This window comes from Pseudomonas sp. S31 (assembly GCF_016648105.1).
GTDB lineage: Bacteria > Pseudomonadota > Gammaproteobacteria > Pseudomonadales > Pseudomonadaceae > Aquipseudomonas.
In genome coordinates this window covers 1-44849 of sequence record NZ_JACVVE010000044.1, presented here as the reverse complement: position 1 = coordinate 44849, position 44849 = coordinate 1, and the positions used below count along the sequence as shown (strand labels likewise).

At 64.2% G+C, this 44849-nt stretch carries 45 protein-coding genes, 1 tRNA gene and 2 pseudogenes; 26 read left to right on the top strand and 22 right to left on the bottom strand.

What is annotated here, in order from left to right; genetic code table 11:
- Positions 1-110 precede the first annotated feature (110 nt).
- The 3 genes from aroC (at position 111) to IAE37_RS24325 (ending at position 3030) form a co-directional block, all read left to right on the top strand.
- On the top strand, positions 111-1202 hold the full coding sequence (gene aroC / locus IAE37_RS24335; protein ID WP_201177746.1) for a chorismate synthase: 1092 nt from the start codon (positions 111-113) through the stop codon (positions 1200-1202).
- A gap of 137 nt (positions 1203-1339) precedes the next feature.
- Positions 1340-2494, top strand: coding sequence for an MFS transporter (locus IAE37_RS24330; protein ID WP_201177739.1), 1155 nt, complete (start codon positions 1340-1342; stop codon positions 2492-2494).
- The gene (locus IAE37_RS24325) at positions 2494-3030 is read left to right on the top strand and encodes an oxidase (RefSeq protein WP_201177737.1); all 537 of its coding nucleotides are present in this window, start codon (positions 2494-2496) and stop codon (positions 3028-3030) included. Before IAE37_RS24330 ends, IAE37_RS24325 begins: the two co-directional genes overlap by 1 nt.
- Positions 3031-3129: 99 nt before the next feature.
- Here the strand turns inward: IAE37_RS24325 and IAE37_RS24320 are convergent, their stop codons facing one another.
- Positions 3130-3402 (bottom strand): DUF3509 domain-containing protein, encoded by a 273-nt coding sequence (locus IAE37_RS24320; protein WP_201177735.1) that lies wholly within the window; start codon positions 3400-3402, stop codon positions 3130-3132.
- 258 nt (positions 3403-3660) lie between these two features.
- Between IAE37_RS24320 and IAE37_RS24315 the strand changes: the two genes are divergently transcribed.
- Both IAE37_RS24315 and IAE37_RS24310 read left to right on the top strand, forming a co-directional pair.
- A complete protein-coding gene (locus IAE37_RS24315) occupies positions 3661-4185 on the top strand; it encodes an ankyrin repeat domain-containing protein (RefSeq protein ID WP_201177733.1) in 525 nt (174 codons plus the stop codon).
- A gap of 58 nt (positions 4186-4243) precedes the next feature.
- Complete coding sequence (locus IAE37_RS24310) at positions 4244-4774, top strand: hypothetical protein (protein ID WP_201177731.1); 531 nt, start codon at positions 4244-4246, stop codon at positions 4772-4774.
- A gap of 105 nt (positions 4775-4879) precedes the next feature.
- On the opposite strand, the gene IAE37_RS24305 is transcribed toward IAE37_RS24310, so the two are convergent.
- The gene (locus IAE37_RS24305) at positions 4880-5818 is read right to left on the bottom strand and encodes a ZIP family metal transporter (protein WP_201177729.1); all 939 of its coding nucleotides are present in this window, start codon (positions 5816-5818) and stop codon (positions 4880-4882) included.
- A gap of 125 nt (positions 5819-5943) precedes the next feature.
- On the opposite strand from IAE37_RS24305, the gene IAE37_RS24300 reads away from it, so the two are divergent.
- From IAE37_RS24300 to IAE37_RS24285, 4 genes are all read left to right on the top strand, one after another.
- Positions 5944-6135, top strand: a complete 192-nt coding sequence (locus tag IAE37_RS24300; RefSeq protein ID WP_201177727.1) for a PLD nuclease N-terminal domain-containing protein — start codon at positions 5944-5946, stop codon at positions 6133-6135.
- A 156-nt stretch (positions 6136-6291) separates the two neighbouring features.
- Positions 6292-8346 (top strand): LTA synthase family protein, encoded by a 2055-nt coding sequence (locus IAE37_RS24295; RefSeq protein ID WP_201177725.1) that lies wholly within the window; start codon positions 6292-6294, stop codon positions 8344-8346.
- A 117-nt stretch (positions 8347-8463) separates the two neighbouring features.
- Entirely contained in the window at positions 8464-8700 is a 237-nt protein-coding gene (locus IAE37_RS24290) for a hypothetical protein (RefSeq protein ID WP_201177723.1), read from the top strand.
- Between the two features lie 190 nt (positions 8701-8890).
- The gene (locus IAE37_RS24285) at positions 8891-9226 is read left to right on the top strand and encodes a ribonuclease E inhibitor RraB (RefSeq protein WP_201177721.1); all 336 of its coding nucleotides are present in this window, start codon (positions 8891-8893) and stop codon (positions 9224-9226) included.
- 117 nt (positions 9227-9343) lie between these two features.
- Here IAE37_RS24285 and IAE37_RS24280 read toward each other — a convergent pair whose 3' ends face one another.
- A complete protein-coding gene (locus IAE37_RS24280; RefSeq protein ID WP_201177719.1) occupies positions 9344-10144 on the bottom strand; it encodes a c-type cytochrome in 801 nt (266 codons plus the stop codon).
- Between the two features lie 529 nt (positions 10145-10673).
- Here IAE37_RS24280 and IAE37_RS24275 point away from each other — a divergent pair.
- Positions 10674-11411: an amidotransferase gene (locus IAE37_RS24275; RefSeq protein ID WP_201177717.1), complete on the top strand. Its 738-nt coding sequence runs from the start codon at positions 10674-10676 to the stop codon at positions 11409-11411.
- A gap of 31 nt (positions 11412-11442) precedes the next feature.
- Here IAE37_RS24275 and IAE37_RS24270 read toward each other — a convergent pair whose 3' ends face one another.
- The 3 genes from IAE37_RS24270 to IAE37_RS24260 all read right to left on the bottom strand — a co-directional run bounded on the left by IAE37_RS24270 (position 11443) and on the right by IAE37_RS24260 (position 14076).
- Entirely contained in the window at positions 11443-12414 is a 972-nt protein-coding gene (locus IAE37_RS24270; protein WP_201177715.1) for a magnesium and cobalt transport protein CorA, read from the bottom strand.
- Positions 12415-12477: 63 nt separating this feature from the next.
- Positions 12478-13200, bottom strand: a complete 723-nt coding sequence (locus IAE37_RS24265) for a lysophospholipid acyltransferase family protein (protein WP_201177713.1) — start codon at positions 13198-13200, stop codon at positions 12478-12480.
- Positions 13201-13386: 186 nt separating this feature from the next.
- Positions 13387-14076 (bottom strand): crotonase/enoyl-CoA hydratase family protein, encoded by a 690-nt coding sequence (locus IAE37_RS24260; RefSeq protein WP_201177711.1) that lies wholly within the window; start codon positions 14074-14076, stop codon positions 13387-13389.
- Positions 14077-14377: 301 nt separating this feature from the next.
- On the opposite strand from IAE37_RS24260, the gene IAE37_RS24255 reads away from it, so the two are divergent.
- Positions 14378-14467: transfer RNA gene (locus IAE37_RS24255), tRNA-Ser, on the top strand.
- Between the two features lie 76 nt (positions 14468-14543).
- Here IAE37_RS24255 and IAE37_RS24250 read toward each other — a convergent pair.
- The 6 genes from IAE37_RS24250 to IAE37_RS24225 form a co-directional block, all read right to left on the bottom strand.
- Complete coding sequence (locus IAE37_RS24250) at positions 14544-16679, bottom strand: TonB-dependent siderophore receptor (protein WP_201177709.1); 2136 nt, start codon at positions 16677-16679, stop codon at positions 14544-14546.
- Between the two features lie 171 nt (positions 16680-16850).
- Complete coding sequence (locus IAE37_RS24245; RefSeq protein WP_201177707.1) at positions 16851-17225, bottom strand: hypothetical protein; 375 nt, start codon at positions 17223-17225, stop codon at positions 16851-16853.
- 80 nt (positions 17226-17305) lie between these two features.
- Positions 17306-18496: an MFS transporter gene (locus IAE37_RS24240; RefSeq protein WP_201177705.1), complete on the bottom strand. Its 1191-nt coding sequence runs from the start codon at positions 18494-18496 to the stop codon at positions 17306-17308.
- 242 nt (positions 18497-18738) lie between these two features.
- Positions 18739-19488: a 3-oxoacyl-ACP reductase family protein gene (locus IAE37_RS24235; RefSeq protein WP_201177703.1), complete on the bottom strand. Its 750-nt coding sequence runs from the start codon at positions 19486-19488 to the stop codon at positions 18739-18741.
- An 81-nt stretch (positions 19489-19569) separates the two neighbouring features.
- Positions 19570-20040 (bottom strand): GreA/GreB family elongation factor, encoded by a 471-nt coding sequence (locus IAE37_RS24230; RefSeq protein ID WP_201177750.1) that lies wholly within the window; start codon positions 20038-20040, stop codon positions 19570-19572.
- Positions 20040-20429 carry a hypothetical protein gene (locus IAE37_RS24225; protein WP_201177700.1) on the bottom strand — a complete coding sequence of 130 codons (390 nt, stop codon included), beginning with the start codon at positions 20427-20429 and terminating at the stop codon, positions 20040-20042. Before IAE37_RS24225 ends, IAE37_RS24230 begins: the two co-directional genes overlap by 1 nt.
- Before the next feature lie 133 nt (positions 20430-20562).
- Here IAE37_RS24225 and earP point away from each other — a divergent pair, with 133 nt between their 5' ends.
- Both earP and efp read left to right on the top strand, forming a co-directional pair.
- Complete coding sequence (gene earP, locus IAE37_RS24220; protein WP_201177698.1) at positions 20563-21696, top strand: elongation factor P maturation arginine rhamnosyltransferase EarP; 1134 nt, start codon at positions 20563-20565, stop codon at positions 21694-21696.
- A gap of 48 nt (positions 21697-21744) precedes the next feature.
- Positions 21745-22314 (top strand): elongation factor P, encoded by a 570-nt coding sequence (gene efp / locus IAE37_RS24215; RefSeq protein WP_013971530.1) that lies wholly within the window; start codon positions 21745-21747, stop codon positions 22312-22314.
- A 59-nt stretch (positions 22315-22373) separates the two neighbouring features.
- On the opposite strand, the gene IAE37_RS24210 is transcribed toward efp, so the two are convergent.
- The 3 genes from IAE37_RS24210 to IAE37_RS24200 form a co-directional block, all read right to left on the bottom strand.
- Positions 22374-22802, bottom strand: coding sequence for an organic hydroperoxide resistance protein (locus IAE37_RS24210; RefSeq protein ID WP_201177696.1), 429 nt, complete (start codon positions 22800-22802; stop codon positions 22374-22376).
- A gap of 143 nt (positions 22803-22945) precedes the next feature.
- The gene (locus IAE37_RS24205; protein ID WP_201177695.1) at positions 22946-23401 is read right to left on the bottom strand and encodes a MarR family winged helix-turn-helix transcriptional regulator; all 456 of its coding nucleotides are present in this window, start codon (positions 23399-23401) and stop codon (positions 22946-22948) included.
- A 57-nt stretch (positions 23402-23458) separates the two neighbouring features.
- Positions 23459-24412: a LysR family transcriptional regulator gene (locus IAE37_RS24200; protein WP_201177693.1), complete on the bottom strand. Its 954-nt coding sequence runs from the start codon at positions 24410-24412 to the stop codon at positions 23459-23461.
- Between the two features lie 115 nt (positions 24413-24527).
- Here IAE37_RS24200 and IAE37_RS24195 point away from each other — a divergent pair, with 115 nt between their 5' ends.
- Positions 24528-25277 (top strand): sulfite exporter TauE/SafE family protein, encoded by a 750-nt coding sequence (locus IAE37_RS24195; RefSeq protein ID WP_201177748.1) that lies wholly within the window; start codon positions 24528-24530, stop codon positions 25275-25277.
- 113 nt (positions 25278-25390) lie between these two features.
- On the opposite strand, the gene IAE37_RS24190 is transcribed toward IAE37_RS24195, so the two are convergent.
- The gene (locus tag IAE37_RS24190; protein ID WP_201177691.1) at positions 25391-26242 is read right to left on the bottom strand and encodes a LysR substrate-binding domain-containing protein; all 852 of its coding nucleotides are present in this window, start codon (positions 26240-26242) and stop codon (positions 25391-25393) included.
- A 96-nt stretch (positions 26243-26338) separates the two neighbouring features.
- Between IAE37_RS24190 and IAE37_RS24185 the strand changes: the two genes are divergently transcribed.
- Both IAE37_RS24185 and IAE37_RS24180 read left to right on the top strand, forming a co-directional pair.
- Positions 26339-26557: a DUF1127 domain-containing protein gene (locus IAE37_RS24185; RefSeq protein ID WP_201177689.1), complete on the top strand. Its 219-nt coding sequence runs from the start codon at positions 26339-26341 to the stop codon at positions 26555-26557.
- 119 nt (positions 26558-26676) lie between these two features.
- Positions 26677-27487: pseudogene (locus IAE37_RS24180) on the top strand (DNA glycosylase AlkZ-like family protein).
- Here the strand turns inward: IAE37_RS24180 and IAE37_RS24175 are convergent.
- Positions 27468-28814 (bottom strand): class II 3-deoxy-7-phosphoheptulonate synthase, encoded by a 1347-nt coding sequence (locus tag IAE37_RS24175; RefSeq protein ID WP_201177687.1) that lies wholly within the window; start codon positions 28812-28814, stop codon positions 27468-27470. The pseudogene IAE37_RS24180 and the gene IAE37_RS24175 overlap by 20 nt on opposite strands.
- Before the next feature lie 118 nt (positions 28815-28932).
- Between IAE37_RS24175 and IAE37_RS24170 the strand changes: the two genes are divergently transcribed.
- Both IAE37_RS24170 and IAE37_RS24165 read left to right on the top strand, forming a co-directional pair.
- Entirely contained in the window at positions 28933-29688 is a 756-nt protein-coding gene (locus tag IAE37_RS24170) for a spermidine synthase (RefSeq protein WP_201177685.1), read from the top strand.
- Between the two features lie 381 nt (positions 29689-30069).
- Positions 30070-31777, top strand: a pseudogene (locus tag IAE37_RS24165) (DEAD/DEAH box helicase).
- 149 nt (positions 31778-31926) lie between these two features.
- On the opposite strand, the gene IAE37_RS24160 reads toward IAE37_RS24165, so the two are convergent.
- Positions 31927-32679, bottom strand: a complete 753-nt coding sequence (locus IAE37_RS24160; protein WP_201177681.1) for a DODA-type extradiol aromatic ring-opening family dioxygenase — start codon at positions 32677-32679, stop codon at positions 31927-31929.
- 103 nt (positions 32680-32782) lie between these two features.
- On the opposite strand from IAE37_RS24160, the gene IAE37_RS24155 reads away from it, so the two are divergent.
- Positions 32783-33433 (top strand): thiopurine S-methyltransferase, encoded by a 651-nt coding sequence (locus tag IAE37_RS24155; protein ID WP_201177679.1) that lies wholly within the window; start codon positions 32783-32785, stop codon positions 33431-33433.
- A gap of 145 nt (positions 33434-33578) precedes the next feature.
- Here IAE37_RS24155 and htpX read toward each other — a convergent pair whose 3' ends face one another.
- Both htpX and IAE37_RS24145 read right to left on the bottom strand, forming a co-directional pair.
- Entirely contained in the window at positions 33579-34466 is an 888-nt protein-coding gene (htpX, locus tag IAE37_RS24150) for a protease HtpX (RefSeq protein ID WP_201177677.1), read from the bottom strand.
- A gap of 216 nt (positions 34467-34682) precedes the next feature.
- Positions 34683-35894: a pyridoxal phosphate-dependent aminotransferase gene (locus IAE37_RS24145; RefSeq protein ID WP_136913535.1), complete on the bottom strand. Its 1212-nt coding sequence runs from the start codon at positions 35892-35894 to the stop codon at positions 34683-34685.
- 168 nt (positions 35895-36062) lie between these two features.
- On the opposite strand from IAE37_RS24145, the gene msrB reads away from it, so the two are divergent.
- Entirely contained in the window at positions 36063-36464 is a 402-nt protein-coding gene (gene msrB / locus IAE37_RS24140) for a peptide-methionine (R)-S-oxide reductase MsrB (RefSeq protein WP_201177674.1), read from the top strand.
- A 2-nt stretch (positions 36465-36466) separates the two neighbouring features.
- Positions 36467-36955 (top strand): glutathione peroxidase, encoded by a 489-nt coding sequence (locus IAE37_RS24135; RefSeq protein ID WP_201177672.1) that lies wholly within the window; start codon positions 36467-36469, stop codon positions 36953-36955.
- Here IAE37_RS24135 and IAE37_RS24130 read toward each other — a convergent pair.
- A complete protein-coding gene (locus tag IAE37_RS24130) occupies positions 36945-39302 on the bottom strand; it encodes a hybrid sensor histidine kinase/response regulator (RefSeq protein ID WP_201177670.1) in 2358 nt (785 codons plus the stop codon). The genes IAE37_RS24135 and IAE37_RS24130 overlap by 11 nt on opposite strands.
- 183 nt (positions 39303-39485) lie before the next feature.
- Here IAE37_RS24130 and IAE37_RS24125 point away from each other — a divergent pair, with 183 nt between their 5' ends.
- The 5 genes from IAE37_RS24125 (at position 39486) to IAE37_RS24105 (ending at position 43584) form a co-directional block, all read left to right on the top strand.
- The gene (locus tag IAE37_RS24125) at positions 39486-40373 is read left to right on the top strand and encodes an ATP-binding protein (RefSeq protein ID WP_201177668.1); all 888 of its coding nucleotides are present in this window, start codon (positions 39486-39488) and stop codon (positions 40371-40373) included.
- Positions 40374-40865 carry a GAF domain-containing protein gene (locus IAE37_RS24120; protein ID WP_201177666.1) on the top strand — a complete coding sequence of 164 codons (492 nt, stop codon included), beginning with the start codon at positions 40374-40376 and terminating at the stop codon, positions 40863-40865.
- Positions 40866-41039: 174 nt separating this feature from the next.
- The gene (locus IAE37_RS24115; protein WP_201177664.1) at positions 41040-41519 is read left to right on the top strand and encodes a hypothetical protein; all 480 of its coding nucleotides are present in this window, start codon (positions 41040-41042) and stop codon (positions 41517-41519) included.
- Positions 41520-41794: 275 nt separating this feature from the next.
- Positions 41795-42880: a hypothetical protein gene (locus IAE37_RS24110; protein WP_201177662.1), complete on the top strand. Its 1086-nt coding sequence runs from the start codon at positions 41795-41797 to the stop codon at positions 42878-42880.
- On the top strand, positions 42856-43584 hold the full coding sequence (locus IAE37_RS24105) for a hypothetical protein (RefSeq protein ID WP_201177660.1): 729 nt from the start codon (positions 42856-42858) through the stop codon (positions 43582-43584). Before IAE37_RS24110 ends, IAE37_RS24105 begins: the two co-directional genes overlap by 25 nt.
- Positions 43585-43687: 103 nt before the next feature.
- Here the strand turns inward: IAE37_RS24105 and IAE37_RS24100 are convergent, their stop codons facing one another.
- A complete protein-coding gene (locus tag IAE37_RS24100) occupies positions 43688-44455 on the bottom strand; it encodes a hypothetical protein (RefSeq protein ID WP_201177658.1) in 768 nt (255 codons plus the stop codon).
- Positions 44456-44849 lie beyond the last annotated feature (394 nt).

Sequence of the window (44849 nt, the reverse complement as noted above, 5' to 3'; positions counted from 1 at the left end):
GATATCGCGCGCCGCCCGCGCGGCGCTCGATGTCCGCCGCGCTGCAAATCTCAATGCCTCCAGCGTATACTGCCGCTCTCATTCACTTCAGGCAGACTCGCGGAGCGTCCATGTCCGGCAATACCTACGGCAAGCTGTTCACTGTCACCACCGCTGGCGAAAGCCATGGCCCGGCGTTGGTCGCCATTGTCGATGGTTGCCCACCGGGCCTCGAGCTGTCCCTGGCCGACCTGCAGCACGACCTCGACCGCCGCAAGCCGGGCACCAGCCGGCATACCACCCAGCGCCAGGAGCCTGACGAGGTGGAGATCCTCTCTGGCGTGTTCGAAGGCCGTACCACCGGTTGTTCGATCGGCCTGCTGATCCGCAACACCGACCAGAAGTCCAAGGACTACTCGGCGATCAAGGACCTGTTCCGCCCGGCCCACGCCGACTATACCTACCACCACAAGTACGGCACCCGCGACTACCGTGGCGGCGGTCGCAGCTCGGCCCGCGAAACCGCCATGCGCGTGGCTGCCGGTGCCATCGCCAAGAAGTACCTGGCCACCCAGGGCATTCGCGTGCGCGGCTACATGAGCCAGCTCGGCCCGATCGAAATCCCCTTCAAGACCTGGGACTCGGTCGAGCAGAACGCCTTCTTCAGCCCCGACCCGGACAAGGTGCCGGAGCTGGAGGCCTACATGGACCAGCTGCGCCGCGACCAGGATTCGGTCGGCGCCAAGATCACCGTGGTCGCCGAAGGTGTGATGCCGGGCCTGGGCGAGCCGATCTTCGATCGCCTGGATGCCGAGCTGGCCCATGCCCTGATGAGCATCAACGCGGTCAAGGGCGTGGAAATCGGCGCCGGCTTCGCCAGTGTCGCCCAGCGTGGCACCGAGCACCGTGACGAGCTGACCCCGGAGGGCTTCCTCAGCAACAACGCCGGGGGCATCCTCGGCGGTATTTCCTCGGGCCAGCCGATCGTCGCCCACCTGGCGCTGAAGCCGACGTCGAGCATCACCACCCCGGGCCGTTCGATCGATGTCGATGGCAACCCGGTGGAGGTCATCACCAAGGGCCGTCACGACCCTTGCGTGGGCATCCGGGCAACGCCGATCGCCGAGGCGATGATGGCCATCGCGTTGATGGACCACCTGCTGCGTCATCGGGGGCAGAATGCCGAGGTGAAGGTGAACACGCCGGTACTGGGCCAGCTCTGATTCGTCTGTTGTCCATGTTTTTACTGGGCTGGCCCTTTCGCGGGTAAACCCGCTCCTACAGAGGGTTGCGTGCCCCCTGTAGGAGCGGGTTCACCCGCGAAAGGGCCGATACAGGCAACCCTGAACCGGCTCCCCCTATGCCCCCAATCCCCTACTGGCGCCTGTCCAGCTTCTACCTCTTCTACTTCGCCCTGCTCGGCGGCACCGCCCCGTTCCTGGCGCTGTACTTCGACCACCTGGGCTTCCCCCCAGCGCGCATCGGCGAGCTGGTGGCCATTCCTATGCTGATGCGCTGCATCGCCCCCAACCTGTGGGGCTGGCTGGGCGACCGCAGTGGCCAGCGGCTGCTGATCGTGCGCCTCGGCGCGCTGTCGACGCTGGCCTCGTTCTCGCTGATCTTCTTCGCCAAGAGCTATGCCTGGCTGGCGCTGGTGATGGCCCTGCACGCCTTCTTCTGGCATGCCGTGCTCCCCCAGTTCGAGGTGATCACCCTGGCCCACCTGCACGGCCAGACCTCACGCTACAGCCAGGTGCGCTTGTGGGGTTCGATCGGCTTCATCCTCACCGTGGTCGGCCTGGGCCGGTTGTTCGAGTGGCTGAGCCTGGACGTTTACCCGGTGGCCATCCTGGTGATCATGGCCGGCATCGTCGCCGCCAGCCTGTGGGTGCCCAACGCCCAGCCAGCGGAGCAGGGCGAGCGCACCGCGGCCGGTGGCTTCCTGCGCCAGCTGCTGGCCCCCGGGGTACTGGCGTTCTATGCCTGCGTGGCGCTGATGCAACTGAGCCACGGCCCGTACTACACCTTCCTCACCCTGCACCTCGAGCACCTGGGCTACAGCCGTGGCGAAATCGGCCTGCTGTGGGCGCTGGGGGTGGTGGCCGAAGTGCTGATGTTCATGCTGATGAGCCGCGTGTTCGCGCGCTTTTCGGTACAGCGCGTGCTGCTGCTGAGTTTCCTGCTGGCCGCGTTGCGCTGGCTGCTGCTCGGCAACCTGGCCAACGAGCCCGCTGTGCTGATCTTCGCCCAGTTACTGCACGCTGCCACCTTCGGCTGCTTCCACGCAGCCTCCATCGCCTTCGTCCAGGCCAGCTTCGGCGCCCGCCAGCAAGGTCAGGGCCAGGCGCTGTACGCGGCGCTGTCGGGCACCGGCGGGGCGTTGGGCGCCTTGTATTCGGGCTACAGCTGGAACCAGCTGGGCCCGGCCTTCACCTTTGGTATGGCCAGCGCCGCAGCCTTGGCTGCAGCCGTTATCATTGCCTTCCGTTCGCCATCGACCAGGACAAGCCCCTGATGAGCATCCTCTGCGTTTTCCACCCTGCAAGCCCCGCCTCGCCGCACAAGGTGCTGACCCATCACGACGACATCGCCGCGACCCTGGCCGAGCAGGGCGTCGGCTTCGCCCACGCTCCGCTGGAGCTGCGCGTACGGCCGGGGGGGAGCGCCGAAGAGGCACTGGCGGCCTGCCGTGAATACCTCGACCAGCTGATGACCGCACAGGGCAGTGTGGCGTACCAGCTGCTCAACCGTGATGGCGCCGATCCGGCGCAGGTCGATGTGCGCGACGAGCATGTGCAGGGGGCCGAGGAAGTGTTCGCGGTAGTCAGCGGACGGGCCCAGGTCGGGCTGCGCCTGGGTGAGCAGGTGTATGCGGTGTTGTGCGAGAAGGGCGATCGGCTGGTGGTGCCGGCGGGGACGCGGCGCTGGGTGGAGCTGGGGGATAATCCGTTTTGCCTGGCGCTGCGCTTGTTTGCTGACGAGCAGGGGGCGCAGGCAGTGTTTACCGGGGACCAGAGTGCACGGGAATTTTTGGGGATCGACGAGCTCTAAAGCCTGGGCCGGCCTCTTCGCGGCTAAAGCCGCTCCTACAGGGAGCGCGTGATGCGTGTAGGAGCGGGTTTACCCGCGAAAGGGCCGTAGCAGGAGAAATCAACGATAGGTCGGCAATGCAAACCGCTGCTGGCTCTGCAAGTGCGAAATCACCGGCAATTCACTGGCCTGCTCAGCCAGGTCACGGCGAATGGCGCTGATCGCCCAGGACAGCTGCTCGGCACTGTGCAGTTGCCCGTAGGTCAACACGCGGCGGGTCACCTTGCCGTCGGCGGCGCGCAGGGTCAGCAGTACGCCGCCATCGGGGCGGGCCTGGGTGGCAACCTGATAGGCCGAGAACACCGAGACGAATTTTTCCTGGATGAGGTCCATATCAACTCCTGACTGAATATGTTGGCAGACGTGAGTTGATAGTTGCAGCGACCGTGCCAGATCTCGATTATTCAAAAAGTCCTTTAAAATCAGGGCTTTGAGTGGTTTTCACAGAAACCTTTTCGTGCAGCCTGCAAGGTCGTGCATTTTGCACAGTGCAATTTGCACGAAGCTATTGCCCCCATAGATTCTGAACCTTTGACCCTTGGCGCATGCCTGACGAACACTTGGGCAATCTTTTACGCCAGGAGGTTCCAGATGTCCGACCAGCTCGTGTCTACCCAGATGACCGACGATGAAGCGGCCGCGTTCGCCGCACAGGTATTCGAACGCGCCCGCCAGGGCGATGCCGAAATGCTCGAGCGCCTGCTCGCCAGCGGCCTGCCGGCCAACCTGCGCAACCACAAGGGCGATACGCTGCTGATGCTGGCCAGCTACCACGGCCACCATGACGCCGTACGGGTGTTGCTGGCCCATGGCGCCGATCCGCTGATCGCCAACGACAATGGCCAGTTGCCGATTGCCGGCGCGGCGTTCAAGGGCGACCTGCCGATGATCCAGTTGCTGCTCGACCACGGCGTGCCGGTGGATGCCGCCGCCCAGGACGGGCGCACCGCACTGATGCTGGCGGCCATGTTCAACCGTGGCGAGATCCTCGACTACCTGCTGGCCCACGGGGCCAACCCGGCGCACCAGGACGCCCGCGGCGCCACGGCGCTGATGGCGGCGCAGACCATGGGTGCGGTGGATGCTGCGGCGCGCCTGCAGGTGCTGGCCGGCTAACTGTCCGGGGGCTTTTGCGGCTATCCTTGGCGACTTTTCACCCGCCGCAGGCCCCTTCATGAAAAACCAGTTGCTCGAATTCATCAGCCTCATAGGCGCCGGCTGCATGCGCGAGCAGGACATCGAGCGCATCGCCGATGAAGCCGCCCAGGCCTACGCCGACCCCGCCGGCTTCCTGGCCGCCAACCCGGACATCAACTACGACGACAGCTTCCCGATCCCGCTGGGCGAGTGGGTGGTGCTCGGCAGCCTGCCGGACACCGTGGTGTTCCAGGCCGACAGCTACCAGGACCTGTTCCAGCAGATCAGCGATTCGTTCGATCAGAGCGTGGCGTTCACCCTCAAGGCCAAGCAACTGGCGCGTACCGAGCCACTGACCGCGCTCAACCGTATTCAGGTGCAGATGGGCGCGTTGAACAAGGAAGCGGGGGGCTACGTGCTGCTCAACTTCAGCCAGTTGCTCGATGACGAGTTGCAGATGGTGATGGTCGGCCAGCGGGATCTGGCCCGGGTGCTGGAGTTGGGCGCCGAGCTGGGGATCAAGGTCGAGCCGGCGCTGGAGGCGTTGAAGGTCGCGGTGCACGTCTGATTGCAAAGACTGACGCAATCCCTGTAGGAGCGGCCTTGCGCCCCATCCGGCCGGTCCGGCGCCCCGGCAAGGCCGCTCCTACACAGGTCGCAAGCGATGCGGTTCCTAACCCAACGCCGTATCCAGAAACATCATCACCGCGAACCCACCCATCAACCCCAGCGTCGCCGACGTCTGGTGCCCGTTACGGTGGGTTTCCGGAATCACTTCGTGCGACACCACGAAGATCATCGCCCCCGCCGCCAACCCCATGCTGACCGGGTAGGCGAGGGCGAAGCCGGTCGAGATCCCCAGCCCGATCACCGCCCCCAGCGGCTCCATCAGGCCTGAGCCGATCGCCACCAGTGCTGCCTTCAGGTTCGACAGCCCGGTGGCGCGCAAGGCCATGGCCACTGCAAGGCCTTCAGGAATGTCCTGGATGGCGATGGCGCTGGTCAGCGGCAGGCCGACGCTCATGTCACCGTTGGTGAAGCTCACGCCGATGGCCATGCCTTCGGGCAGGTTGTGCAAGGTGATCGCCAGCACGAACAGCCACACCCGGCTGATGCGGTCCGAATGCGGTCCGCAGGCGCCGACGGTTTCGTGCTCGTGCGGGGTGAAGCGGTCGAGGCCGAGCATCAGCAGAACACCCAGCGCCATGCCCAGCACCACGGTGAAGGCCGCCGCAGGGCCGTTGCCGGTGATCTCCCGGGCGGCGTCCAGGCCCGGCAGGATCAGCGAGAACGAACTGGCGGCGAGCATCATGCCGGCGGCGAAGCCCAGCATCACGTCCTGGCTGCGCGTGCTGACATCGCGCAGCACCACCGCCAGCACCGCGCCCAGGGCCGTGGCCCCGAACCCCGACAAGCCGCCGAGCACCGCCAGGTGCAGGTTGTGCGCGTGCTCGCCGTGCACCGCATTCCAGATGCTGATGGCCAGCAGCACCAGTACCACCAGCAGGCTGGCGCCCAGGCCGGCGCTGAGCCAGGGCGAATCGATGGCCTGCTGGCGCCAGGCGTGCAACAGGTTGCCGGGCTCGGCAGTGGGGGTATTGGCTGGGGGCATGGGCACCTCTCGATCATCTAATGCAAGCAGTCTATCCACTGACCCGGCCAAGCAGCCAAGGATTCCCTTCTATCGGCGCGATAGGGCTATGCTGAGCAGCAAAGCACATGAAAGGGAGCTTTCACATGGGGTCCACCTTCAACGGCCTGGTCGGGCTGATCATCCTTGCCCTGGATATCTGGGCCATCCTCAATGTGCTCAAGAGCCCTCGGGAAATCGGCGTGAAGGTATTGTGGATCCTGCTGATCGCCTTGCTGCCGGTGATCGGCCTGGTGATCTGGGCCATCGCCGGGCCGCGGGGCGATGTGCGGATCTGAACCGCGTTGCTGGCCAAACGCCCGGTCCAGACAAAGTCCGAAACAGCCCAGTGACAAAATTTTCACACTGGTTTAAACAGAATCCCCGCCGCACAATACTGCGTTGGTCTCAACCCGCACCTCTTCGCAAACCGCAATCCTAGGATCCCTCCATTCATGGCTAACACGGATGCCCTGAAGCAACAGGGCGCGCGAGCCGCCTACGCGCCTACCCTGAAGTCCCACCTGGCCTACACGCTGCTCAGCGGCCTGGCGATCATGCTCATGCTCAGCCTCGTGCGCCTGGCGCTGCTGGTGTACAACAGCGACATGATCGGCGACACCCCCTATTCGACCGTCGGCGAGGGCTTCCTCAATGGCCTGCGTTTCGACCTGCGGGTGGTGGTGTACCTGAGCATCCCGCTGCTGCTGGCCTGCCTCAGCCCCTGGGCCATGGCCCGTCGTGGCTTCTTCCGTTTCTGGTTGACCCTGTCCGCCAGCGTGGTGATGTTCCTCGGCCTGATGGAGATGGACTTCTACCGCGAGTTCCACCAACGCCTGAACGGCCTGGTGTTCCAGTACATCAAGGAAGACCCCAAGACCGTGCTGAGCATGCTCTGGTACGGCTTCCCGGTGGTTCGCTATATCCTGGCGTGGCTGGTCGGCACCTGGCTGCTGAGCCTGCTGTTCAAGGGCATCGACCGCATCACCCGCGGCTCGGGTCGGCCGGTGACGGCGTGGTACAACCGCCTGGCGGTGTTCATGGTGGTCCTGCTGGTTGCTGTGGTCGCCGCTCGCGGCACTCTGCGCCAGGGCCCGCCGATGCGTTGGGGCGATGCCTTCACCACCGACTCGAACTTCGTCAACCAGCTCGGCCTGAACGGCACCCTGACCCTGATCGACGCCGCCAAGAGCCGATTCGGCGAAGACCGCGCCAACATCTGGAAGCCCGTGCTCGAGCAGGGCGTGGCCACGCAGAACGTGCGCGACCTGCTGCTGACCCCGCACGACACACTGGTCGATGCCGACGAAGCCGCCGTGCGCCGCGACTTCCTGCCGCCGGCCGATCGCACCCTGCCGGTCAAGAACGTCGTGGTGATCCTCATGGAGAGCTTCGCCGGCCACTCGGTGGGCGCCCTGGGCAGCCCGAACAACATCACCCCGAACTTCGACAAGCTGGCCAAGGAGGGTCTGCTGTTCGACCGCTTCTTCTCCAACGGCACCCATACCCACCAGGGCATGTTCGCCACCATGGCCTGCTTCCCCAACCTGCCAGGTTTCGAATACCTGATGCAGACCCCGGAAGGCGGGCACAAGCTGTCTGGCCTCCCGGCCCTGCTCAGCGCCCGTGACTACGACGACGTCTACGTCTACAACGGCGACTTCGCCTGGGACAACCAGTCCGGGTTCTTCGGCAACCAGGGCATGACCACCTTCATCGGCCGCAACGACTTCGTCGACCCGGTGTTCTCCGACCCGACCTGGGGTGTGTCCGACCAGGACATGTTCGACCGCGGCGCTCAGGAACTGGCCAAGCACGATGGCAAGAAGCCGATCTACGCGCTGCTGCAGACCCTGTCCAACCACACCCCGTACGCGCTGCCCAAGGACCTGCCGGTCGAGAAGGTCACCGGCCAAGGCCGCCTGGACGAACACCTGACCGCCATGCGTTACTCCGACTGGGCGCTGGGCCAGTTCTTCGAGAAGGCGCGCAAGGAGCCGTACTTCAAGGACACCCTGTTCGTCATCGTCGGCGACCACGGCTTCGGCAACCACGACCAGGTCACCGAACTCGACCTGGGCCGCTTCAACGTGCCGCTGCTGCTGATCGCTCCGGGCATCCAGGAGAAGTTCGGTGCGGTCGACCACACCGTAGGTACCCAGGTCGACATCGTGCCGACCATCATGGGCCGCCTCGGCGGCCAGGCGCGCCACCAGTGCTGGGGGCGCGACCTGCTCAACCTGCCTGAGGGCGATCAGGGCGTGGGCATGATCAAGCCTTCGGGCAGCGAGCAGATCGTCGGCCTGGTGCAGGGTGATCGCATCCTCATCGAGTCCAAGGACATGAGCCCGCGTCTGTACCGCTACCAGCTGGGCAGCCAGTTCAAGGCCGAGCTGATCGAAAGCCCGGACCAGCCCGAGATGCTGAAGAAGCTCGAGGCGTACATCCAGACCGCCACCAAGAGCCTGCTGGACAACACCGCCGGTGTGGTCCACGGCACGCCGAAGTAATGCCAGCGGGGGCCGCCTGGCGGCCCCCATTGCTGCGACTGAACGAACCCTACCCCTGCAAGGTCAAGGTATACAGGCATCACACACTGGTGTTTCTTGACTGAGAGGGCTCATTCGATGAAAGCGTGGGAAGTCATCTTCGCCGACCAGAAAGGCGAACCAACCTCGCTGTTGCTGCAGGCCGATCAGCGCCCCAGCGAAGAAGATGCGGCGCGGGCCATTCGTTCGCACCTGTTCCCGGTCATGGATGAACTGGACCTCAACGATTTCCAGGACCGTACCCCCTCTCCCACGGCACGTTGGCTCAAGGAGCAGAACGGCGTGACCATCACCAGCATTCAGGAAGCACCCTGATTCGGCCAGAGCCGCTTAGTGGCGTAGCGCCCTGCCAGGCACTACGCTGGTGGAAGGTGCTGGTCTTCCTTGCGGGCCGCACTGTTTCGATTCGCGTCTTGCATCAGCTCTAACAACTCCACCCGCCGGCCTCGCTGGTGGGTGCGCAGTGCACGGAAAGTCTATCCATCGCTTGTTAGGAGGACGATTCATGAGCAGCAGCCAGAACGACGATATCAGCAGCAATGTCCTGCGCCAGATGAAAGCTGGCGGTTTCGACTTCACCCGCATTCACCCCATCGAGTTCTACGCGGTGTTTCCCGATGAAGCCGGAGCACGGCGAGCGGCCAGGGAGTTTCGCGGCGAGTCGCTCAATGCCCAGGTGCGCGAGCTCGACGATGGCGCCTGGCACCTGGAACTGAGCAAGGTCATGTACGCCACCTATTGTGGGATCGGTGACTTCGAGGAAACCTTCGAGCAGGTGGTTTCGCCGTTGGGCGGCGAGGTCGAAGGTTGGGGGGTCAAGCAAGAGCGCACGGTGGCCTGAAGCATCCCCATCGCTTCTTCGCGGGGCGAGCCCGCTCCCACAACGCCCGCGCCGGCCTTCCCGGTAGTGCAGTAACTGTGGGAGCGGGCTTGCCCCGCGAAGAATCCAGCGCCAATCCTAAGGCCTACGCTTGGCCATATGCCCCAGATACGCCAGCAACGCATCCAGCTCATTGTCGCTCAACACACCCTCACCAAACCCCGGCATCCGCGCCTGCGGCCACTGCCGCAGGCTCTGCGGGTCACGAATGTACTGGCGCAAATAGCCCGGCTGAAAATACTCGGTCGGGTTGTGCGGCACGTTCAGGTCCGGCCCGAACTGCGCATCGCCAGCGCCGTTGAGTCGATGGCACACCAGGCAATTCTGCTGGAACAGCGCAAAACCCTGGCGCACCGGGTCGTTGGCGGGCAGGGTAGGGTCGGGCAGCAGCGCCGGAAAGCGCTGCTCCACCGGTGCCATTCGGCGAATCGTGGCGATCTGGAAAGGCCACTGCTCGGGCCGGATGCCGCCTGCCTGTGGGTGGGTCCAGACCAGGTAGAACGGCCCGGCACTCGGCTTGCCCTTGGCCAGGGCAGGCCATGGCTGCGCCGGGTCTTCGACCGCCAGCCATGCGCGAGCCGGGCCCGTGCTCAGCAACGGCCCGGCCGGCATTTCGGCGGCGAAGCCATCCAGTGCTACCGCTTGCAGGTGGTCGTCGGCGCCTACACCCTCGAGCAGCGTCGCCAGCGGCACGGCGCGGTAGCGCATCGGCCGCTTGTACGAAACGTCCTGGTCGATCCGGATGTCCTGGACCTGGGAGTGGCCCAGCAGCTCGCTGCTGCTCCAGGTGCGCGACAGATCGCCCAGTTCCAGGTGCAATTGCGCAGCGTGCAGCGGTAGGCTCAGCAGCAGGGCCATGAGGGCAAGGCAGTGGCGCATGGCAGGTCTCCAACCATCGAGGTCGGCAGGTTACCTGTGCACTGCCAGCAAGGCCACAGCCGCAGTCATCCGAACAGGCGTGTGAGGTTCGGCAGGATCAGCAGCAGCGTGGTGGCGAACAGAATGAGTCCAGCTTGGCGAAGCTTCGATTGTCTGAACATGGCGGACCGCCTTCTTGTTGTTATTCCTGAATACCCGTGGGGCTTCCTTGTCGTGCTTCGGGTCGATCGCGGTGGCGTAACGCTTACGCCTGCGCCGCTTGCCTCTGATAAAGGGATATACAACCAACAGTAGGGCGAACATCATCCCTGTTTCAGAACCCTTTGCGCTAAACCGCTATCCTCCTAATGCCTCGTTGCTATGAGGCCAACTGCCATCTAGCTGTCATGCTCTGACTAGACAGTGGCGCCGCACCCCATGCCACCTCGACAAAATGCGACCGTTCGTCAGTGCGGCCTACTTGCTTGTACGTGTCTTTCGCGTCAGTCTCTACAACAGTTTTCCACCCATGTCGTCCAGGACTATCCCTATGTCGTTACGCATCTGCATCCTTGAAACCGATGTCCTGCGACCGGAGTTGACCGCGCAGTACCAGGGCTACGGAAGGATGTTCGAGCAGCTGTTCTCGCGCCAGCCGATCGCAGCGCAGTTTTTCGTGTACAACGTGATGAACGGGGACTATCCCCCGGACGGCGAACGCTTCGATGCTTATCTGGTGACAGGCAGCAAGGCCGATTCGTTCGGCAGCGATCCCTGGATCCAGACGCTCAAGGCCTACCTGCTCAAGTTGTACGAGCGTGGCGAGAAATTGCTGGGCGTGTGCTTCGGGCACCAGTTGCTGGCACTGACCCTCGGCGGCAAGGCCGAGCGGGCCGAGCAGGGCTGGGGCGTGGGCATCCACCGCTACTCGCTGGCGGCCCATGCGCCGTGGATGGACCCGGAAGTGTCCGAGCTGACCCTGCTGATCAGCCATCAGGACCAGGTCACCGAGCTGCCGGAGGGCGCCACCGTCATCGCTTCCAGCGACTTCTGCCCGAATGCCGCGTACCACATCCGCGACCAGGTGCTGTGCTTCCAGGGCCACCCGGAGTTCGTCCACGACTACTCGCGGGCGCTGCTCGATGCGCGCCAGGAGTACCTGGGCGATGAGGTGTACCACAAGGCCATCGCCAGCCTGGCCACCGAGCACCAGGGCGACCTGGTCGGCGAGTGGATGCTGCGCTTCATCCAGCATCCGGTCAGCAAGGCCAACGACAGCGCCGCGTGAGGCATCGGGGCCGCAAAGCGGCCCCAACAATCTACAGCCACCCCGACCGCTTGAAACTGGCGAACAACGCCGTACAGCCCACCCCGATGATCCCCAGCACGGTGAAATACCCATAGTGCCAACCCAGCTCGGGCATGTTCTGGAAGTTCATCCCGTAGATCCCGGCAATGGCCGTGGGGAAGGCCAGGATCGCCGCCCAGGCGGCGAACTTGCGTTGCACGATGCTCTGCCGTGACGCCTCCAGCAGCATGCCGATCTCGATGGTCTGGCTGGCGATGTCGCGGATGCTCGCCAGGTCTTCCATCTGCCGCGTGACGTGGATCTGCACGTCGCGAAAGTACGGGCGCATGTTCTTGTCGATGAACGGGAAGCTCAGGCGCTGCAGTTCTTCGCTGACCTCGACCATCGGTGCCACGTAGCGGCGCAGGCGCAGGATGTCGCGGCGCAGGCTGTGCAGACGCTGGATGTCTTCTTCCTGCAAGGAATTGCTGAGCACGCTCCGCTCCAGCTCCTCGATCTCGCCATGGATCGCCTCGCTCACCGGCTGGTAGTTCTCGGTGACGAAGTCGAGCAGGGCGTACAGCACGAAGTCCTCGCCGTGCTCCAGCAACAGTGGCCGCGCCTCGCAGCGTTGGCGTACCAGGGCGTATGACTTGGAGTGGCCGTTGCGGCACGTGATGATGTAGCCGTTGCCGGCGAAGATGTGGGTTTCGATGAACTCCAGCCGGCCTTCGTGTCGCACCGGTGAATAGGTGACGATGAACAGCGCGTCGCCGAAGGTTTCCAGCTTGGGCCGGCTGTGCTTTTCCAGGGCGTCCTCGATCGCCAGCTCGTGAAGGTGGAACTGGCACTGCAGGTTGGCCAGCTCGTCGGCGTTGGGTTCTTCCAGGCCGATCCAGACGAAGTGCCCGGGCTTGCTCGCCCATTCGCTGCCTTCGTCGATGCTGATATTGGTGACTTTCCTGCCGGCGCTGTACACCGCCGCTGCGACGACTCGACCCATGGTGGCCCACTTATCCGGTTGAACACGCCCTACAGCTTGGTCTGTTCGCGGCGCGAGGGCAACTCAAGGGTGCGTGGCCAGTTCGCTTTCCATGCGCTCGATGCTCTGCTGCATCTGCGCGCGGCATTGTTCGATCAGGGCGGGGATGTCCTGCTGGGTCATGCCGGCCGTGCTGATCGGTGGCAGCGAGCGCACGATCACCGTGCGGCGCCGCCAGCTGTTCAGGTCCAGGCGCCGGGCGTAGCGGCTGACGCACACCGGCACGATCGGCACGCCGGCTTCGATGGCCATGTGAAACGCGCCTTTCTTGAAGGCCAGCAACTGCTCGCCGGGGTTGCGCGTGCCTTCGGGGAAAATCCAGATCGAGGTGTCGTCGCGCAGGATGCGCGTGGTCAGTTGCAGGGCCTTGCGCGCCTGGTAGGCATTTTTGCGGTCCACCAGGACGTTGCCGCCCAGCCAGAACAGCTGGCCGAACAGCGGGATCCAGCCCAGGCTCTTCTTGCCGATGGCCACGGTGCGCTGGGGCACGACCTGGCCGAGCACGAACAGGTCGAAGTTGGACTGGTGATTGGCGACGATCACGCAGCCAGGCGGCTGGTCCCACAGCGGGCCGACCTCGGCCTTGACCCGGATGCGCATGAGCCAGCTCGCCGGGATGCTGTAGAGGCGGGCGAAGACGCGGCTGTTGTCGGGGTTGAAGGGGCGGCAAAGGCCGATCAGCAGGCCAATGGCGCCAACCAGCAGGAAGTGCACGGCCAGCAGGAGCATGCGAAGCGAATAGAGCATGATACGACTCACACCAGACAGTCGCGGCGCAGTGTACGACTGTGCACTGTCTGGGTAAACCCAGCGGGCAGGGGTCCTATGCCCAGGCCTGCGCGATCCTGCCCGCTGGATATGTCCGGCGCCCCGGCAAGGCCGCTCCTACCGGGGGGATCGTGGCAAGCCTAGAGGAATCGGGGTGGCCAGGTTTCAGCCCTTGTACTCCTGGTCACTGATAATCGCGTCGTCCAGCTCCTCCAGCAGCGCCTTGCGCACTTTCAGCTTGGTGTTCTTGTGCGCCAGCATGTTCAGCTTCTTCAGCTCGCGGGCCGCAGCCAGGGCGGTTTCCTGCAATTGCTCAGGCGGCACCACCTGGTCGAGGAAGCCGGCCTGCACCGCGCCGTGCGGGTCGAACACCTCGGCATTGTTCACCGAACGCTGGAAGGCCGCCCGGCCCAGGCGATCACGGGCCAGGGCAATGCCGGCGTAGTGCATGGTCATGCCGATCTGCACTTCGTTCAGGCAGATCTTGTACGGCCCCTCGACGCCGATGCGGTAGTCTGCCGACAGCAGCAGGAAGGCGCCCTTGGCCACGGCATTGCCGGTGCAGGCGACCACTACCGGGAACGGGTGTGACAGCAGGCGGCGTGCCAAAGTGGAGCCTGCGGTCACCAGCCCCACCGCTTCCTTGGGGCCGCTGGTCATCACCTTGAGGTCGTAGCCGCCGGAGAGAATGCCCGGCTGGCCGGTGATGATCACCACCGCGCGTTCCTGCACGGCGCGATCGAGCGCGGCATTGAAGGCGATGATCAGGTCGGGCGAGATGGCGTTGACCTTGCCGTTGTTCAGGGTCAGGGTGGCGATGCCGTCTTCGGCATGGTAGGTAATCAGCTCGCTCATGACAGCATCCTTTACAGAGTCCTTGGGGTGGCGTGCTGCAGACGTTACCCAGCGCCGCAGGCCAGGTAAAGCGGCAAGGTTGACTGGCCAGTCAGCGTTTGCGCTGCACGCCCTGGCCTGGCGGGGCAGGGCATTTGCTGCGGGTAAAAGCGCAGGCGTGATTGGCAGCTTTGCCCTGATAACCCCGTGTTTTCGCCGGGTTGGCATAAACGCATGAAATTTCTGAAAAAAATGCTTGCCAAGTGAAAGGTGTTCCACTAAATTAGCGCGCCTCGACAGGCTGAACAGCTTGAAGAGAAACGGTGAAGTGTCCGAGTGGTCGAAGGAGCACGCCTGGAAAGTGTGTATACGAGAAATCGTATCAAGGGTTCAAATCCCTTCTTCACCGCCACATTCCGAAAAGCCCCCGTGCTGAAAAGCGCGGGGGCTTTTTGCTTTTAGGGCCGCTTTGCGGCCCCAGCCATCCCTCAGAACTCCACCGAAGCCGACAACCGCGCCGTCCGCGGCGCCCCCTGGAACAGATAGTTGTCACCCAGGTAATCCCCCACATCGCGCCAATAGCGCTTGTCGAACAGGTTGTCCACCGTCAACCGCAGGGTCGTGTCATACCCGCCGATCTGCGTCCGGTAGCGGCTGCCGATATCGAACACGGTATACCCGCCCACCTCGACGTTACCCGCCTGGCTCGCGTACTTGCTGGCGCTGTAGCGGGCCCCCGCGAGCAGCGCCAGGCCCGGCACCGGCAGGCTGTAGTCGGCCTGCAGCGCCGCGCGCAGGCGCGGCACGTTGATCGCCTGGTGCCCCTCGTAGGCCTCGGTGCCGCTGTTCTTCACCCGCGCCCGGATCGCCGCCGCGCTGGCCTGGACCTGCAGGTTCGAGGTCACCCAGCCGCTGGCGCCCAGTTCCAGGCCGATGTTCTTCTGCTGGCCTTGCTGCACGTAGACGAAGTCGCTGCCTTGCGGCTTGGCGTACTGATACGCCTGGCGAATCTGGAACAGCGCGGCACTGAAGCTCATGCCCTGCCAGTCGCGCTTGATGCCCAGCTCCAGTTGATGCGACAGCGTCGGCGCGAGGATTTCGCTGGCGTTCACTGCGTACCACGGCGCCGTGCCACCGGCCGACAGCCCCCTGGCGTAGCTGGCGTACAGGGTGGTGTCGGGGCGTGGCTTGTAGATCAGCGCGGCATTGGGCAGTAGCTGGTACTGGCGGGTATGGCGTCCGGCGTTGCCGTCTTCATCCCAGGTGCGTTCGTCGAGGCGCACTTCACGGGCCCCGAGCAAGGCCTGCCATTGGTCGCTGAAGGTGATGCGGTCGCTGGCGAACAGCCCGTACTGGCGGCTGTCCAGGCGCCGCTCGCTGCTGCCGATCGGGTTGTCCGAGGGGGCCAGGCTGGGCGCGCCGGTATAGATGTTGCCGGAGCCGATCAGGTCGTTGTAATACGGCCGTTGCTCCAGGGTGCGGCGCTGGGCGCTGGTGCCGAGTACCAGTTCATGGCCGACGCCCAAGGCATCGAAGCGACCCTCGAGCGTGGCCTGGACCTCGTCGGTGCGCCGGGTATCGTCCGGGCTGCGAAAATCGTAGATGTCGTAATCACCTTGCGGACTGAAGTGCGACTGCCAGCCGTCTTCGCTGCCCCAGGCGAACGAACTGTAGTCGTCGATCACCACCTGGCTGCGCGACGCGCTCAGGGTGCCGCTCCAGGTGTCGCTGAAGCGGTACTGGAAGCGCCCGCCCAGGTTCAGCGAGTCGTTCTGCACCGGCTTGGCCCAGTGCTGGTAGGCCAGGCGGTCGTCCGGGTCGATGCCGTGCGGCACTTCGCTGCCGCCCAGCAGCTGGTAGCCCGGCACCGAGCGTTGCTCACGGTGCTGGTATTCGGCGTCCAGCTGCAGGGTCGCATCGGCGCTGATCTGCCAGTCGAAGGCCAGCGAGGCGAAGTCGCGCTTGCCGTCGGCATGGTCGACATAGGAGCGGATGTCCTCATGGGCCAGGTTGACCCGCAGGCCGAACTGCCGCTCGCTGCCGAACCAGCCGCCGAGGTCAGTGGCCAGGTAGCGCTCGCCTTGGGCGTTGGTAGACACGGTGACGCTGCGCACGTCGGCGGCGCGCTTGGTCACATAGTCGATCAGCCCACCGGGCTCCGACACGCCGCTCTGCAGGCCGGACAGCCCCTTGAGCAGCTCGACCTGCTGCTTGTTCTCCAGGGCCACGTTCTGCTCGCCGGCGATGGTCTGGCCGTTGATGCGGTAGCTGCTGGCGGCGTTGAGCTCGAAGCCGCGCACGTTGAAGTTTTCGTAGTAGCCGATGGGCGCGTAGCTTTCGCCGACCGAGGCGTCGCTCTGCAGGACTTCGCTGAGCAGGCGGACCTGGCGGTCCTTGAGCAGTTGTTCGCCGAACACGCTGATCGAGGCGGGGGTGTCGAGCAGCGGCGCGGGCTGGAAGCCCCCTACCGAGGCCTGCTGTGCCTGGTAGCCGTCATCGATGGCAGCGCCTTCGACCTCGATGGGTGCCAGCTGCACGCTGTCTTCGGCCAAACCATGGGGGCTGTGCAGGGCCAGGCCCAGGCTGAGCAGGCTCAGGGGCAGGCGGGGACGAAGCAGGGGCATGCGCTGGGGTTCCTTGGGGCATGATCGCGCCGGCTCCTTCGCGGGTAAACCCGCTCCTACAGGATTACCGCCGTTTCAGAAAACAGCGGTAATCCTGTAGGAGCGGGTTTACCCGCGAAAGGGCCGGTGCAGGCAAAACGCCCATCTTACCAGCCACCCCCCACAAAGGCTCTAAACCCCCGCCCGCTGCCGCTGCCGCCAACTGTCGTCGATCTTCGACCAGGTCTTGCCGTCGGTGCTGGCCATCAGCTTGCGCCCATCCTTGAACGTGGCCAGGAAGGTCGCTTCCTCTTTCTGGCCACCCAGCCACAACCCGGCCAGCAGCCCCAGGGGCCCAGCGACTAGTGCCCCGGCCATGCCCCAACCCAGGGCGGTGCCGAGGCTGCGGCTGGTTTCCAGGCTGGCCAGGCGCAGGTCACTGACCCGGGCCAGGGAAATGCGCTCGCCCGGTGACGGGCTGCGCAGGGTCTTGAGGGTCAGCGAACCATTGCGAAACTCACCTTCACCTTGCAAGAAATCGCCGGATTGCACCGTGAGCCTGGTCATCGAGTCGTCCTGTCAGTGAGCGGCCATCGACTAGGGAAATCAGCGCCTACTGAGCCCCGCGACATCGGCCAAGTCAACCGTCAGGCGACAGAGTGCAGCGCCCGTTTGCGCTTGATTTCGGCCAGGCACCACACCAGCAGGGCGACGGTGCCGATCATCAGCCCAGCCACGACGATGCCCCTCCAGCCCTGGTGCTGGAACAGCTGCGTGCCCAGCAGCGAGCCCAGCGCGCCACCGATGAAATAGCAGGTGATGTAGCCGGCGTTCATCCGCGTGCGCGCCTGCGGGCGCAGGGCGATCACTGCGTTCTGGTTGCTCACGTGCACCAACTGCACGGCCAGGTCCAGCAGCAGTACGCCGACCAGCAGCGCGGCCAGCGAGTGCTCGGCGAAGCCCAGCGGCAGCCACGACAGCAGTAGTACCACCAGGCCCACGGTGGTGCCCAGAGAGCCCTTGCCGCGGTCGGCCAGGCGCCCGGCCCAGTTGGCCGACAGCGCGCCCGCTGCGCCAGCCAGGCCGAACAGGCCGATGACCGCATCGGAATAGTGGTAGGGCTCACGGGCGAGGAGGAACGCCAGCGGGGTCCAGAACAGCCCGAACAGGCTGAACGACAGCAGCCCGAGCAGCGAGCGCAGGCGCAGCAGGGGTTCTTCGTAGAACAGCCGGAACACCGAGCCGATCAGCGCCGGGTACTTCATGCCGGCGTGGTTGTGGTGGCGTGGCAGGCTGCGATACAGGGCGATGGCGCTCAACGCCATGAGGATCGCGGCCAGCACGTAGATGCTGCGCCAGCCGCCGATTTCGGCCATGAACCCGGCGGCGGTGCGCGCCAGCAGGATGCCCAGCAGCAGGCCGCTCATCAGCGTGCCCACGGCGCGGCCGCGCTGGTGGGGTTGGCTCAAGGTCGCCGCCAGTGGTACGAGGATCTGCGCCACCACCGAGAACAGCCCGGTCAGGGCGGTGCCGAGGATCAGCCAGGGCAGGCTCGGTGCACAGGCGCTGATCACCAGGCCCAGGGCAGAAATCGCCGTCATGATCACGATCAGTCGGCGTTGTTCGAACAGGTCGCCCAGCGGCGCCAGCAGCAGCAGGCCTGCGCCGTAGCTCAGTTGCGCAGCGATGACGATGCTGCCGGCACTGGCGGTGCTCAGGCCGAATTGCTCGGCGATGCTGTGCAGCAGGGGTTGGGCGTAGTAATTGCTGGCCACGGCCAGGCCGGTGGCAACGGCCATCAGCAGGATAAGGGCGCGGCTTAGGGAGGGGGAATTCATGGGTGTTCCGTTTGCGGCAGGAGTGGAAGTTGGGGCGGTTGGTTGTGGATTTTCAGTGTCCGTGAGATCGAGCGCCGCCAGCGCGTGGGGGCCTTCGCGGGTAAACCCGCTCCTACAGAATCACCGAGGTTTCAGAAAACAGCGAAGATCCTGTAGGAGCGGGTTTACCCGCGAAGAGGCCCACGCCCGCGCGGCGCTCGATATCTGCACCAGCATACAACCTTACCGCCCCAACTCATCACTCAAGCCGCAAACCCCCCATCGGCCGTCAAACTGGCCCCGGTGATGTAACCCGCCTCAGGCCCGGCCAGATAAGCCACGAAGCTAGCAATCTCATCCGCCTGCCCATACCGACCGATCGCCATCAGCGGTATCAGGCTCTCGGCGAATTCGCCGCTGGCCGGGTTCATATCGGTGTCCACCGGCCCGGGCTGCACATTGTTCACGGTGATCCCCTGTGGCCCCAGGTCCCGGGCCATGCCCTTGGTCAGGCCGACCAGGGCCGACTTGCTCATGGCATACGTGGCGCCACCGGCGAAGGGCATGCGCTCGGCGTTTGTGCTGCCGATGTTGATGATGCGCCCACCCTGGCCCATGTAGCGGGCAGCGGCCTGGCTTGCGACGAATACGCTGCGCACGTTGACCGCGAGGGTGCGGTCGAAGTCCGCCAGGTCGAACTCGGCCAGCGGCGCGATCGCCAGCACACCGGCATTGTTGACCAGGATATCCAGGCGGCCGAAGGCCTTCACGGCGTCGTCCACCGCCAGTTGCAGCGCGGCGGCGTCGGCGCTGTCGGCGCGCAGGGCCAGGGCCTGGCCGCCCGCGGCCTTGACCTCTTCGGCCAGCGCTTGGGCGGGGCCGGCAGAGCTCACGTAGGTGAAGGCGACTTGCGCGCCGTCACGCGCCAGGCGGCGCACGATGGCGGCGCCGATACCACGGGAACCGCCTTGGACGAAGGCCACCTTGCCTTCGAGGGAAGCTGACTTGGACATGCCGATCTCCTGTTGATAAGAGTTGGAAGCGCGCCCTGGGGTGCGGATATTCCAGCGTAGTACGCGCAAGCTGAGGCCAGCTCAGGCAACCTCGATGATGTAGAAGACCTGTGTGCCAAGGCCCACCTCATCATCGACCTTCTTGCCCATCAGCTGCTGCCCCAGTGGCGAACGCGGGGTGATGACGGTGACCAGCTCATCGCCCTCGCCAATCTTCAAGCCCGCGGCCTCGGGCCCGAGGAGCAACCTGCGTTGCCCGCCATCCTCGTCTTCCAGGGTCACCAGGTTGCTCACCTGGATGCCCCGCGCCGCGTCGTAATCGCGCAGCGCCAGCTGCTGGTAGGTCAGCAGCGCCTGGCGGATCTCGGCGGTACGGCGGGCCTGCCCGGTGGCCAGGTAGGAGGCCTCGAGGCCAAGGGTGTCGTACTTGTTCTCAGCGATGTTCTCTTCGGCGGTGGCCGCCTCGTAGGCGGTCTGGGCAGCGCGGCGCAGCACCTCCATGTCCAGTTCCAGGGCAGCATTGATGCGCGCCAGCAGGGTGGCCTTGTCCATCATCGGTAGCAGAACTCCAGCACGTTGGCCTGGCTCTTGTCGGTCGGCGCGGTGCGATTCTGCTGCAGCCAGAACTGGCACTTGGGGCTGTTCAGGTTGCGCGGGTTGCCCTGGGCGGCGTCTGCGGCCTGTTGCATTTCCTGCTTGTGCAGGATGTCCTTGTAGCGCTCGAACATTTCGCCCTGGGCATCGGCCGGGGGCGCAGGTGCCGGACGGGCCAAGGCCGGCGCCACGGCCGCGGCCAGCGGTTGCGTCTGCTCGGGCCACAGGTGCAGCGCCAGCCACGCACTCAAGGCCACCGCCACGGCACCGAGCCACAGGCCCAGGGCCACGCAGACAATCAGCTGCATGGGCTTGAGGGTAATCTTCAGTTCACGCGGGCGCGCCATGGCGGCCTCCTGGCAAGGCGAGTCGAGCGCTATTGTCGCACGGGCTCTGGTGATTTTTTCAGCGGCGGCGCTTTAACCCCGGATAATTTATGCGCAGAATTCGCGGTTTACCCGAGGGGCGAGGGCAGGGCACATGAAAACCACCTGGGATATCTTCTGCACGGTCGTCGACAACTATGGCGACATCGGCGTCACCTGGCGCCTGGCCCGGCAACTGGTGGCCGAGCACGACCTGGCGGTGCGCCTGTGGGTGGACGACCTGGGGGCCTTCGTGCCGCTGTGCCCCGGTGCCGATGCCAATGCCGCCCAGCAGTGGCAACAGGGTGTCGAGGTGCGCGCCTGGCCGGCCGACTGGCAGCCGGCCGAGCCTGCCGATGTGGTCATCGGGGCCTTCGGTTGCCAACTGCCGGCGGCGTACATCGAGGCCATGGCCGAGCGCTCGACGCCTGCGCTGTGGCTCAACCTGGAGTACCTGAGTGCCGAAGACTGGGTGGAAGGCTGCCATGGCTTGCCGTCGCCCCAGGCCAATGGTTTGCGCAAGGTGTTCTTCTTCCCGGGCTTTACCGAGAACACGGGCGGCCTGTTGCGCGAAGGCGCGTTGCTGGCGCGCCGTGCCGCGTTCGAGGCCGACCCCGGCCAGCGCGCTGCGTTTCTTGCAGGGTTGGGCGTGCAGCCCGCAGCCGGGGCGCGGCTGATCTCGCTGTTCGCCTACGAAAACGCGCAACTGGGCGGCTGGCTCGACGCCCTGGCCGCCGACACCCGGCCCAGCCACCTGCTGGTGCCGCAGGGCCGCATCCTCGGCGACCTGTGCAGCTGGCTCGGCGAGCAGACGCTGGCCGTGGGCGCGCAGCGCCAGCGTGGCACGCTGACCGTGCAGATCCTGCCCTTCGTCAGCCAGGACGATTACGACCGGCTGCTCTGGAGCTGCGACTTCAATGCCGTGCGCGGCGAGGACTCGTTCGTCCGCGCGCAGTGGGCGGGGCGGCCGTTGTTGTGGCACATCTACGTACAGGAAGAGAACGCCCACTGGGAAAAGCTCGAAGCCTTCCTCGCGCTCTATCGCCAGGGGTTGTCCGCCGCTGCCGCCGATGCGCTGGTGGAATTGTGGCGCGCCTGGAACATGCATCGCGACATGAATCAAGCCTGGCGTGGGGTGCTGGCGCACTGGGACGAACTGCAGGCGCACGGCCGTCAATGGTGCGCCAACCAGGCCACTCAGCCGGACCTTGCCATGAAGCTGGTACAGTTTTACCGAAATTGGCTATGATACGCGGCCTCGATTTTTATAAATCCATCCAGATTCGGATACTTCGTAATGAAAACTGGTAAAGAACTGAAACCCGGTACCGTACTGCGTATCGACAACGACCCGTGGCTGGTACAGAAAGCTGAGTTCACCAAGTCGGGCCGTAACAGCGCGATCATGAAGACCAAGCTGAAGAACCTGCTGACCGGCTACAAGACCGAAACCGTCTACGGTGCCGACGACAAGCTGGACGATGTGATCCTGGATCGCAAAGAAGCGACCCTGTCGTTCATCAACGGTGACGAATACACCTTCATGGACACCACCGACTACACCATGTACGAGCTGAACGCCGAGGACATCGAAGCCGTTCTGCCGTACATCGAAGAAGGCATGGAAGACGTCTGCGAAGCCGTGTTCTTCGAAGGCCGCCTGGTATCGGTAGAACTGCCGACCACCATCAGCCGTCAAGTCGTCTACACCGAGAACGCTGCTCGCGGCGACACCTCGGGCAAGGTGATGAAGCCTGCCAAGCTGAAGAACGGTACCGAGATCTCGGTTGCCGACTTCATCCAGATCGACGAGTGGATCGACATCGACACTCGCGACAACAGCTTCAAGGGCCGTTCCAAGAAGTAATTCTTCTTGCGATCAGCACGAAAAACCCGGCCTTGGCCGGGTTTTTTTGTGCCTGTGGTTTACACCGTCACGTGCAGACGCACATCGACATTGCCGCGGGTGGCGTTGGAATATGGGCAGACCTTGTGGGCTTTTTCCACCAACCCTTCGGCGTCGGCCTGGGCTAACCCTGGCAGGTCGATGTGCAGGTCGATGTCCAGGCCGAAACCACCGGGGATCTGCCCGATGCCGACCTTGGCGGTGATCGAGGCATCGGCCGGCAGGGCTTTCTTCTCCTGCCCGGCAACGAACTTCAGGGCGCCGATGAAGCAAGCCGAGTAGCCAGCGGCGAACAACTGCTCGGGGTTGGTGCCTTCACCACCCGCACCGCCCAACTCCTTCGGGGTATTGAGCTTGACTTCCAGCTTGCCGTCGCTGGAGCGGGACTTGCCGTCGCGACCGCCGGTGGAAGTGGCTTCTGCGATGTACAGCGGAGTGACCTTTTGCATCTTGAGCCTCGCTAGTGTGCTGTGCGCCCTGGGGTGTCCAGAGCGCTTCAGGTGAATACGGAATTTAACTTAGTGCGCAATTAGTTTGTGCGCAAGATAAATATTTTGCCGTTCCGCCGAACGGCCATTTCACAGCGTAGCCGTCAGAGCTTTTTTTGCAGGTTGTCGCGCAGTTCGAGCAGCTCGGCCTGTAGCTGGCGCAGGCGTTCGTGGGTGCGCCCGCTGGCTTCGAGGATGCATTGCGGCACGCGTTTGGCGTCCTCGCGCAGGGCCTGGCCTTTGTCGGTCAGTTGCACCAGCACCACGCGTTCGTCCTCGCGGCTGCGGGTGCGCTTGAGCAGGCCTTCGCTTTCCAGGCGCTTGAGCAGCGGGGTGAGCGAGCCCGGGTCGGTCAGCAGGCGTTGGCTGATCTCGCCCACGGTGAGGCCGTCCTGCTCCCACAGCACCAGCATCGCCAGGTACTGCGGATAGGTCAGGCCCAGGGCCTGCAACAGCGGTTTGTAGACCTTGGTCATGAGCAACGAGGTCGAGTGCAGGGCGAAGCAGACCTGGTTGTTCAACAGCAGCTCGTCACAGGGGGCTTGGATGTCGGCGTTCATGCAGGTCCTTGAATTCGATCAGGTGGGAATCTAGCACGCTGATGGTTGGCGCGCTCACTACCAACGTAATTCGCTGCGCAGCGCCAGGTCCCATGGCGGGACCGGGCTGAAACGGCTCTTGAGAAATTCGAGCAGCAAACGGCTGCGAGAGTTCGTTTCATGTTCGAGGCGCAGTGCGTAGATGCCGCTGCTTTCCGCTTCGGGCAGGCCGTCCTGGCAGAACAGCGGCACCAGTTCGCCGCGTAGCAGGTACTCGCTGACCAGCCAGGTGGGTAGGTGGGCGATGCCCAGGCCCCTGATCGCACCGAACAGCAGGGTTTCGGCATTGTTGGCGGTCATGCGCATGCGGGTCGGTTTGTACAGGCGCGCCTGGCCGTCGACGTTGAAGCGCCAGGCGAACGGCGGCGCCAGGCCGGCCCAGTCGAGGCCATCGTGGCCCGCCAGTTCGCTCGGGCACGAGGGCATGCCTCGGCTGGCCAGGTAGGCGGGGCTGGCGCAGGCGATGCGCACCATATACGCCAGTGGCGTGGCCACCAGCCGCGTGTCGGCCAGAGGGCCGGCGCGCAGTACCAGGTCGACTTCGCCCAGGTGGCTGCCGCGCAGGTCGACGAAGCTGTCGATCAGGCGCAGTTGCACATCCAGGCCAGGGTAGGCCACCAGGAAGTCGGCGATTGCCGGTGCCAGGTGGCGGCGGCCGAACGGGGCAGGGGCGTCGACGCGGATCAAGCCTTCCGGGGCGTTGCTCAACGACACCGCCTCGGCCCGCGCCAGGCGCAGTTCCTCGATGATGCGCCGGGCGCGCTCGGCAAACGCATTGCCGGCCGGGGTCGCACGCACGGCGTGGGTGCTGCGGGTGAACAGACGGCTGCCCACGGCCTGTTCCAGGCTGTCGATGCGCCGGGCCACCGCCGAGGGCGTCAGCGGGTGGCGGCGGGCGGCGGCGGAAAAGCTGCCGGTTTCCAGCACATCGAGGAACAGGCTCAGTTGGTCGGTCAGGGTATCGGGGCTCATGGGTCAACCGTGCTTATGCATGAAACGCAAAGCCATTGTGCGCTGCTGTGCGTTTCCCTGCCAGGCCGCACTCGTTAGCATGCTCGCATTGATACCGATGGCGGACGAGGCCCTGATGATCGAGTGGTTGTTGTATATCGTGCTGGGCGCAGGCCTGGGCACCATGGGTGGCTTGTTCGGTATTGGCGGTGGGTTGATCGCCATTCCGGTGCTCGGCGCGCTGTTCGGCCTGGACCAGCAGGTGGCTCAAGGGACTGCGTTGGTCATGGTGGTACCCAACGTGCTGCTGGCGCTGTGGCGCTATCACCAGCGCATCCGCATCGAATTGCGCCATGCGCTGCCGCTGGCGTTGTGCAGCTTGTTGTTCGCCTGGTTGGGGTCGATTTGGGCGGTGGGGCTGGATGCGCACTCCATGCGCCTGGGCTTCGTCGGCTTCCTGGTGGCGCTGGCGGTATGGAACGTGGTGCGGATGTTCCTCAAGGTCGCACCGGCCAGTGAACAGTTGCGCTATCCGTGGCCCTGGCTAGGCGTGCTGGGCAGTTTCGCCGGGGCCATGGGCGGCTTGTTCGGGGTCGGTGGCGCCGTGGTCGCCACGCCGATCTTGACCAGCGTGTTCGGTACCACCCAGGTGGTGGCGCAAGGCCTGTCGCTGGCCCTGGCGGCGCCGAGCACTTCGGTGACGCTGGTGACCTACGGCTTGCACCACAGCGTGGATTGGAGCGTCGGCGTGCCGCTGGCGGTTGGCGGGCTGCTCAGCATCAGTTGGGGGGTGAAGTTGGCCCATGCGCTGCCCGAGCGGGTATTGAAGGGCATGTTCTGCGTGTTTTTGGTGGTGTGCGCGGTGATGCTGGCGTATGAGCTTTGAGGGCGTCGGGGCCGCTTTGCGGCCCATCGCGGCGCAAGGCCGCTCCTACAGGGGGTCGTGATCCGTTGTAGGAGCGGCCTCGTGCCGCGATGGGGCGCAAAGCGCCCCCAGCTTCACAGGAACCCTTCGACGATATAGTCAGCCATGCAATCGGTGATCGGCGACTGGCTTTGCGTATTGCGCAGCAGCATCACGTTGGCCAGCGGCAACTGCGGCAGCCCCTCGCTTTCCCCCAGTATTCGTACATTGCCGCCGATCAGGCTCTGCAGCTGCGCGGTCACTGCCAGCCCCGCCGTGACCACGGCGAAGATCGCCGCCAGGCTGGGGCTGGTGTAGGCGATCCGGTAGTCGATGCCCTGGGCCTCCAGGGCATTGCAGGTCCAGGCCCGGCAGAAGCAGTCGCTATTGAACAGCGCCAGGGGGATGGGCCGTTGCTCGTGCGGGCAGAAGCCTTCGGCGGCGGCCCACACCAGGCGCTCCTGGCGCAGCAGCTGGCCGACCTCGTTGCCCGGCTCGCGGGTGACGATGGTCAGGTCCAGGTCCTGGCGCAGCATCAGTTGCTTCGACGAGTCGCAATGCACTTCCACCTGCACCAGCGGGTAGGCCTGGGCGAAGCTGGAGAGGATGCTCGGCAAGAAGCGCATGGCGTAGTCGTCCGGCGTGCCGATGCGCACCAGGCCGACCATGTGCGGCATGCGCAGGGTGTTGAACACCTCGCCATGCAGCTTGAGGATGCGCCGGGCATAGCCCAGCAGTACCTGCCCCTCGGCGGTGAGCCGCACCTGGCGGCCGTCGCGCAGGAACAGCTGGCGCTGCAGGATGTCTTCTTCCAGGCGCTTCATCTGCATGCTGACCGCCGACTGGGTGCGGTTGACCACCTCGCCGGCGCGGGTGAAGCCGCCCTGCTCGGCGATGGCGACGAAGGTGCGCAGCACGTCCGCGTCGAGGCTCTGGTACTGGGACATTGCATCAATCTCCGAGATGCATCGCATCAGAAACATTCGTTGGATTGATCTTAAACGTGGGCCGAGACTGGAGCCATCAACACGGAGGGCTTCACGATGAAAGGTCTTGTCAGCAGCATCCAGCAACCTGCCTTTTCCCTGACCCACCTGTGGGGTGTGGTGATCCGTCGTATCGTCCGCTGGCACGAGTTGTATCGCCAGCGTCGCGAGCTGGCCAGCCTCAGTGATGCGACATTGGCTGACCTGGGATTGAGCCGGGCGGATATCCAGCAAGAGGTAGAGCGGCCGTTCTGGGATGATCCGTTGCGTAAATAGGCTAAAACTGTAGGGGCCTCTTCGCGGGTAAACCCGCTCCTACAACGGATACGTAAATCCCCTGTAGGAGCGGGTTTACCCGCGAAGAGGCCCTTACAGGCACCCGAAGGAGATCAGGCTTGCCCCTCAAGCTATCCATCCACCAGGCCCGGCGATTGGCCTTGTCTGCCCAGGGATTCGGCAAACCCGCCGAATCAAACCCGACACTCCCGGCCCTCAAACGCATGCTGCAGCGCCTGGGCGTCGTGCAGATCGACTCGGTCAATGCCCTGGTCCGTTCCCACTACCTGCCCCTGTTCTCGCGCCTGGGCGACTACCCAGCGCAAATGCTCGACCAACTCGCCTGGGGCCGTGGCCGCCAGCGCCAGCTGTTCGAATACTGGGGCCACGAAGCGTCGCTGTTGCCGCTTGGCCTGTACCCCCTGCTGCGTTGGCGCATGGCCCATGCCGCCGAGGGCCGCGGCATCTATCGCCAGCTCGCGCAGTTCGGTCGTGAACGCCAGGATGTGATCGCCCGTGTGCTGGCCGCCGCGCATCCCGCGCCGTATAGACGCCAGCGCACTGTTGTCGCCCTTCGACTCCCTGGTCTGGGAGCGCAGCCGCACCGAACGGCTGTTCGACTTCCACTACCGGCTGGAGATCTACACCCCGGCGCACAAGCGGGTATACGGCTACTATGTGCTGCCGTTCCTGTACCGTGAACGCATCGCCGCGCGGCTGGACCTGCGTGCCGAACGCGCCCGGGGCCAACTGGCGGTACACGCGGTGCATGCGCAGCCAGGCGAGATGGATGAGCAGGGCTACCAGGCCTTGGCTGGCAACCTGCTGCGCCTGGCCGCCTGGCTGGGCCTTGAGCGGGTGCAGCTGAACTGCCCGCGCACGGAGGGCAGCCAGTTGCGCCGGGCGTTGCTCAGCGCCGCACCTGCTTGAGGGTTTCGGCAATCAGGAAGGCCAGCTCCAGCGACTGATCGGCGTTCATGCGCGGGTCGCAGTGGGTGTGGTAGCGGTCGGACAAGGCGTCTTCGGTGATCGGCCGCGCGCCGCCGATGCACTCGGTGACGTTCTGCCCGGTCATCTCGATATGAATGCCGCCGGCGTGGCTGCCTTCGGCCTGGTGCACCTGGAAGAACTGCTTCACCTCGTCGAGAATCTGCGCGAAATCGCGGGTTTTGTAGCCGCTGCTGGCCTTGATGGTGTTGCCGTGCATCGGGTCGGAGCTCCACAGCACCTTGCGCCCCTCGCGCTCGACGGTGCGGATCAGCCCCGGCAGGTGGTCGCCGACCTTGCCGGCGCCCATGCGCACGATCAGGTTGAGGCGGCCCGGGTCGTTCAGCGGGTTGAGGGTGTCGATCAGGCGGATCAGCTCCTCGGGGTTCATGCTCGGGCCGACCTTGACCCCGATCGGGTTGTGCACGCCGCGCAGGAACTCGACGTGGGCGCCATCGAGCTGGCGGGTGCGGTCGCCGATCCACAGCATGTGCGCCGAGCAGTCGTAGTAATCGCCAGTGAGGCTGTCGCTGCGCACGAAGGCTTCTTCATAGTTGAGCAGCAACGCCTCGTGGGCGGTGAAGAAGCTGGTCTCGCGCAGCTGCGGAGCGCTGTCCAGGCCACAGGCGCGCATGAAGGCGAGGGTTTCGTCGATGCGGTTGGCCAGTTGGTGGTACTTGTCGGCCAGCGCCGAGTTGGCGATGAAATCGAGGTTCCACTTGTGCACCTGGTGCAGGTCGGCAAAGCCGCCCTGGGCGAAGGCACGCAGCAGGTTGAGGCTGGCGGTGGCCTGGTGGTAGGCCTGCAGCAGGCGGTCTGGGTCGGGCACGCGGCTCTTGGCGTCGAAGCCGATGCCGTTGACGATGTCGCCACGGTAGGCGGGCAGGGTGATGTCGCCCAGGGTCTCGTCATTCGTCGAGCGGGGCTTGGCGAACTGACCGGCCATGCGCCCGACCTTGACCACCGGGCAACCGGCGGCGAAGGTCATGACGATGGCCATCTGCAGCAGCACCTTGAAGGTGTCGCGGATCTTCGCCGCCGAAAATTCGGCGAAGCTCTCGGCGCAATCGCCGCCCTGCAGCAGGAAGGCGCGGCCTTCGGTGACCTCGGCGAACTGCCGGCGCAGCTCGCGGGCCTCGCCGGCGAACACCAGCGGCGGATAGCTGGCCAGGGTCTGCTCGACCCGCAGCAGGTGCTCGGCGTCGGGGTAGGTCGGTTGCTGCTGGATCGGCAGGGCACGCCAGCTGTCGGGGCTCCACGGTCGGTTCATCACGGGCTCGATACGGTCGGGAATAGGCTCCCTGCCATGGTATCAGCTGGCGCCGTGCTTGTTGCATCCGGGGCGTTGACGGACAATGCCGGTTTTGCGCGGGCAGGTGGCGAGTCACATGGCGACGGAGCGGGAAGAGCGGCTGTTGGCCCGGGTCGAGGATGCCTTCGGTGTCATCAGCGTGTACGAGGTGGAGGACTATCGCTTTCTCGAGTTTGGCGAGGCCATCGAGCAGAGCTGCGTGTTCACCGCCGATCCCAGCTGGCTGGAGTACGACTACACCCGCGCGATGCTGGTTGGCGCGTTGTGCCATGAGCAGCCGGAGAGCGCGCTGTTCCTGGGCCTGGGCGCCGGCACGCTGACCCAGGCGTGCATGAAGTTCCTGCCGCTCGAGGACATCGAGGCCATCGAGCTGCGCCCGGACGTGCCACGCCTGGCCATGGAATACCTGGGCCTGGACGACGATCCCCGATTGTACGTGCGCATTGGCGATGCCCTGGAGCTGTTGCCCACGGCCGAGAAGACCGACCTGCTGTTCGTCGACTTGTATACCGACCACGGGCCGGGTGTCGGGCACTTGGCCTGGGGTTTCCTGGACAACTGCCAGAAGCAGCTCAACCCTGGTGGCTGGCTGGTGATCAACCAGTGGGCCGGTGACGATGGCCGGCCGCTGGGTGCGGCGTTGCTGCGCGGGTTGTATCACCGGCATTACTGGGAACTGCCGGTGAAGGAGGGCAACGTCATCCTGCTGGTGCCGGCGGAGCTGGAGCAGGAGTTGGACCTGGACGGTCTACGGGCGCGGGCCGAGGCATTGGCGCCGCGGTTGGGGTATAACCTTGAAGGTTTGATCCGCGAGATTCGCCCGGCGACCTGAAGCAGCACCGCGTCGCCTGGTTCGCGGGTAAACCCGCTCCTACAGGGGCGGTGATCGTGTAGGAGCGGGTTTACCCGCGAACCAGGCGACACCGGCTCACTTGAAAGAATCGATTCAGCGCCTAGGAACCGGTGGCCTGATGATGGCCTTCAAGCGCAAAAAATTTCCTCACTGTCTCCTAGCAATTCAGGTATAGTACGCGCCGGTCTTTTAGCGGACCTCAAAATCAGGTGGTGCAAATCCTCCGAGTCCAGCTTCGGCTGCACGTCCGCTAGGCGGACCTTCCCAAGTTTTTCTTTTTCAATCGTTTTCGCAAATCCCCGCCGACAAAGCTGCCTGGGTGACCGTTCCGGTCTTTCAAGGCATGTGCAGCTTTGCAGCATGGGTCTTTGCGGATGCACTTAGAGGCAGACCCATGACCCAGGAAACCGGCGGCTTCGCCGCTCTCGATCTTAATCCGAACATTGTTGCTGCCGTTCTGGCTACCGGCTATGAAGAGCCGTCGGCCATTCAGCAACAATCGATCCCGATCATCCTCGCCGGTCACGACATGATCGGCCAGGCGCAGACAGGTACCGGCAAGACCGCTGCCTTCGCTCTGCCGATCCTCAACAAGATCGATGTGAGCAAGCGCGAACCGCAAGCCCTGATCCTGGCGCCAACCCGTGAGTTGGCGCTGCAAGTAGCCACCGCTTTCGAAACCTACGCCAAGCAGATGCCAGGCGTTAACGTGGTGGCCGTGTACGGTGGTGCTCCGATGGGCCCACAACTGCGTGCCATCCGCAACGGCGCGCAAATCGTCGTGGCCACCCCGGGCCGTCTCTGCGACCACCTGCGTCGCGACGAGAAAGTCCTGTCCACCGTGCAGTACCTGGTACTGGACGAAGCCGACGAAATGCTCAAGCTGGGCTTCATGGACGACCTCGAAGTGATCTTCGATGCCATCCCGGCTTCGCGCCAGACCGTGCTGTTCTCCGCCACCCTGCCGTCGTCGATCCGCTCGATCGCCGAACGTCACCTGCGCGAGCCCAAGCACGTCAAGATCCAGAGCAAGACCCAGACCGTCACCGCGATCGACCAGGCCCACCTGATGGTCCATGCCGACCAGAAGATCCCGGCTGTGCTGCGTCTGCTGGAAGTCGAGGAATTCGACGCGCTGATCGCCTTCGTGCGTACCAAGCAAGCCACCCTGGACCTGGCGGCCGCGCTGGAAGCCAAGGGCTACAAGGCTGCCGCGCTGAACGGCGACATCGCCCAGAACCAGCGTGAGCGCGTCATCGACTCGCTCAAGGATGGCCGCCTGGACATCGTCGTCGCCACCGACGTCGCCGCCCGTGGCCTGGACGTACCGCGCATCACCCACGTGTTCAACGTCGACATGCCGTACGATCCGGAGTCCTACGTGCACCGTATCGGCCGTACCGGCCGTGCCGGTCGCGAAGGCCGTGCGCTGCTGCTGGTCACCCCGCGCGAGCGCCGCATGCTGCAGGTGATCGAGCGTGTAACCGGGCAGAAGGTCGCCGAAGCGCGCCTGCCGAATGCCCAGGCCGTGCTGGACGCCCGCATCAAGAAGCTGACCGCGAGCCTGGCGCCGCTGGTGGCTGAAGCCGAGGCCACCCATGGCGAGCTGTTCGACCGCCTGACCGCCGACCTCGGCTGCAGCGCCCGCGCCCTGGCTTCGGCCCTGCTGCGCAAGGCCACCAACGGCCAGGCCCTGGACCTGCCGTCGGTCGAGCGTGAGCAGCCGCTGGTGCCGAGCTTCGCCCCACGTGGCGAGCGTACCGAGCGTGGCGAGCGCAGCGACCGTGGCGGTGACCGCGAGCGCCGTGCGCCGATGCCGCTGGCCGAAGGCCGCGTGCGTTGCCGTACCGCCCTGGGTGCCCGTGACGGCATCGCCGCCAAGAACCTGCTGGGCGCGATCCTCAACGAGGGTGGCCTGGCGCGTGACGCCATCGGCCGTATCCAGGTGCGTGACAGCTTCAGCCTGATCGAGCTGCCGGAAGATGGCCTGGAGCGTCTGCTGACCAAGCTCAAGGACACCCGCGTGGCTGGCAAGCAGCTGAAGCTGCGTCGCTACCGCGAGGATTGATCCTCTGCAGCAATGAAAAATCCCCGGCCTAGGTCGGGGATTTTTTTGCCTGTAGCGGCCTCTTCGCGGGTAAAACCCGCTCCTACAGGGGCGCGTCGCCTGTGTAGGAGCGGGTTTATCGGGGCGCCGAACCGCCGCGAAGAGGCCCTTCAGTCGAACCGGTAAATGTCCATCCCCAACGCCCCCAGGGTGAACCCCTGGTGCACGATCCCGAACCTGCCCCCAGCTCCCAAGGCAAAGAACAGCGGCAGCAGATGCTCATCACTGGGATGGTTGCGCGCCGCAAACGGCGCCTGCTTGCGGTAATCCAGCAACGCCGCCTGGTCATCTGCCTCCAGCCGCTCCACCACCCAATCCCGAAACGCCAGCGCCCACGGCTCGATCACATCCGGCCCGGCATGCCAGTCCAGCTCGCCCAGGTTGTGGGTAATGCTGCCTGAACCGATCAACAGAACACCCTCGTTACGCAACTCCGCGAGCGCCTGGCCTACCCGGACCTGCAAGGCTGGGCCTAGGCGACTGGGCAGCGACACCTGGATGACCGGTATATCCGCCTCGGGGTACATCAATGAAAGCGGCACCCAGGCGCCGTGGTCGAAGGGTCGTTGCGGGTCCAGACGGGCCTGCAGCAATTCGCTGACCCGTCTGGCCAAGGCAGGCTCGCCCGGCGCCGGGTACTGCACTGCGTACAGTGCAGGCGGAAAACCATAAAAGTCATGCCAGGTTTCTGGCTGCGCGGCGCCGGTCACCAGCAGTTCCTGGCTTTCCCAGTGCGCCGACACCACCACGATCGCCTTGGGCCGTGGCAGGGCGTTGGCCAGCCCGGCCAGTGCCGGCCCGCTGGCACCAGGTTGCAGGGCGAGCATGGGCGAACCATGGGAAATGAACAGGCTGGGGAGCATGGTGGCGGTCCTGAAGGTTTAAGATGTGATCATCTTCGGTCAGGTATCGATCGAAATCCAAATCAAGTTTTGCCCTTAATCCATCTAAAAATCGGGAGTGATCATGGATCCAGCGTTTTGGCAAAAGCGGTGGGCCGATAACCAGATCGGTTTCCATCGGGAAGACGTCAACCCATTCCTCATCGCGCACTGGCACAAGCTTGCCGTGCCTGCGGGTGCCCGCGTGCTGGTGCCGCTGTGTGGCAAGAGCGTGGACATGGCCTGGCTGGCAGGGCAGGGGCATCGGGTGTTGGGCGTGGAGCTTTCGCGGCGGGCGGTGGAAGATTTCTTCCGCGAGCAGGGGCTGCAGGCAAAGATCTTGCAGCACGGTGCATTCGAGGTCTGGCACGGTGGTCAGATCGAGGTCTGGTGTGGCGATTTCTTTGCCTTGCAGGCGCAGGATGTCGGGGATTGCACCGGGCTGTATGACCGCGCGGCGTTGATCGCCTTGCCGGCAGCGATGCGGGAGCGCTACAAGGCACATTTGCGCACGGTGCTACCTGCCGGTTGCCAGGGCTTGTTGCTGACCATGGACTACGATCAACAGTTGCTCGATGGGCCGCCGTTTGCCGTGGTCGATGGCGAAGTGCGCAGCGGCTATGCACGGGGCGAGGTGCAGGTGCTGGATGAGCGTGAAGTGATCGAGGAAAGCCCGAAATTCCTTCAGGCTGGGGTGCCTAGCGTGGTGGAGCGGGTGTACCGGGTCGGGTTCTGAGCAAGTCTGTGCCGGCCTCTTCGCGGGTAAACCCGCTCCTACACAGGACTGCATCGCCCTGTAGGAGCGGGTTTACCCGCGAAAAGGCCGGCACAGGCCTATAAAAAAGGGCGACCGAAGTCGCCCTTTCTGCACCTGTACTGCATCAACCGCGACGGCGCAGCGCCTCGATCCGGTCTTCCAGCGGCGGGTGGCTCATCAGTAGGCCGGCCAGGCCATGCTTGAGGCCGCCGTTGATGCCGAAGGCCTTGAGGGTGTCGGGCATGTGCACCGGCAGGCCTTGCTCCACCCGCAGGCGCTGCAGCGCGCCGATCATCGCGGCGGTGCCGGCCAGTTGCGCGCCGGCTTCGTCGGCACGGTACTCGCGGCGGCGCGAGAACCACATGACGATCATGCTGGCGAGGATGCCCAGTACCAGCTCGGCGACGATGGTCGCCACGTAGTAGGCGATACCCTGGCCTTCTTCGTTCTTGAAGATCACCTTGTCGACGAAGTTGCCGATGATGCGCGCGAAGAACATCACGAAGGTGTTCACCACGCCCTGCACCAGCGCCAGGGTGACCATGTCGCCGTTGGCCACGTGGCCGATCTCGTGGGCCAGCACCGCACGCACTTCATCGGGCGAGAAGCGCTCGAGCAGGCCCTGGGACACCGCCACCAACGCGTCGTTGCGGTTCCAGCCGGTGGCGAAGGCGTTGGCCTCGTAAGCCGGGAAGATACCCACCTCGGGCATGCGGATGCCGGCTTCGCGCGACAGCTCCTCGACGGTTTGCAGCAGCCACTGTTCGTGGCGGGTGCGTGGCTGGGTGATGATCTGGGTGCCGGTGGTCATCTTCGCCATCCACTTGGAGATGAACAGCGAGACGAGCGAACCGGCGAAGCCGAACACGGCGCAGAAGATCAGCAGGCGGCCGAGGTCGAGGTCGACTCCGTTGGCGGCCATGAACCCGTTGAAGCCGAACAGGCTCAGGGTAATGCTTGCAACCAGCACCACCGCGAGGTTGGTGGCTACAAACAATAGAATGCGCATCATGGTTGTGACGTTCTCCTGACGGAAGGGTTTGTTGCTTACTGCGGGGTATATAAGGGGCCGGTCGCGTGGTTTCAATCCACGGACTATTTCAAACTGTGTACGGCGGAGTATGGCAGAGGATAGGGCGCGGGCTGTGAGGTAGAGCGTTGCAGGATGTAAGAAATGTCCTGCGAGATTGCAGGGGGCCGCTTTGCGGCCCATTCGCGGGGCAAGCAATTACTGCGAATAAGTCCGCAGGAAATTCCCGATCCTTCCGATCGCCGCTTCCAGGTCATCCACCCGCGGCAAGGTCACCACGCGGAAGTGGTCTGGCCACGGCCAGTTGAACGCGGTGCCCTGGACGATCAGCAGCTTCTCGGACAGCAGCAGGTCGAGGGCGAACTTCTCGTCGTTGAGGATCGGGCAGACCTTCGGGTCGATCCGCGGGAAGGCATACAGCGCGCCCATCGGCTTCACGCAGCTCACGCCCGGGATGTCGTTGAGCAGCTCGTAGGTGCGGTTGCGCTGCTCGAGCAGGCGGCCGGGCGGCAGCACCAGGTCGTTGATGCTCTGGTAGCCGCCCAGGGCGGTCTGGATGGCATGCTGGGCCGGCACGTTGGCGCACAGGCGCATGTTGGCCAGCATGTCGATGCCTTCGATGTAGCTCTGGGCGTGGTGCTTGGGCCCGGAGATGATCAGCCAGCCGGAACGGAAGCCCGCCACCCGATACGACTTGGACAGGCCGTTGAAGGTCAGGCACAACAGGTCGGGAGCCAGCGAGGCGGTGCTGATGTGCACGGCTTCGTCGTAGAGGATCTTGTCGTAGATCTCGTCGGAGAACACCACCAGGTTGTGCTGGCGCGCCAGCTCCAGCATGCCCAGCAGCAGTTCCTTGGAGTACACCGCGCCGGTCGGGTTGTTCGGGTTGATGATCACCAGGGCCTTGGTGTTCGGGGTGATCTTGGCCTTGATGTCCTCGAGGTCGGGGAACCAGTCGGCCTGCTCGTCGCACAGGTAGTGCACCGGCTTGCCGCCGGCCAGGCTCACGGCTGCGGTCCACAGCGGGTAGTCCGGCGCCGGGATCAGCACTTCGTCACCGTTGTTGAGCAGCGCCTGCATCGACATGACGATCAGCTCGGAGACGCCGTTGCCGAGGTAGATGTCCTCGATGGTGACGCCGGCGATTTCCTTCTGCTGGCAGTAATGCATCACCGCCTTGCGCGCGCTGAACAGGCCCTTGGAGTCGCTGTAGCCCTGGGCGGTGGGCAGGTTGCGGATCACATCCTGGAGGATTTCGTCCGGCGCCTCGAAGCCAAATGGTGCCGGGTTGCCGATGTTCAGCTTGAGGATGCGATGGCCTTCCTCTTCCAGGCGTTTGGCGTGCTTGAGCACCGGGCCGCGAATGTCGTAGCAGACATTGGCGAGCTTGTTCGATTTGCTGAACTGCATGATGTGATCCCGATTGAGAATACGCGGTGCGCCGCCGTCGAAAGGTTTGAAAGGGCGGGGCGCGGGTGCCAGACTTGGAGCCTTGCACACGAAGCCACCTAATATACGTGCCGCCCGCGCCAGGGAAAAGACGGCGCGAGGTGAAATTCAGCCTGCCGAGGTACCCACATGCAAAAGATCGAAAAAACCCTGGAAGAATGGCGCGAGATGCTCGACCCGGCGCAGTACCAGGTCTGCCGCCTCAAGGGCACCGAGCGGCCGTTCACCGGCAAGTACAACAGCGAGAAGCGCGACGGCACCTACACCTGCATCTGCTGTGGCCTGGCGCTGTTCGACAGCGCCACCAAGTTCGATTCCGGCTGCGGCTGGCCGAGTTTCTACGCGCCGATCGAGCAGAGCGCGATGATCGAGATCCGCGACACCTCCCACGGCATGATCCGCACCGAGGTCACCTGCGCCCAGTGCGACGCCCACCTGGGCCATGTGTTCCCCGACGGGCCGCCCCCCACCGGCCTGCGCTATTGCATCAACTCGGTGTGTCTGGACTTCACCCCGCGAGCCGGGGCCTGAGCATGGCCACGTCGCTGCAGGACATCGCCTGCGTGACCCTGGCGGGCGAGCACAAGAAGCTCGGCGACTTCGCCGGCAAGGCGCTGCTGGTGGTCAACACCGCCAGCCAGTGCGGCTTCACCCCACAGTACAAGGGGCTTGAGCAGCTATGGCAGCAATACCGCGAGCGCGGCTTGGTGGTGCTGGGCTTCCCCTGTAACCAGTTCGGCAAGCAGGAGCCGGGCGAGGCGCGCGAGATCGCGCAGTTCTGCGAGCGCAATTTCGGCGTGAGCTTCCCGCTGTTTCGCAAGGTCGAGGTCAACGGGCCCGCTGCGCACCCGCTGTTCGTCGCGCTCAAGCAGCGTGCGCCGGGCGTGTTCGGCACGCAGAAGATCAAGTGGAACTTCACCAAGTTCCTGGTCGACCCGGCCAGCGGCCAGGTCAAGCGCTATGCACCGAGCACCAAGCCCCAGGCCCTGGAAGCCGACATCGAGCGCCTGCTCAGCCGTTGAGCGGCACCCAGTGGTCGATCAGCGCCAGTAGCTCTTCTCGGCGAAACGGCTTGGCCAGGTAGTCGTCCATGCCCGCGGCGCGGCAGCGCTCGCGCTCCTCGGGCATGGCGTTGGCGGTGAGCGCGACGATCGGCAGGTCTGGCCAGCGCCCGCTCTGGCGGATCTGTCGGCTGGCCTCGTAGCCGTCCATCACCGGCATGTTGCAGTCCATCAGCACCATGTCGAAGGTGTCCTGCTCCAGCAGCGCCAGCGCTTCGGCGCCCTGTGTCGCCAACTGCACCTGGCAGCCGAGCTTGGCCAGCATGCCCTTGGCCACCAACTGGTTGACCGGGTTGTCCTCCACCAGCAGCACCCGCGCCCGCCCCGGCAGTGCCTCGCCGCTGGGGTTGGCCAGCGGGTGCTCGGGATCGAAGCCTTGCAAGGTGCGGCGCAGGGTCTGGTACAAGGCGTTGCGCGCCAGCGGCCGCGCCAGTTGGTGCAGCGGCGCCAGCGGCAGGGTCTGCTCGGCCGGCAGGAAGTTGCCGTAGGCGGTTACCAGCAGGATTGGCGCGGTCAGCGCCGGGCGCAGTTCGAACAGGTGGTCGAGGTCATCGGTGATCAGCAGGTCGATGGCCTGGCCAGGCAACTCGGCCGGGCTGTCGAAACGCTGGTAGGACAGGCCCCAGCGCGGCAGCAGGGCGTGCAGCAGTTCGTGCAGGCCACTGCCGACCGCACTCAGGTTCGCCACCCGACCTTGCAGTGCGGCGGGGGCGATGGCCGGGGTGTGCGGCAACAGTGGCAGCTCGGCGCAGAAGCGGCTGCCGAAGCCAGGTTCCGACTGGATATGCAGGTGGCCGTGCATGGCCTTGCACAGGTTGCGGGTCAGGGCCAGGCCCAGGCCGGTGCCGCCATACTGGCGGGTGATGCCGGCACCGGCCTGGGTGAACGGCTGGAAGATCCGCGCCTGGGCGTCCTCAGGGATGCCGATGCCGGTGTCGCACACCTCCAGGCGCACCCCGCCGACGATTGGCGCCAGGCGCACATCGACACGGCCGAAACGGGTGAACTTGAGGGCGTTGGACACCAGGTTGCTGACGATCTGGCGCACCCGCGTGGGATCGCCGAGCACGCTGCTGGGGAAATGCTCGGCCACCAGGCAGGTCAGCTCGACGCTTTGCGCGGCGTTTTGCGACAGCAGGTTGGCGGTGTCCTCGACCATGGCGCCCATGTCGAACGGGATGCGTTCGAGCTCCAGCTGCCCGGCATCGAACTTGGACAGGTCGAGGATATCGTTGAGCAACTCCACCAGCACCTTGCCCGAGTCGTGGGCGATCGACAGTTGCTGGCGCTGCTCGCTGGCCAGCGGGCTGTCCAGGGCGAGGGCGATCATGCCGAGCATGCCGTTGAGCGGCGTGCGGATCTCGTGGCTCATGTTGGCCAGGAACGCCGACCGCGCCTGGGCCATGTCGAGGGCGCGCTGGCGGGCGTCGTCGAGTTCCTGGTTGGACTGGCTCAGGCGGCTGTTGCTGGCCTTGAGTTCGTTGGTGCGTGCCGAGACGATGTCTTCGAGCTCGTTGAGGTACTGGGTCAGGCGGTTCTCTGCGGTGCGCCGCTGCTGGATCTCGGTGGCCATGCTGACGAACTGCTGGTTGGCGACCTGGACCAGCACGCCGATCTCGTCATGCTCGTGGCCCGGTGGGCACTCCACGCGGTTCTGCCGGGGCTGGCGCGGGTCGCCGCTGCTGAGGGCGCCGATCACCTTGACCAGAGGCTTGGTCAGCATGATGTAGAACAGCGCCAGGAGGATGCCGGTGAGCACCAGGCTGCGGGCGAAGCCGTTGAGCAGGGTGACCCCGGCGCGATCGAGGAAGCGGCTGCCGAAGGCATAGGTATCGACGTCCAGGTACAGGGTACCCAGATAGTCCTCGGGCATGTGGGCGAAATACAGGCGTTCGCTGAACTGGCGCTGCTCGCCGAACAGGAAGTCGCTCAGCGGTCGGTAGCGGTCTTCGAGGGGCGGGCGCTCGACGTCGGCCAGCACGGTTTCGTTGTTGTCGATCAGCCGGGCGTGGATGATCGCTGGCGATTGCAGCAGGCCGCGGGTGAGTTCCAGGGCCAGTTCCGAGTCGATGTTGTAGGCGATGCGGGCGGCCGGGTTCTGGCTGATTTGCAGCAATGCCTGCACTTCACGGTTGATGGACGCGTCTTCGCTGGCATAATCGATGCCGATCTGGATGAGACTGAGCAATGTTCCCAGGATGAAGCCGACCAGGACTGTCAACCGGGCTTGCTTGTATGACAGGCGATTGGTGAACTTGATATCCATGAGTCCCGAGCCGGTTTCACGTCCCTTGCGCTGCGCAAGCATAGCCGATCAACCCCGGCTGCTGGCGGGTCTGTCGCACATTCAGCCTTGATTGCTCTATTGCCTATGCCGGCCTTTTCGCGGCTACAGCCGCTCCTACAGGGATTGTGCAGTTCCTGTAGGAGCGGCTTTAGCCGCGAAAAGGCCGGCACAGGCAGCCCCACATCCGAATTTGTAGGAGTCGTCATGGACGCTCGCTTGAATGCTTTCCTGGAACGCGCCGAATCCGTATTGGCACGTCTCGAACCCCTGTTGCCGGCACCGCGCCCGGACATCGACTGGGCTACCACCCTGGCCGCGCGCTGGCAGCGCGATGGCCGCAGCGGCTATCTGCTGCCGCTCGAGGTCAGCCTGGACATCCGCCTGTCCGACCTGATCGGCGTCGATAAACAAGTCGAGCAGCTGGGCCGCAACACCCACCAGTTCATCAACGGCATGCCCGCCAACCACGCCCTGCTGTGGGGCTCGCGCGGCACCGGCAAATCCTCGCTGGTGCGTGCGCTGCTGGCCGAGCATGCTGGCGCCGGGCTGCGCCTGATCGAAATCGAGCGCGACCACCTGGCCGACCTGCCGCGCGTCGTCGAACAACTGCAAAAGCTGCCGCAGCGCTTCATCCTGTTCTGCGACGACCTGTCGTTCGAAGCCGGGGAGGGCGACTACCGGGTCCTCAAGAGCGTGCTCGACGGCTCGCTGGAGCAGGCGCCGGACAACGTGCTGCTGTACGCCACTTCCAACCGCCGCCACCTGGTGCCGGAGAAGGAGAGCGACAACGAGAACTGGAAACGGGTCGATGGCGAACTGCATCCCAGCGAAGCGGTGGAAGACAAGATCGCCTTGTCCGACCGCTTCGGCCTGTGGCTGTCGTTCTACCCGTTCACCCAAGAGCATTTCCTCAATGTGGTCGAGCACTGGATCGGCCAGCTGGCGCGCCCTGCGGGCCTGAGCTGGGAACGAACCGAAGCGCTCGACATCCTCGCCGTGCGCTGGGCAACCGGGCGCGGCAACCGTAATGGCCGTTGTGCCTATCAGTTCGCCCGCTACTGGGTCGGGCTGCAATTGCTGGAGCAAAAGTAAATGATCGACCTCAATGCCAGTGGCGAAGGCCTCGGTGGCTACGCGCTGCTGGCGGCGCAAGTCCAGGCGCTGTTCGCCGACGAGCGCGACTTCATCGCCAACGCCGCGCAGTTCTCGGCGTTTCTCTATAGCCAGGTCGACGACCTGAACTGGGCGGGGTTCTACCTCAACCGCAACGAGGAGCTGGTGCTTGGCCCGTTCCAGGGCCAGGTGGCCTGCGTGCGCATCGCTTTCGGCAAGGGTGTGTGCGGCGCTGCGGCCGCCAGCCGGCAGACCCAGCGGGTGGAGGATGTGCATGCGTTTCCGGGGCATATCGCCTGTGACAGCGCGTCGAACAGCGAGCTGGTGATTCCGCTGGTGAAGGAGGGCAGGCTGATTGGCGTGCTCGACCTCGACAGCCCGAAGCTTGCGCGTTTCAGTGAGGCGGATCAGCTGGGGCTGGAGCGGTTGGCGGCGATCTTTCTGGAGTTGACTGACTGCCCACCATTCTGAACCGATGACAGATCCTTTCTGCTCGAAATGACGGGCCCTGCGGGGCCTGTTGTTTTACCTACCTAGCATTTTTGTCAGTTTGCAAAGTTTCCCCTTGAGTGTCCAATGGCGGCAACTGGTGGGCTACAACATTGCAGCCCTCCGAGACTCGCTACTCGACCCGAGGGGGCCATCGTGAACATGCTGAAAACTGCCGATAGCTGGCCAACGCATGTCAATTACAAAGAACCCGATGTACCCGCGATCGTGCGTGACGAGAACGATGCAGAGAACCCTCAGGGGATCCTGACGAGAGCGGCCCTTGACGACGACTTGGAAGTCATCGTGCCGGAGAGGGACTTTTCACAGAACCCCGCGTACTCCCACACGCTGGAGTTGGGCTGGCGCCCGGAGGGTGCAGATTTCCTCGCTGTCGCCCGCCAGGAGTTCTGGCCACCGATCGACCCCGTAGATAAACGCCTCACGGTCCCACACGAGGTGTTCCCTGATGAGTTGTACGGCGTCATCACCGACGACTACCTCACCCAACATGGCGAAGTACCTGCGCAGGTGCTGAGCTACCTGGGCATGCGCGGGCTCGACAAGGCGGTTTTCTATTGGTCTGAGCATAATCCGCTACCTGACGACCATCCGGCCCTGGGCGAGCGTATATAGGGCTTCGAGGTCACGGTACTGCACTACGACCAGCATATCGAACCGATGGTTAAGGAAGCATCCGCCATCATTAGCTACCAATTGTTTAAGTTGGCGGGAGGTTACGGTAAGTCGTCACGGGCTTTGTTCTATATCGACCGAACATTGACGGGTGGCGAAGTCTGTAAGCCGTAATTCATATGAACCCTGAGAAAAAGTGCAGCGAGACCCGCTGCGCAGGGCATCGTGCGGCCTGAATTCAGGCCGGAAAGTTAATTGGATATGAGGAAATCATCATGGCTGAAAATAAACTCCTGACCCCAGCGCTTCCGGATCTGATCATTGAAGAAGCCACGGAAGAGGGGGGGATCGATCTCGACCTTGTCACGCAAGGAGCAACGGTGTTCATCGCCGCCAGTGCCAATTTGCAAGCGCAGGACCAGGTGCGTATCGCAGTGATGGGCGCGTACTCGGACAGTAAGACGCACAGCGTGATACAACCGGGCGAACAGCGGTTCAAGATTGACTACTCCGTCATCAAGGCCAATGAAAATGGCAGCATTGGGGTAACCTATTTCGTGCAGCCAGGCGGCAACCCGCCTGAGCAGTCCACTGGTACTGTCGAATACGATGTGCGAGCTACTGTCGGGAAAGGACTGCTGCAGGTTTTGGGGGCCCGGCATACGCGTAGCGCCCAGCGAGCTGCATATGCCTCTCGATATCTACGGGCTTACCAGGCTGATACGGGCCAACCGATCATGGCTGAATGGCGATACTGCGGGTCCCCTGAATGGAGCAGTGCGGGAGAATGGCTAGACAGTCAGCCGCATCTGCCTCTGCAAGTACGCGCCGAGCATGATCTGGTCACATTGAATCCAGCGAATATCATCGGCAATGGTATATATATGAGTTCACCGACCGGAATTGGAGCTTTTGTTGCATTGCGCAACGATGGGCGCGTAGTGGGCTGGGGCGACGCAGGCAATGGCGGGCTTATTCCAACCGTGATCAGAACGCTCGATGACGTGGTCGAGGTGAGCTGTACATCCGGTGCCTACGCAGCGCGTCGGGCGGATGGAAGCATTGTGGTGTGGGGAGTTCCCACTGAAGGTGGAGACCTGGGCGAGGTTTCGCCAGAAGGGTTCCGCGAGGTCATCGGCAATGCGCAAGCCTTTGCCGGTATCAAGGAAACAGGTGCTGTGGTTGCGGGGGGGCGAGCGGCGTTGGCGCAACCGTGCCTGAACCGATTGCTGCGCTTACCGACATTGTGCGGGTTGTCGCTGCGAGCAACGCATTCGCTGCACTGCGCAATGGGAAGCAGGTGGTGGCATGGGGGGCGAGAACGTTCGGTGGCACTGTGCCGGAAGAGATCCTGGCATTAACTGATATCGAAGATGTGATGGGAAATTCTGCTGCATTCGCTGCCAGGCGTACTAACGGCACACTGGTGGCCTGGGGGGAAGGGGACAGCGGCGGTAATGCTGATCCGGTGGCCCCCTATACCGATATCGTCCGACTATGTTGCTCCAACCTTGAGGCCTTTGTCGCGCAAAGAGTAACCGGGCATTTGGTGGCCTGGGGCGCGAATACCGCGGGAGGCACCCTGCCTGCGGAAATCGAGGTGCTTTCCGACGTCATCGACGTGGTTTCCACATCGAGTGCTTTTGCGGCAGTACGCCGTAACGGCAGCGTGGTGGCCTGGGGCGCGGAACGCTCTGGAGGTACACCACCTGCTGAAATTTCTGAACTGGTCAACGTGGCGCAAGTAGTCGGGTCCTCTCATGCTTTCGCCGTGCTCTGCCAGGACGGTACGGTAAAAGCCTGGGGCGACACTACGGTCGGTGGTGATACTACCCCGGTAGCCAGTGAGTTGGTGGACATCCAGGCGCTTTACGCCAATACCCATGGTTTTGTCGCGTTGCGGCGGGATGGCCGGGTGATCAGCTGGGGAGACCAAGCGGGTGGGGGTGATAACTCTGCGGTGCGCGATCAGATCGATACGTATGTCACTTATCGGGCTACAAGCGCAAGCCGTGGCCGTGCGTTGCTGGGTCGGCAGCGGCAGAGCGTGATCGCTGCAAATTGACTCAACGTAACCACACGCCTCGGTACCTCGAGTCGGAGGCGTGTGGTTGCGGCTTGTTCTCGTGCCTGCGTTGCTTCTTGTTTCGAGGGGCAGTGGCGGTGGATCAATCGTAGATCACCCGCTTCTTCCAAGTCTCGTCTTCATCGGTCTTGAGCCCATCGGTCAGTTCGTTGTGCTCGTCCTGTGCTGGTTCCATCTTGTCCAGCACCTGGGCATTGGCCCGGGCCAGCAGCTTTTCCAGGTATTTCAGCTGTTCTTCGTACTGTTTGGGCTCCGGCTGCTTGCGCAGGTATTGCACGCCGCGCTCGAACGCCAGTCGCGCCTGCCCCGGCTGCTCCTGCTGGAGGGCTTGTTGGCCGAGGTTGTTGAAGAACTCGATGTGCAGCAGTACCAGGATATGGCGGATTTCCTTGACCCAATACTTGGCCTCCTGGGTATTGAGGAAACCTTCCTGGTTGGCCCGCACGATCTGGTTGTGCAGCGCCTCCAGCAAGAAGCGCACATCCTTGGCTTTGACCTCGGTCTGGATCGGGCTCGGCGGGTTGTTGACCGGAATCTGCTCGCCCTTGGCGATCAGCCCCTCCAGCTCGGCGATGCGTGCCTTGATCTCGGCGCTGTTCTTGTCGAGGTTCAACTGGCGCTGGTTGAGGTTCAGTTCCAGGCGGGTCAGCAGCAGCTTCAGCGCCGGGGTCATGAACTGGCCGGGGAACGTCTCGGTGATTTCGCCACAGCGGCGCAGGCGGTCGGACAGCTCGACCTTCAACCGCGCGCGCTCGAGCTTGCCGTTCTCGACCACGTTGTTGAGGTAGCCGATCACGATCAGCAATGCGATGCCCGCCACGATGAGCAGTGTGATCAGAAGTGGTGTCACCGTTAATGCCTCATGAATAGGTTATTGCATGAATTGTAGGAGCGAGCTTGCTCGCGAGAGGCCCTCGCAGGCAAATCTCTTTCTATATCGGCCAGCTGGCATATAACTACAATCCCGCTACATGCTGGCGCATTAATGCCGCGATACCGTCAGAAAATCAACGCCAATCCTCGGGCGCCCCTCTCAGCTACCCGCCGCGACACCCGAAGTCATTGATTTAAATAAATTTCTACAAAAGGGTTGACGGCCCTGCAAGGCATCCATAGAATGCGCGCCACTTGCAGCGTAAAGCACACAGCGAAACGCGGCAGGGAGTGAAAGCAGGCAGTAATGCCAGCAGCGTGTCCCCTTCGTCTAGTGGCCTAGGACACCGCCCTTTCACGGCGGTAACAGG

Excerpts from the sequence above, each read along its gene's own strand:
- IAE37_RS24295 (WP_201177725.1), top strand. The coding sequence starts at position 6,292 with ATGGCTAACACGGATGCCCTGAAGCAACAGGGCGCGCGAGCCGCCTAC.
- IAE37_RS24285 (WP_201177721.1), top strand. The coding sequence starts at position 8,891 with ATGAGCAGCAGCCAGAACGACGATATCAGCAGCAATGTCCTGCGCCAG.
- IAE37_RS24110 (WP_201177662.1), top strand. The coding sequence starts at position 41,795 with ATGGCTGAAAATAAACTCCTGACCCCAGCGCTTCCGGATCTGATCATT.
- IAE37_RS24250 (WP_201177709.1), bottom strand. The coding sequence starts at position 16,679 with ATGCCCCTGCTTCGTCCCCGCCTGCCCCTGAGCCTGCTCAGCCTGGGC.
- IAE37_RS24325 (WP_201177737.1), top strand. The coding sequence starts at position 2,494 with ATGAGCATCCTCTGCGTTTTCCACCCTGCAAGCCCCGCCTCGCCGCAC.
- IAE37_RS24225 (WP_201177700.1), bottom strand. The coding sequence starts at position 20,429 with ATGGCGCGCCCGCGTGAACTGAAGATTACCCTCAAGCCCATGCAGCTG.
- IAE37_RS24320 (WP_201177735.1), bottom strand. The coding sequence starts at position 3,402 with ATGGACCTCATCCAGGAAAAATTCGTCTCGGTGTTCTCGGCCTATCAG.
- IAE37_RS24235 (WP_201177703.1), bottom strand. The coding sequence starts at position 19,488 with ATGTCCAAGTCAGCTTCCCTCGAAGGCAAGGTGGCCTTCGTCCAAGGC.
- IAE37_RS24305 (WP_201177729.1), bottom strand. The coding sequence starts at position 5,818 with ATGCCCCCAGCCAATACCCCCACTGCCGAGCCCGGCAACCTGTTGCAC.
- IAE37_RS24185 (WP_201177689.1), top strand. The coding sequence starts at position 26,339 with ATGAAAGGTCTTGTCAGCAGCATCCAGCAACCTGCCTTTTCCCTGACC.
- IAE37_RS24155 (WP_201177679.1), top strand. The coding sequence starts at position 32,783 with ATGGATCCAGCGTTTTGGCAAAAGCGGTGGGCCGATAACCAGATCGGT.
- IAE37_RS24270 (WP_201177715.1), bottom strand. The coding sequence starts at position 12,414 with ATGGGTCGAGTCGTCGCAGCGGCGGTGTACAGCGCCGGCAGGAAAGTC.
- htpX (WP_201177677.1), bottom strand. The coding sequence starts at position 34,466 with ATGATGCGCATTCTATTGTTTGTAGCCACCAACCTCGCGGTGGTGCTG.
- IAE37_RS24300 (WP_201177727.1), top strand. The coding sequence starts at position 5,944 with ATGGGGTCCACCTTCAACGGCCTGGTCGGGCTGATCATCCTTGCCCTG.
- IAE37_RS24210 (WP_201177696.1), bottom strand. The coding sequence starts at position 22,802 with ATGCAAAAGGTCACTCCGCTGTACATCGCAGAAGCCACTTCCACCGGC.
- IAE37_RS24245 (WP_201177707.1), bottom strand. The coding sequence starts at position 17,225 with ATGACCAGGCTCACGGTGCAATCCGGCGATTTCTTGCAAGGTGAAGGT.
- IAE37_RS24330 (WP_201177739.1), top strand. The coding sequence starts at position 1,340 with ATGCCCCCAATCCCCTACTGGCGCCTGTCCAGCTTCTACCTCTTCTAC.
- efp (WP_013971530.1), top strand. The coding sequence starts at position 21,745 with ATGAAAACTGGTAAAGAACTGAAACCCGGTACCGTACTGCGTATCGAC.
- IAE37_RS24280 (WP_201177719.1), bottom strand. The coding sequence starts at position 10,144 with ATGCGCCACTGCCTTGCCCTCATGGCCCTGCTGCTGAGCCTACCGCTG.
- IAE37_RS24195 (WP_201177748.1), top strand. The coding sequence starts at position 24,528 with ATGATCGAGTGGTTGTTGTATATCGTGCTGGGCGCAGGCCTGGGCACC.
- IAE37_RS24130 (WP_201177670.1), bottom strand. The coding sequence starts at position 39,302 with ATGCTTGCGCAGCGCAAGGGACGTGAAACCGGCTCGGGACTCATGGAT.
- IAE37_RS24265 (WP_201177713.1), bottom strand. The coding sequence starts at position 13,200 with ATGCTCTATTCGCTTCGCATGCTCCTGCTGGCCGTGCACTTCCTGCTG.
- IAE37_RS24145 (WP_136913535.1), bottom strand. The coding sequence starts at position 35,894 with ATGCAGTTCAGCAAATCGAACAAGCTCGCCAATGTCTGCTACGACATT.
- IAE37_RS24205 (WP_201177695.1), bottom strand. The coding sequence starts at position 23,401 with ATGAACGCCGACATCCAAGCCCCCTGTGACGAGCTGCTGTTGAACAAC.
- IAE37_RS24310 (WP_201177731.1), top strand. The coding sequence starts at position 4,244 with ATGAAAAACCAGTTGCTCGAATTCATCAGCCTCATAGGCGCCGGCTGC.
- IAE37_RS24230 (WP_201177750.1), bottom strand. The coding sequence starts at position 20,040 with ATGGACAAGGCCACCCTGCTGGCGCGCATCAATGCTGCCCTGGAACTG.
- aroC (WP_201177746.1), top strand. The coding sequence starts at position 111 with ATGTCCGGCAATACCTACGGCAAGCTGTTCACTGTCACCACCGCTGGC.
- IAE37_RS24290 (WP_201177723.1), top strand. The coding sequence starts at position 8,464 with ATGAAAGCGTGGGAAGTCATCTTCGCCGACCAGAAAGGCGAACCAACC.
- IAE37_RS24315 (WP_201177733.1), top strand. The coding sequence starts at position 3,661 with ATGTCCGACCAGCTCGTGTCTACCCAGATGACCGACGATGAAGCGGCC.
- IAE37_RS24120 (WP_201177666.1), top strand. The coding sequence starts at position 40,374 with ATGATCGACCTCAATGCCAGTGGCGAAGGCCTCGGTGGCTACGCGCTG.
- IAE37_RS24125 (WP_201177668.1), top strand. The coding sequence starts at position 39,486 with ATGGACGCTCGCTTGAATGCTTTCCTGGAACGCGCCGAATCCGTATTG.
- IAE37_RS24175 (WP_201177687.1), bottom strand. The coding sequence starts at position 28,814 with ATGAACCGACCGTGGAGCCCCGACAGCTGGCGTGCCCTGCCGATCCAG.
- IAE37_RS24275 (WP_201177717.1), top strand. The coding sequence starts at position 10,674 with ATGTCGTTACGCATCTGCATCCTTGAAACCGATGTCCTGCGACCGGAG.
- IAE37_RS24170 (WP_201177685.1), top strand. The coding sequence starts at position 28,933 with ATGGCGACGGAGCGGGAAGAGCGGCTGTTGGCCCGGGTCGAGGATGCC.
- IAE37_RS24240 (WP_201177705.1), bottom strand. The coding sequence starts at position 18,496 with ATGAATTCCCCCTCCCTAAGCCGCGCCCTTATCCTGCTGATGGCCGTT.
- msrB (WP_201177674.1), top strand. The coding sequence starts at position 36,063 with ATGCAAAAGATCGAAAAAACCCTGGAAGAATGGCGCGAGATGCTCGAC.
- earP (WP_201177698.1), top strand. The coding sequence starts at position 20,563 with ATGAAAACCACCTGGGATATCTTCTGCACGGTCGTCGACAACTATGGC.
- IAE37_RS24200 (WP_201177693.1), bottom strand. The coding sequence starts at position 24,412 with ATGAGCCCCGATACCCTGACCGACCAACTGAGCCTGTTCCTCGATGTG.
- IAE37_RS24160 (WP_201177681.1), bottom strand. The coding sequence starts at position 32,679 with ATGCTCCCCAGCCTGTTCATTTCCCATGGTTCGCCCATGCTCGCCCTG.
- IAE37_RS24190 (WP_201177691.1), bottom strand. The coding sequence starts at position 26,242 with ATGTCCCAGTACCAGAGCCTCGACGCGGACGTGCTGCGCACCTTCGTC.
- IAE37_RS24260 (WP_201177711.1), bottom strand. The coding sequence starts at position 14,076 with ATGAGCGAGCTGATTACCTACCATGCCGAAGACGGCATCGCCACCCTG.
- IAE37_RS24135 (WP_201177672.1), top strand. The coding sequence starts at position 36,467 with ATGGCCACGTCGCTGCAGGACATCGCCTGCGTGACCCTGGCGGGCGAG.